The sequence below is a fragment of the Williamsia sp. z71 genome (assembly GCF_059553375.1).
Genome location: NZ_JCANWX010000007.1, coordinates 344,925 through 402,595, shown reverse-complemented (window position 1 = coordinate 402,595; position 57,671 = coordinate 344,925). Strand labels below are relative to the sequence as shown.

53 protein-coding genes, 1 tRNA gene and 1 pseudogene (2 of these 55 cut by a window edge) are annotated in these 57,671 nt (G+C 61.8%); 27 read left to right on the top strand and 28 right to left on the bottom strand.

The features are described from left to right. Positions 1-589: the final stretch of a helix-turn-helix domain-containing protein gene (locus AC51GR_RS19145; protein WP_496326222.1), read on the top strand. It extends 677 nt beyond the left edge of the window; the window shows 589 of its 1,266 coding nt (coding positions 678-1,266); its start codon lies beyond the left edge, outside the window; it ends in the stop codon at positions 587-589. Here AC51GR_RS19145 and AC51GR_RS19140 read toward each other — a convergent pair. The 3 genes from AC51GR_RS19140 to AC51GR_RS19130 form a co-directional block, all read right to left on the bottom strand. Beyond that, a complete protein-coding gene (locus tag AC51GR_RS19140; RefSeq protein ID WP_496326221.1) occupies positions 586-1,245 on the bottom strand; it encodes an HAD family hydrolase in 660 nt (219 codons plus the stop codon). The two genes, AC51GR_RS19145 and AC51GR_RS19140, sit on opposite strands and share 4 nt — an antisense overlap. 157 nt (positions 1,246-1,402) lie before the next feature. After that, positions 1,403-2,083 (bottom strand): DUF2290 domain-containing protein, encoded by a 681-nt coding sequence (locus tag AC51GR_RS19135; RefSeq protein ID WP_496326220.1) that lies wholly within the window; start codon positions 2,081-2,083, stop codon positions 1,403-1,405. After that, positions 2,058-4,208: a DEAD/DEAH box helicase gene (locus AC51GR_RS19130; protein WP_496326219.1), complete on the bottom strand. Its 2,151-nt coding sequence runs from the start codon at positions 4,206-4,208 to the stop codon at positions 2,058-2,060. The genes AC51GR_RS19135 and AC51GR_RS19130 overlap by 26 nt, the downstream gene beginning before the upstream one ends. A 592-nt stretch (positions 4,209-4,800) precedes the next feature. Here AC51GR_RS19130 and AC51GR_RS19125 point away from each other — a divergent pair. Both AC51GR_RS19125 and AC51GR_RS19120 read left to right on the top strand, forming a co-directional pair. Then, the gene (locus AC51GR_RS19125; RefSeq protein ID WP_496326218.1) at positions 4,801-5,469 is read left to right on the top strand and encodes a hypothetical protein; all 669 of its coding nucleotides are present in this window, start codon (positions 4,801-4,803) and stop codon (positions 5,467-5,469) included. A gap of 129 nt (positions 5,470-5,598) precedes the next feature. Further along, a complete protein-coding gene (locus AC51GR_RS19120; RefSeq protein WP_496326217.1) occupies positions 5,599-5,913 on the top strand; it encodes a hypothetical protein in 315 nt (104 codons plus the stop codon). Positions 5,914-5,997: 84 nt separating this feature from the next. Here the strand turns inward: AC51GR_RS19120 and AC51GR_RS19115 are convergent, their stop codons facing one another. Beyond that, on the bottom strand, positions 5,998-6,384 hold the full coding sequence (locus AC51GR_RS19115) for a hypothetical protein (RefSeq protein WP_496326216.1): 387 nt from the start codon (positions 6,382-6,384) through the stop codon (positions 5,998-6,000). Between the two features lie 405 nt (positions 6,385-6,789). Here AC51GR_RS19115 and mobC point away from each other — a divergent pair, with 405 nt between their 5' ends. The 3 genes from mobC to AC51GR_RS19100 all read left to right on the top strand — a co-directional run bounded on the left by mobC (position 6,790) and on the right by AC51GR_RS19100 (position 9,772). Further along, the gene (mobC, locus tag AC51GR_RS19110) at positions 6,790-7,194 is read left to right on the top strand and encodes a plasmid mobilization relaxosome protein MobC (RefSeq protein ID WP_496326215.1); all 405 of its coding nucleotides are present in this window, start codon (positions 6,790-6,792) and stop codon (positions 7,192-7,194) included. Continuing rightward, a complete protein-coding gene (locus tag AC51GR_RS19105) occupies positions 7,191-8,852 on the top strand; it encodes a relaxase/mobilization nuclease domain-containing protein (RefSeq protein ID WP_496326214.1) in 1,662 nt (553 codons plus the stop codon). The genes mobC and AC51GR_RS19105 overlap by 4 nt, the downstream gene beginning before the upstream one ends. Positions 8,853-9,088: 236 nt before the next feature. Then, positions 9,089-9,772: a hypothetical protein gene (locus AC51GR_RS19100; protein WP_496326213.1), complete on the top strand. Its 684-nt coding sequence runs from the start codon at positions 9,089-9,091 to the stop codon at positions 9,770-9,772. 826 nt (positions 9,773-10,598) lie between these two features. On the opposite strand, the gene AC51GR_RS19095 is transcribed toward AC51GR_RS19100, so the two are convergent. Then, positions 10,599-11,711, bottom strand: a complete 1,113-nt coding sequence (locus AC51GR_RS19095; protein WP_496326212.1) for a three-Cys-motif partner protein TcmP — start codon at positions 11,709-11,711, stop codon at positions 10,599-10,601. Positions 11,712-11,892: 181 nt separating this feature from the next. Here AC51GR_RS19095 and AC51GR_RS19090 point away from each other — a divergent pair, with 181 nt between their 5' ends. Then, entirely contained in the window at positions 11,893-12,642 is a 750-nt protein-coding gene (locus AC51GR_RS19090; protein ID WP_496326211.1) for a DUF5131 family protein, read from the top strand. A gap of 212 nt (positions 12,643-12,854) precedes the next feature. On the opposite strand, the gene AC51GR_RS19085 is transcribed toward AC51GR_RS19090, so the two are convergent. From AC51GR_RS19085 to AC51GR_RS19010, 16 genes and pseudogenes are all read right to left on the bottom strand, one after another. Then, positions 12,855-13,682: a hypothetical protein gene (locus tag AC51GR_RS19085; RefSeq protein ID WP_496326210.1), complete on the bottom strand. Its 828-nt coding sequence runs from the start codon at positions 13,680-13,682 to the stop codon at positions 12,855-12,857. 17 nt (positions 13,683-13,699) lie between these two features. Continuing rightward, complete coding sequence (locus tag AC51GR_RS19080) at positions 13,700-14,524, bottom strand: hypothetical protein (RefSeq protein ID WP_496326209.1); 825 nt, start codon at positions 14,522-14,524, stop codon at positions 13,700-13,702. Beyond that, positions 14,521-15,123, bottom strand: coding sequence for a DUF2742 domain-containing protein (locus tag AC51GR_RS19075; RefSeq protein ID WP_496326250.1), 603 nt, complete (start codon positions 15,121-15,123; stop codon positions 14,521-14,523). The genes AC51GR_RS19080 and AC51GR_RS19075 overlap by 4 nt, the downstream gene beginning before the upstream one ends. Next, positions 15,100-15,327, bottom strand: a pseudogene (gene nrdH / locus AC51GR_RS19070) (glutaredoxin-like protein NrdH); the annotation flags it as partial. The pseudogene nrdH and the gene AC51GR_RS19075, both read right to left, overlap by 24 nt. 16 nt (positions 15,328-15,343) lie before the next feature. After that, on the bottom strand, positions 15,344-15,892 hold the full coding sequence (locus AC51GR_RS19065) for a DUF4913 domain-containing protein (protein WP_496326208.1): 549 nt from the start codon (positions 15,890-15,892) through the stop codon (positions 15,344-15,346). A gap of 115 nt (positions 15,893-16,007) precedes the next feature. Further along, positions 16,008-17,561 (bottom strand): type IV secretory system conjugative DNA transfer family protein, encoded by a 1,554-nt coding sequence (locus AC51GR_RS19060; protein ID WP_496326207.1) that lies wholly within the window; start codon positions 17,559-17,561, stop codon positions 16,008-16,010. 285 nt (positions 17,562-17,846) lie between these two features. Next, positions 17,847-18,359 carry a hypothetical protein gene (locus tag AC51GR_RS19055; RefSeq protein ID WP_496326206.1) on the bottom strand — a complete coding sequence of 171 codons (513 nt, stop codon included), beginning with the start codon at positions 18,357-18,359 and terminating at the stop codon, positions 17,847-17,849. Further along, the gene (locus tag AC51GR_RS19050; protein WP_496326205.1) at positions 18,356-20,320 is read right to left on the bottom strand and encodes a transglycosylase family protein; all 1,965 of its coding nucleotides are present in this window, start codon (positions 20,318-20,320) and stop codon (positions 18,356-18,358) included. The genes AC51GR_RS19055 and AC51GR_RS19050 overlap by 4 nt, the downstream gene beginning before the upstream one ends. Positions 20,321-20,334: 14 nt before the next feature. Then, entirely contained in the window at positions 20,335-21,753 is a 1,419-nt protein-coding gene (locus AC51GR_RS19045) for a putative type IV secretion/conjugal transfer ATPase (protein ID WP_496326204.1), read from the bottom strand. 224 nt (positions 21,754-21,977) lie between these two features. Further along, on the bottom strand, positions 21,978-23,483 hold the full coding sequence (locus tag AC51GR_RS19040; protein WP_496326203.1) for an SCO6880 family protein: 1,506 nt from the start codon (positions 23,481-23,483) through the stop codon (positions 21,978-21,980). Continuing rightward, positions 23,480-24,943 (bottom strand): hypothetical protein, encoded by a 1,464-nt coding sequence (locus AC51GR_RS19035; RefSeq protein ID WP_496326202.1) that lies wholly within the window; start codon positions 24,941-24,943, stop codon positions 23,480-23,482. The genes AC51GR_RS19040 and AC51GR_RS19035 overlap by 4 nt, the downstream gene beginning before the upstream one ends. Beyond that, positions 24,940-25,809, bottom strand: a complete 870-nt coding sequence (locus AC51GR_RS19030; RefSeq protein ID WP_496326201.1) for a DUF8175 domain-containg protein — start codon at positions 25,807-25,809, stop codon at positions 24,940-24,942. Before AC51GR_RS19030 ends, AC51GR_RS19035 begins: the two co-directional genes overlap by 4 nt. After that, positions 25,806-26,477 (bottom strand): DUF8175 domain-containg protein, encoded by a 672-nt coding sequence (locus tag AC51GR_RS19025; RefSeq protein ID WP_496326200.1) that lies wholly within the window; start codon positions 26,475-26,477, stop codon positions 25,806-25,808. Before AC51GR_RS19025 ends, AC51GR_RS19030 begins: the two co-directional genes overlap by 4 nt. A gap of 247 nt (positions 26,478-26,724) precedes the next feature. Further along, positions 26,725-27,078, bottom strand: a complete 354-nt coding sequence (locus AC51GR_RS19020) for a hypothetical protein (protein ID WP_496326199.1) — start codon at positions 27,076-27,078, stop codon at positions 26,725-26,727. A gap of 685 nt (positions 27,079-27,763) precedes the next feature. Next, positions 27,764-28,978 (bottom strand): MinD/ParA family ATP-binding protein, encoded by a 1,215-nt coding sequence (locus AC51GR_RS19015; RefSeq protein WP_496326198.1) that lies wholly within the window; start codon positions 28,976-28,978, stop codon positions 27,764-27,766. Continuing rightward, positions 28,975-30,471 (bottom strand): cutinase family protein, encoded by a 1,497-nt coding sequence (locus AC51GR_RS19010; RefSeq protein ID WP_496326197.1) that lies wholly within the window; start codon positions 30,469-30,471, stop codon positions 28,975-28,977. The genes AC51GR_RS19015 and AC51GR_RS19010 overlap by 4 nt, the downstream gene beginning before the upstream one ends. A 371-nt stretch (positions 30,472-30,842) precedes the next feature. Between AC51GR_RS19010 and AC51GR_RS19005 the strand changes: the two genes are divergently transcribed. Genes AC51GR_RS19005 through AC51GR_RS18990 form a run of 4 tightly spaced genes read left to right on the top strand, consistent with a single transcriptional unit; the run spans position 30,843 to position 33,418 of the window. Beyond that, the gene (locus tag AC51GR_RS19005; protein WP_496326196.1) at positions 30,843-31,508 is read left to right on the top strand and encodes a hypothetical protein; all 666 of its coding nucleotides are present in this window, start codon (positions 30,843-30,845) and stop codon (positions 31,506-31,508) included. An 11-nt stretch (positions 31,509-31,519) separates the two neighbouring features. After that, positions 31,520-31,933: a hypothetical protein gene (locus AC51GR_RS19000; protein WP_496326195.1), complete on the top strand. Its 414-nt coding sequence runs from the start codon at positions 31,520-31,522 to the stop codon at positions 31,931-31,933. Further along, complete coding sequence (locus AC51GR_RS18995) at positions 31,917-32,459, top strand: ImmA/IrrE family metallo-endopeptidase (protein WP_496326194.1); 543 nt, start codon at positions 31,917-31,919, stop codon at positions 32,457-32,459. The genes AC51GR_RS19000 and AC51GR_RS18995 overlap by 17 nt, the downstream gene beginning before the upstream one ends. Further along, entirely contained in the window at positions 32,456-33,418 is a 963-nt protein-coding gene (locus AC51GR_RS18990; protein WP_496326193.1) for a hypothetical protein, read from the top strand. The genes AC51GR_RS18995 and AC51GR_RS18990 overlap by 4 nt, the downstream gene beginning before the upstream one ends. Here the strand turns inward: AC51GR_RS18990 and AC51GR_RS18985 are convergent. The 5 genes from AC51GR_RS18985 to AC51GR_RS18965 form a co-directional block, all read right to left on the bottom strand. Next, positions 33,408-34,244 (bottom strand): class I SAM-dependent methyltransferase, encoded by an 837-nt coding sequence (locus AC51GR_RS18985; protein WP_496326192.1) that lies wholly within the window; start codon positions 34,242-34,244, stop codon positions 33,408-33,410. The two genes, AC51GR_RS18990 and AC51GR_RS18985, sit on opposite strands and share 11 nt — an antisense overlap. A gap of 532 nt (positions 34,245-34,776) precedes the next feature. Continuing rightward, on the bottom strand, positions 34,777-35,520 hold the full coding sequence (locus tag AC51GR_RS18980) for a TIGR02391 family protein (RefSeq protein ID WP_496326191.1): 744 nt from the start codon (positions 35,518-35,520) through the stop codon (positions 34,777-34,779). Between the two features lie 122 nt (positions 35,521-35,642). Continuing rightward, positions 35,643-35,816 carry a helix-turn-helix domain-containing protein gene (locus tag AC51GR_RS18975; protein ID WP_496326190.1) on the bottom strand — a complete coding sequence of 58 codons (174 nt, stop codon included), beginning with the start codon at positions 35,814-35,816 and terminating at the stop codon, positions 35,643-35,645. A gap of 140 nt (positions 35,817-35,956) precedes the next feature. Next, positions 35,957-36,907 (bottom strand): AbiTii domain-containing protein, encoded by a 951-nt coding sequence (locus tag AC51GR_RS18970; protein WP_496326189.1) that lies wholly within the window; start codon positions 36,905-36,907, stop codon positions 35,957-35,959. A gap of 158 nt (positions 36,908-37,065) precedes the next feature. After that, positions 37,066-37,293 (bottom strand): helix-turn-helix transcriptional regulator, encoded by a 228-nt coding sequence (locus AC51GR_RS18965; RefSeq protein WP_496326188.1) that lies wholly within the window; start codon positions 37,291-37,293, stop codon positions 37,066-37,068. Between the two features lie 115 nt (positions 37,294-37,408). Here AC51GR_RS18965 and AC51GR_RS18960 point away from each other — a divergent pair, with 115 nt between their 5' ends. Both AC51GR_RS18960 and AC51GR_RS18955 read left to right on the top strand, forming a co-directional pair. Next, positions 37,409-37,975 (top strand): helix-turn-helix domain-containing protein, encoded by a 567-nt coding sequence (locus AC51GR_RS18960; RefSeq protein ID WP_496326187.1) that lies wholly within the window; start codon positions 37,409-37,411, stop codon positions 37,973-37,975. Positions 37,976-38,072: 97 nt separating this feature from the next. Beyond that, positions 38,073-39,284, top strand: a complete 1,212-nt coding sequence (locus AC51GR_RS18955; protein WP_496326186.1) for a tyrosine-type recombinase/integrase — start codon at positions 38,073-38,075, stop codon at positions 39,282-39,284. 1 nt (position 39,285) lies between these two features. Here AC51GR_RS18955 and AC51GR_RS18950 read toward each other — a convergent pair. Continuing rightward, a tRNA-Leu gene (locus AC51GR_RS18950) sits at positions 39,286-39,359 on the bottom strand. A 151-nt stretch (positions 39,360-39,510) separates the two neighbouring features. On the opposite strand from AC51GR_RS18950, the gene AC51GR_RS18945 reads away from it, so the two are divergent. From AC51GR_RS18945 to AC51GR_RS18910, 8 genes are all read left to right on the top strand, one after another. Then, positions 39,511-40,167, top strand: coding sequence for a TetR/AcrR family transcriptional regulator (locus AC51GR_RS18945; RefSeq protein ID WP_496326185.1), 657 nt, complete (start codon positions 39,511-39,513; stop codon positions 40,165-40,167). A 24-nt stretch (positions 40,168-40,191) separates the two neighbouring features. After that, positions 40,192-41,379 carry an oxygenase MpaB family protein gene (locus AC51GR_RS18940; protein WP_496326184.1) on the top strand — a complete coding sequence of 396 codons (1,188 nt, stop codon included), beginning with the start codon at positions 40,192-40,194 and terminating at the stop codon, positions 41,377-41,379. A 161-nt stretch (positions 41,380-41,540) separates the two neighbouring features. After that, positions 41,541-43,865, top strand: coding sequence for an MMPL family transporter (locus AC51GR_RS18935; protein WP_496326183.1), 2,325 nt, complete (start codon positions 41,541-41,543; stop codon positions 43,863-43,865). Continuing rightward, the gene (locus tag AC51GR_RS18930; protein WP_496326182.1) at positions 43,834-44,475 is read left to right on the top strand and encodes a TetR/AcrR family transcriptional regulator; all 642 of its coding nucleotides are present in this window, start codon (positions 43,834-43,836) and stop codon (positions 44,473-44,475) included. The genes AC51GR_RS18935 and AC51GR_RS18930 overlap by 32 nt, the downstream gene beginning before the upstream one ends. A gap of 269 nt (positions 44,476-44,744) precedes the next feature. Beyond that, on the top strand, positions 44,745-46,340 hold the full coding sequence (gene gadC / locus AC51GR_RS18925) for a glutamate/gamma-aminobutyrate antiporter (protein ID WP_496326181.1): 1,596 nt from the start codon (positions 44,745-44,747) through the stop codon (positions 46,338-46,340). 60 nt (positions 46,341-46,400) lie between these two features. Continuing rightward, complete coding sequence (gene gad, locus AC51GR_RS18920; RefSeq protein WP_496326180.1) at positions 46,401-47,816, top strand: glutamate decarboxylase; 1,416 nt, start codon at positions 46,401-46,403, stop codon at positions 47,814-47,816. 81 nt (positions 47,817-47,897) lie between these two features. Further along, the gene (locus AC51GR_RS18915) at positions 47,898-48,659 is read left to right on the top strand and encodes an SDR family NAD(P)-dependent oxidoreductase (protein WP_496326179.1); all 762 of its coding nucleotides are present in this window, start codon (positions 47,898-47,900) and stop codon (positions 48,657-48,659) included. A gap of 147 nt (positions 48,660-48,806) precedes the next feature. Beyond that, positions 48,807-49,679, top strand: coding sequence for a Bax inhibitor-1/YccA family protein (locus AC51GR_RS18910; protein WP_496326178.1), 873 nt, complete (start codon positions 48,807-48,809; stop codon positions 49,677-49,679). A 66-nt stretch (positions 49,680-49,745) separates the two neighbouring features. On the opposite strand, the gene AC51GR_RS18905 is transcribed toward AC51GR_RS18910, so the two are convergent. Further along, the gene (locus tag AC51GR_RS18905) at positions 49,746-50,966 is read right to left on the bottom strand and encodes an acetyl-CoA C-acetyltransferase (RefSeq protein ID WP_496326177.1); all 1,221 of its coding nucleotides are present in this window, start codon (positions 50,964-50,966) and stop codon (positions 49,746-49,748) included. Between the two features lie 187 nt (positions 50,967-51,153). Here AC51GR_RS18905 and AC51GR_RS18900 point away from each other — a divergent pair, with 187 nt between their 5' ends. From AC51GR_RS18900 to AC51GR_RS18875, 6 genes are all read left to right on the top strand, one after another. Further along, positions 51,154-52,557, top strand: a complete 1,404-nt coding sequence (locus AC51GR_RS18900; protein WP_496326176.1) for a cystathionine beta-synthase — start codon at positions 51,154-51,156, stop codon at positions 52,555-52,557. Positions 52,558-52,633: 76 nt separating this feature from the next. Then, positions 52,634-53,806 carry a cystathionine gamma-synthase gene (locus tag AC51GR_RS18895; RefSeq protein WP_496326175.1) on the top strand — a complete coding sequence of 391 codons (1,173 nt, stop codon included), beginning with the start codon at positions 52,634-52,636 and terminating at the stop codon, positions 53,804-53,806. Positions 53,807-53,972: 166 nt separating this feature from the next. Further along, positions 53,973-55,121 carry a threonine ammonia-lyase gene (gene ilvA, locus AC51GR_RS18890; protein ID WP_496326249.1) on the top strand — a complete coding sequence of 383 codons (1,149 nt, stop codon included), beginning with the start codon at positions 53,973-53,975 and terminating at the stop codon, positions 55,119-55,121. Between the two features lie 73 nt (positions 55,122-55,194). Further along, positions 55,195-55,896, top strand: a complete 702-nt coding sequence (locus AC51GR_RS18885) for a TerD family protein (protein ID WP_496326174.1) — start codon at positions 55,195-55,197, stop codon at positions 55,894-55,896. A 137-nt stretch (positions 55,897-56,033) separates the two neighbouring features. Continuing rightward, positions 56,034-57,035: an AurF N-oxygenase family protein gene (locus AC51GR_RS18880; protein WP_496326173.1), complete on the top strand. Its 1,002-nt coding sequence runs from the start codon at positions 56,034-56,036 to the stop codon at positions 57,033-57,035. A gap of 3 nt (positions 57,036-57,038) precedes the next feature. Beyond that, positions 57,039-57,671, top strand: the 5' portion of a protein-coding gene (locus tag AC51GR_RS18875) for a 4Fe-4S binding protein (protein WP_496326172.1). Its footprint extends 903 nt past the window's final position; the window shows 633 of its 1,536 coding nt (coding positions 1-633); it begins with the start codon at positions 57,039-57,041; its stop codon lies off the right edge, out of view.

Genomic DNA, 57,671 nt, shown 5'->3' with positions numbered 1-57,671 from the left:
GGGCGACAGTGCACGTGCCGAAGAGGCGCGGGACCGTATTCGTGCTGCGCGCGCGTTCGCGCGCCGGGGTGCCGCGAACTCGATGATGATCGCTTGGCTCGACGCGGTCGAAGCTGAGATTGAGACCAGGTTCGGGGACACCCGTCGTGCCCTCGGACTCATTCATCATGCTGAGCAGCAGTTTGTTGAGGTCGACGATCGACCGTCACCGGTGTGGTTCGACTGGTTCTCGGAAGCTCGGCTCGCTGGCTTCAAGGGGAACACTCTGATGGTTGCAGGCCAGGGCCGTGACGCCCGCGAAACCCTCGAGGGCGTGCTCCGGGACCTGCCTGATGAAGCAGTCAAACAGCGCTCGATCATCTTGGCCGATCTCGCCGCTGCCGCGGTCATCGAAAAGTCACCCGAGAAGGCATGTGAGTATCTGTCGTCGGCGCTGGATCAGCTTGGGCAGAACTGGTACGCGACAGCGATGGAACGAGTCAAAGCGGTCCGGCAGTCGCTCCGTGAGTGGGAGTCGTTGCCGGCAGTCCGCACACTCGACGAGCGTCTCTACGACTGGCACACCACCGTCAACTCGCTTGTGGGCTAGTTCGATTCACCGTTCTCGGCCGCGACGATACCGGGAAGTTCATTGAGGCTGTCGATCCGCCAGTCTGAGAGTTCGGCGACTTCTGGCTTGTCGCGAAGGATCCACCCCCAGGGGCCACGCCGGATGTAGGCAGTCTTGAGGCCGGCCTTTTTGGCGGGTGTGATGTCGTTATCGATGCGGTCGCCGACGTAGAGGATCTGGTCGGCAGGAACCGGCGACTCTTCGATGAGGCGCTCGAAGAACGCCACGTCTGGCTTCTGGACACCCCAATCATCTGATGTGGCAATGAAATCGGTGGGTAGGTCGAGGTGTCGAAGGATCCCGCCGGCGCGGACGGTTTGGTTGCCGGCGATGCCGACCCACACGCCGATTTCGCGGAGTTTGCTGAGCGCGGGTCGAACATCGCTGTACAGATCGTCCTCACCAAACCACTCCGGCTTGCCTGCGTCCGCGCGCTCTTGGCGGGCGGTGGCCAGGTCGAAGCCTGGCTGGAATACCTGGAAGGTCTCGCGGTAGTCCTTGCCTGATGCGATAGTTGCCCCGAACACAGACACGAAGGTGTGGCGGGGCACTCCCAGCCAGTCCGCCCAGGTCCCGTACTCGCGGGTCTCGTCGACGAGGCACTCACCGACATCAAACACAACTGCTTCGATCACGGTGTCAGGATACTGGCTTGATCAATGAAATCGCCTCGATGTGGCCGAATCCGACTGTATCGCTCGTTGCGAATCGCCGGTATGAACTGTAGCTCGGGCCCTAGCCATCAAGGGGATAGATCTCACGAATACTACATGATCAAGCGTGCTCAGATGACTACCATGAGATATGGATTCTATCCGCATGTGCTGGATCGAGGCTTATGCCACTGGTCGGCCCTCTCGAAGTCTTGAGTTCGCGGAGCTTTGTGTGGACAGCCCACTGCGTGGGGTAGAAGTTCTGGAATACGAACCGGACGAACTCGCCGAGAGGTAGCCAGGTGCGACATGGGATCCTGCAATGAACTCCACTTACGGTCAGGTGGCTCTTTGGATGTTCTACGCTGGCAGCTGCCGGATCGAAATCAAACCGGATTGGAGAGCTCAGAGATACTTCCTGGGCACTGAACGGCATCTCGGTTAGATACTCAAGCATGCCGAATTCTTGGAGTATCTCGTCGTCCACAGGGACAGGGGCGGGAACGAAAGCTAGCCGATGGCCTGCGACGTCCCCGTCCTCAATCCAATAGGTAATTTGCAGAAGCGATCCATCCATCATTAGTGCGGAGTACGAACCCTGTTCGATCCACGAAATGTAGTCATCGAACTTGGTGTGCCGGTCGTGGTGAAACAGCGGAGCGGACTTCTTCGTTGGTTCTTGCCAACTTACCCTGACGCGGGCCGATCCCGTGATCGAGATGGGATTTACGATGTAAGCGAGGTTAGAGTCAACGAGATATGTAAGCAACTCGTCAATATCACGACGGACTGTTTCATTCGAAAGGGTCGTTTTTGACACCGGCTTGTCTCTCCATAAGTTTGCCAAGTAGCGTTTTCTGTTGAGGAGTTAAGTCGTCAAAGGTTAGGGAGCCGCGATTGATTCTTTGCAAAACATCTTCAAATTCTGCAAGCACCTTGTCTGCTTCTACTTCGCTTCGGCTTCGCTCTTTATTTACAGTTCGGAGATGCTCGAGAGCGTCGCGAGTCGGAAGTGAGAACTTAAGTTGGTAGTCGTTCTCGTAAACGGCATTTATTTCGTTCTGTAGCGCCAAGAAGTTATCACCAACTCCAGTTATTCTGAGCCAGGCGCGGCTTCTTGTGAGCGCGGTAAAAATTGTGTTCCTACGTGTAACTCGGTTCGTGCCGCCGTTTGCATACTCGCAGTCCACTACGTACACCATCGCGGCTTCATTGCCTTTTGCGCGATAAATGTGAGTAACTGCAACTGAATTAGGTTCGAATATCGAGTCTATGTCGGATGTGTGACCCGGCATATGACATGAAAGACCGTGGGTTGCCAGAGCCGCTCGTAATGAACTGAAGCGGGACTTCGCGGTATACGTGTTGGGCAGGACGATCAGAATGTCGTCGATTTCTAGTTCGTCCTCCGTGAGGTTTTTCTTGATTTCGGAGGATATCCACAGGTCTTGTTCAGAAGTGGTGGCGAACCTATGGCTGATCGCGGCGTCGCGGGGCTCTAGAAGGTTGCCAAAAAACGCGGGGCTATTCTTTTTTCCTCGACGGAGCGTGACTGCTTCTCCGAGCCTGAGGTCGCCACTGGTGACCTCGTAACCGATTTCTTCCCATAGTTGTGGGTTGTCAAAGTGTTGGACTAGGCCGCCGTCGCGGTAGATTCCGAAGCCGAGTGCATGCGCAATTGTTAGCGCCCATGGCGTATTTCGGTAGCAAACAGGCAACACAATGTCCTGCCTCGCCTTGCCTGCATCATTTCTGAGTTCAATGACAGGCTTTCCTTCGTTGTTGCTGCCGAACATGTCGATCATAGAAGGCATGCTGGACTCGGAAAGTATTTGCAACTCGTCGTACGCCCATACTATTCTTTTTGGGTTACGAGTAAACATCCAGATGAGTCGAAAGAACTCGGCAGGTAGATCCTGTGCTTCGTCAATTACGACCGCGTCAAATATTGGCGCCGGCTCGTTCTGCTCGCACCATGTCAGCAACTCCCGGCATATGCCGGAAAATGCTCGATCCATTCCGTACGTACGTCTCGCATACCCAAAGTCGCGCAGCGGTGCACCTACACTCGAGGCCATTTGCTGATACATTCCCTGGCGGCGAGAGGAGCCCCAGGCATGCATTATTCGTAGATATTCCGTGTCGACGACATCTTCTCCGTGCGCGAATGTGAAGCGTGTCGCTAGGTCTGTTAACTGCTGGTAAAGCGCGCGGCTTTGGAAGGTGACAGCAATCTTCCATTCAGGATGTTGAACATGCCAATATGCGGCTTTCAAAGCGAGGACGATTGTTTTTCCAGATCCCGCAAGACCGCGTATTCTCTGTGGTCCGTCCGGACTTTCGATGGCCGCCTGCTTTTGCCATTGGTCTAGATTTGCAATTTCCTTTTCGATTGTCTTCAGGATACCGCCACGAGACGTTGCGATAGTTACGTTTTCACGCTTTCGAGAAGGTTTGATCGTAGTCACGCGTTGGAGAGCGCTTTCGAGAGCTATGTAAAGGGCGTGGTCGATCGGGGTGGAAGGGATCCGGGATCCGAGGTCATCCACCTCTACGAATATTACGTCAGCGATTTCTGAAGGTGCCGATGTTCCAGGAGGGACCACCGTGAATGTTGAAATTGGTATGGCAAAGTTGCGGCCCCGTCGAAGCTGCGTGTAACGACTGAGGTGGCTTTCGAGGGCTGCGTACATCTGGTCTTGATCGTCTGCCAAACGTTGCCACCCGTCAGCGTTTTGCGGAGGGTTCTGGGCGATCGTAACGGCCAAGAGACCAACAGTCGGACTGACAAGCAACACGTCGACAGGGATACGTCCGTCTATGCCAGCTAGGACCGGGTAGCCGACGTAAGCGGTTCCGATATCGATCGTACGTTCGAACTCGCTGACAATTTGCTCGGCGAGCTGGGCGTTCGGTACGTCGCCTCGGACTACTGAGATAGTCATACGCTGATCATCGCACGGTCCGGAGTTGGTCTTGTTTGGACCTGACGGATCCCTAGGGCCGCTGAGTACTGCGTTGTGAGTCGTGACCGATTATCGGCGGATTGGCCATTTCTGATGATGGAGGCAGGACCGCAATTCACCTAGCTCGCGGCGGACTTGTGGGTTCTAGACACGACGTTAGTCTTGTCGCTTTCTAAGTGTCGTGTAGAAGCACTGACCTTCTGGTGCGCAGCTGTTGTGGCAGCGTGGTAACAAGGCTCGGTGGCGAAGATGTTGGAGATACTGCTGCTGTCAGCACTCGTCGCGGAGCGCCTCCGGCGCACTGTGACCGGCCTTCGGCCGGATGTTGCATTCTTGCCCTTCTGGCCTTCCGATTCTGGCCGGCTTCGTCCGCCGCACAAGACTCGACTCCGCTGCGCTCCGGCCCGATGGGCTCGGAAACTTTTTCAACCCGCACTCGGCTTCGCCTCCCAGAAAAACTTTCCGCTCGAATCTTGTGCTCTGTCCTCCTATCCGGCCCAAATCTCCCTCGCCAGAAGGGCAAAAAATTGGCGGACAGCGGGTCTGCCGCACCGAGGCCGGGAGGGTCACCATGAGCACAGGCAAAGCGCGAGAGTTTTCGAAGGAGCAACGTCGGATTGCGGGGAGCCGTCCCGATCACAACGCGACTCCGCTCCCATTGCGGACAAACGGCGTCGTCACGAACGTCAACCTCACCGCGTGCGGTGAGCAGAGCAGTCGAATCAAAGTGGTGGCACCCGAAACCCGCGTGGCCATGCTGCAAGTGGAGTTCCCCGGTGTGACGATGCAATTCACCAGCTGCGAACAGGTACAGCTCGTGCTCGGGCTGTTCGCGATCGCCCGACAGGCTCGAATGGGCATGAGCAAGCTGCACAGGTTGCCCGGAGTCATGGCAGAGTCCAACGTCGAAGTCCAGACGACCATGATGTGGACGCGGGTACCGATGGGCGCGGCAGCACGCGACCAGTTCACACATCCAGTCACGCAAAGGGTATCGCCGTACGTGCGCCTGACCATCGCACCGCTCACGTTCGCCCTGATGGATACGACAGCCATCGAGACCATGGTTGCGGCGATGAAGAAGGCGCATAGGTTGGCCGTTGCCACCTTCGACGACGGCGAAGAGTTCTCACGCAACTCGGCCGCACCGAGCTGGCGGCCGCGAGCGCAGCACAGCTACCGGATCACCGGCACCGGCTGGCTCACGCGCGGCCCGACCTCCGAGAAGAAACCCGACTGATTCCGCTATCCCCAGACCCGGAAGTTATCCACAGAAACGGGTCTGCGGATGGGCGATTGCCGCGCGGCCTGGGGGCCGCGCGGCATCCTTGTCAGTGCGAAAACACTCGCCACCCGACAGGAGTACGTCATGATCTGCTGGAGCATCACCGCCCACGTCGCCACCCACCCCGATCAAGGGATCCTCGATGCCGGAGCCAACCCCACGTACAGCGACGCCCATCGTTCCGCCGGAGACGCAGCGCTCGTCGCGCTCGGGGTCCTCGCCCGCGAGTTCCCGAGGTCCTGCCCGTTTGTGACGATCAGCGTCGACGACATCCCGCTATTGCTCGCTGCTGCTGGGGCAGACGCCAGCGGTCAGGTGGAAGTAGGGACGCTCATTGCCGCCGTAGCTGAGGTCCGCGAGACGGGTGTCGCGTGGCGCCCGGCTCCGATGGGCTTCTGAGTAGACCAGGCTTGCGGGTTGGTTGGTCCCAGACTGCGGGCGGTGTTCGCTGAGGACCCCAACCTTGGATTCGCACAGACGAATTTATGCGGTCACACTTGCTGGCCTGTTCGGGGCTGATCCTTCGGGTTCCGTTGCTGGCGTCGTGTCGGGCTTTTCCGCTGACCTGCCGTTGACGGGACCCTTGCCCCGCATCTTGGTTTGTGTGCGGCGCGCCCTCGGCTTCCTGGTGGAACCGACCGGGTCCACTCGCCAGTCGCTGAGTTCAGCGTCAGAGAAGCCAGCCTTCTTGGCCTGGGCGAGTGCGCCGCCCAGCTGTCGGCGACGTTCAGAGTCACGAGTCAGAAACGCTTCGCGTTCTTCGATGATCTCTTTGTGGATCTTCTTCAAGGTATGAACCGCGGCGATCTTGCGCTCTGCCTCGTCGCGGATGCGTGCTTCAATTTCAGATGCGGGAACGGATAGATTCATGGACTCACGGTATCGAGTTGAGTAGATTCGTGAACGTTCACTCGCGGCGTGTTGTTTTGTTTTACTGCAACTGTTTTCGGTTCTCGGATGAGATCGTCGGGTAACGTCCCTGTCCGTCCAGTTGGTCCAATTGGAAATGATTTGGTCTGCGGTGCAGCGGGTTTCGAATCGTGGTTGCGGACCGGTGCCGGTTCCTGGGTGAACTCCGATTCGATGAGCCTGTTCGCGGACGGCGAGTTCGCCTTGCTTGCAGCGTGCTTCGTCGAATTCCTGCCCCGGGCGGAGCAAGCTATAGAGTTAGGTTCCCTAAGTCGAGATCCCGAGCGCTTCGCTCCGGGATCTGTCGCACCACGGTGCTAGTCTCCAGTTACTGGAGTCGCCGCGCTGGGCCGAAGGGAGGTAGCGATGACAGAGGAAGTCCAAGCCCCGTCGAAGCTGCCATCACGCCGAAGGTTTCGGCGTAAGAACGTGATCGGTGGTCGTTCGATCCCACACAAGGTGATGGTTTCGCCGGGGGAGGAGTCCATGCTGGCGGCGCGGGCGTCTGCGGCACGGGTGACGATTCCCCGGTTGCTGGTCGAGGCGGCACTGGCTCCTCGAGGTGAGACATCCACGCAGCGCTCCGATCTCGCAGCCGCGATGTTCGCGTCGTATCGGATGCTGGCGTCGTTGGCGAACAACATTAATCAGATCGCGAAGGCGACGAACTCAACTCGCGAGGTTCAACCGGACACCGACGCTGCGCTGGCTGCGGTGCGTCGGGCTGCTTACCGTTTGGAACGGACACTGGACGGTTTCGAAGCGCGATGATGCCGAACGTGACGCGTGGCGCGAAGATGACTGGACTGATGAAGTACCTTGTCGGTCCGGGGAAGGCCAACGAGCACACCGATCCTCACCTTGTGGGCGGCGATCCGGCAATCATGGCGTGGCATGACGACGCCACACTGTCGATGGACGCTGCGCGGGACGTGGCACGGCAGCTTGATCAACCACGTCGGGTCTATGGCACGAACGTGATGGTTCCGAAGCGGACGATGGGCGACGACGGCAAGTGGCGCGCGGACGGCCTGCGGGACGGTAACGTCTGGCACTGTTCGCTGGCGCTGAAAGCCGATGAAGGCCAGATCACGGACGATAAGTGGTCTGACATTGCCGACGACTTCATGCGCGAGATGGGCTTTTCGGAAGATGGTCTGTCGCCGGCCCGCTGGGTGGCAGTGCGGCATGGTCTGAGTGCCAACGGAAATGACCACATCCACATCGCCGCAACATGTGTACGCGAAGACGGCACCAAGGTTGCACTGTGGGATGATTGGAAGAAGAGTCAACGCGCAGCCCAGGCGTTGGAGCGCAAGTACGGCCTGGTCGTGACTGAAGGCCGAGCCTCCGGCATCACCAGTAGGGGATACTCGCGTGCCGAACGCCACAAGGCTGCAGGCAAAGGTGGCGAGCCGGCCCGTATGACCCTCGCGCGCGATGTGCGTGCGTGCGCGTCGGCCGCGGTCGACGAGGCGGACTTCGTTAGACGAGTACGCGCCGAAGGAATGCTGATCCGGCCCCGGTTCGCCGCGGGTACGGAGGACGTAGTGACTGGGTACTCAGTTGCGTTGGCGCCGAAAACAGTAGACGGGCAGCGCGATTTCGCTGTACGCCCGATCTGGTTCGGTGGCGGCCAGCTGTCGAAGGACTTGACCTTGCCGCGACTGCGATCAGAGTTGCCCGACAGCCCGGTCACGGCTCTCGCTGCGGTTGCTGAGTGGCGTCGTGCGAAGCGCGAGCGGCCGCCGATGCGCGGACCAGTGAGCCGTACTGCTTCGCCAGAATTGTTGGCTGAGGCGGAACGAGGCCTTTGCCGGTGGACGACCTACCTCAAGTCGCTTCCGCTCGACGACCGCGCAGAGTGGGCCCGTGCCGCTGGCCAGGGTGCTGGCGTCTTCGCCGTGTGGTCGGCCAGGGTCGAGCCGGTGCCTGGTCCACTTGCGTACGTTGCCGATTCACTCGCTCGTGGGGCCGGCATCCAGTCACACCAAATGGTGCCGAACCGCGCGGGGAGAGTGAGGCTCGGCGGGGTGGCGCTTCTGCTGATGACTACCGGTAATCACGTGAAACCGGTTGTCGCGTACACGGTGCTTATGCGCCAACTACTAGCAGCAGTCACGGCCGTTGCCGAGGCATCGGCAGCTGAGGGTGATGCGCAGCGGGCTTTGTCACAACTTAAAGTTTGTCGGGAGCAGGCCGAACTTGTACAGTCCACTCCCGAGATTACGGCTCGCGCGGCGGACGATCGTGCACCAGATTTTCCGAGGGCGCCGGACGGCTCACAGCCATGCTATGGACGGCTACCAGGTTCCGTTCTCCCTCACTCGCTGGAATCCGAAGAGCGAGCGTACGAAGCACAAGGTGCTTCAGTAGGACGAGTCACGCGTAACCAGCTGCGCGACGTAATTCTGGAGAGCGGCAGTTAAGACTTCGTCTGGCACCGGACGGGCGGGTGCGGCTGCGCCACGAATGGCGGCGCGCCCGTACATCGTCCTGCACACCGCACCGCTGTTTCAGCTCGACAACGGACACACAATCGTCTCGACCGATCCGGTTCTGACTGCTGAAGCAGGAGACGGCCGACGACACAATCGGCCATACTTCGGCGATAACATCGATCGAGCAGATGCTCCACCGTCGTAGCGATCTGAGTACATTTCTCGTGCACTTCACTCGTGATATTCCAGGGCAGCAATCTGCTATGGATGCGCTTTGGTCCATTCTCAGCACTGGCCTAATACAGGCGCGGACTCCCTACGGTCTTGCAGCTGGCAGCCTCGACTCAACGGTGCTGGAATCGCAAAAAGTCGTATGCTTCACGGAGACACCACTTGAGCACTCGTGGACGATGACGAGAGAACTCGCGGAGGACCGCAAGATGCGGTTCGCCCCGTTCGGTATCGCTTTTACGAAAGCTTTCGCGAGGCGAAATCACTGCAATCCCGTCTGGTACGTCAATCACACTCCCGGTTACGACTGGCGGACACGCGCCCTGAACTCTGCGATGGTGGTAGAGAAGCGGCCACCGATAGACCCAGAATCCATCTTCCGCGTAACGCCATACATCGAGCAGATGGGAACGTGGTCGCCGGCGAGCCGCAAAGAATTCTGGTGGGAACGCGAGTGGCGCAAGACGGGAGGTCTCGTATTCGGCGGGTCCCACGTGGTCGCTGTGCTCGCGCCATCGGAGCACCACGCCCAAATCCGCTTCTGGATCGACGGCCACTTACCCGCGCTCCGGATCAGATCCTCTCCCCTCCAAGTTTTGGATCCGGAGTGGGGTCTCGAGCGGATGATCGCCGGTTTGTCAGGGGTGGACCCAGCCGACATCGGGCCGTTCCCCTGAGCCCATAGCGCCCGGGCCACCATGTCGACGAGCCCGCACATAGCGCTGACCTAGTCGCGCTCACTCATCATCATCGAAACGACGACCAAAGAGCAGCTGATCGGCTAGGCCGGCGATCTGGCCCGTTCCAGTTCCAGCGATCGTCATGTACTTGGACACTTCTGCGAATACATCCGACGCTGCGATCGAAAGGTAAACTAGAAGAGCGCTTGTGACACAGAAAATCGTTGCCTGAACCAGCCGCCGGGCTACATCGCGGGATACACCAGTCGTTTTCTCCAGGTCGGTTGACGTCTGTTCGACAAACCGCTTAGCTTCGGCGGATTGCGCCTCGAGGTCCGCGCCGAACTGTTCGATGGCATCTTCGCCAACGGTATCGATAGCCTCGCTCGCGTGCCTCAGTGTCGCCCAAGACGCTAGTACTCCGCGTTGATCGCTACTACCCGAGCGGCTCAGTTCTCGAACGCCGACCGGAGGCCTGAGTTTGCAGCGGTCCGGTTTAGGTCATCGACAATACTTCGACTGCAGAAGAGTCTCCGACAGCATTTACGTGGTCCACGAAGACTTTGAAAGCGCCCGATTCAGCGGACGTATTCACTTCGCGAAGACACTCAACCAGGTCCCCGAAGACTCGCCGCCAGCGGCTTTGGCTACGCGCATTATCCGCTCGACCTCGCGAGGGGGGTACCGTCGCGTTGCTTCGTCAGCCTGTCGCTGCATCCGCGCGATCTCGTGTGGCGAGGGAAGGTCTGTCATTCGTCGAACTTATCCGTCGATCGCGGCTACCGCCCATAAGAATAAATATGCCCCAGTTCGATCAGAGTTCTCACTTTGGCAGTTCGACGACGTCGGTAAAAGATAGTCGCGAGCTGTTCGAGTGTGGGATGGTTCGTGACAATTGGCCATCGGCGACCATTTCTCGAACTACTGACGCGGCCTGGCTCTCCTTGTACACGGTGTTGTGCAGCGCGAACTTTCGGAGCTTGGCGATTGTTGATTGATTGTCACGGACCGTGCCGAGATGGTCGAGGATCAACCGCTTGAGTGGCGCAGTATTCGGTTCGATCTCAATCGGAAGGGCTTCCTGGTTGGGGTCGCGTGGGTCGCGGTAGCCAACGCCAGCGACATCGTCGACTTCCCACATCGCCTCCTTCATTTTGGTCAGGCCCTTTTCGTGAGTCGTTCCGAACACAAGGAACAGGGACTGGCCCCGCTTGTCGATGAGCTCAAAGTCCAAAACGAACTGGAATCCCGCCTGTTGTATCGTTCTGCGGTATCTCTGGAGCAGCCAGCGGTCCTTGTTCGTAGCCCGCTCCTTGGTGACGGCACGCCAACTGTTGTCGCCGAACACTCGGTCTCCGTGGTCGATGGAGTCGACCGAAGCGAACCGTGCGAAGTACTGCGGCTGCATGGTGATGATCACCTCGCTGCCAGGATTCTGGGCGATGCGCCGGACGAGTTCGAACGAGATCGATCCGCCCCACGTGTCGAGCACAGCGAGGATAGGTCGGCCCCATGCTTGTTCACGGGTCAGGACGCGTTGCAGATCTGGCTCGCATTCGCCCTTCTCCACGGATACGTGAACGCCGTAATCACTCAAGTCGGCAAAACGAACCGGGGTCGTCGCTTTCTCAAGCTCTTTTGGAAGCAGGTCGATGCAGCGTTGATCGTGATCGATGAATACGAAGCGGATCCCGCTGTCCCTCACCCTGTTTCGAATGTCTGGTTTGTCGACGAGCGCCTTCAATGCAATGACCGGCGACCCCGGCGACCCATCCAAGTAGACCCCTGGACCCGAAAACCCCTCCGCATAGGTGATGTTCGCTCCCCAGCCGGTAACCATGATCGGCATCCATTTGTCGAGATACTGGGCGTACAGAGCGTGCTTCGCCTTGGTGTGTTGATCGGCTTCCCAAGGTACGGAATTGCTGCCTGCCATCGTGGTTCACTCCTGTCTGAGCACGGCAATCCAGGTCTGCTCGGCGTCATTTTCGGCATAGGGCATGGCAAGTGCGCTGACGCACACCGCACTCCGGAGTGATTGTAGAGATGCCGACCCCGAGACTGCAGCCGTGAGGGTGCACAATAGTAATCAAACACAAGGCATGGATGGGAGATACATGGCAGCCGGCACCGCCATCGAGTGGACAGAGGTTACTTGGAATCCCGTCACCGGCTGCGACCGAATCGCCGCTGGGTGCGACAACTGCTATGCCCTCGCGCTCGCGAAACGTCTCAAGGCGATGGGAGCCGAAAAGTACCAGAACGACGGGGATGCTCGGACCTCCGGTCCTGGCTTCGGCGTCACTCTCCATCCGGGTTCATTGCAGCAGCCACTGCGATGGCGCGCACCGAAAGTCGTGTTTGTGAACTCGATGAGCGACTTGTTCCACGCCAAGGTACCGATCGAGTTCATCGGAGACATCTTCGACGTGATCCGTGAGACACCTCAGCACACGTACCAGGTGCTGACCAAGCGTGCTCGCCGAATGGCGAGGGTTGCAGACAAGCTCGACTGGCCCGACAACCTGTGGATGGGCGTCTCCGTGGAATCGCACGACGTCGTCGATCGGATCGACAGTCTCCGTAAAGTCCCGGTGTCCACACGATTCCTGTCTTGCGAGCCGCTCATCACTGCTCTGCCCGCGTTGGACCTCGGCGGTATCGACTGGGTGATCGCCGGCGGCGAGTCCGGCCCGCGTGCACGCCCTATGGACCCGTCGTGGGTCGAGGACATTCGTGATCAATGCCTTGCGGCCGAAGTCGCGTTCTTCTTCAAGCAGTGGGGTGGGCGGACACCTAAGGCGAACGGCCGCGAGCTCGATGGGCGCACATGGGACGACATGCCGGAGCTCGCTGCGGCACTCTGACCCGCTACGGCCCCTAGTCTGCCGCACAGTCGCCACCCGTGCGGATGCCGGACTGGCCGATCACAATGACACCAGTTGGCGTCACCATCCCGGGGGGCGGTGCTCTGTGGATCGGGACAAACTGGCGGCTTGGGGCCGTGACCGTCAGGAAGTGTGTCGTTGAGGCCGTCCTTCCTCGCGCAATCTCGGGTTATGTATGTGACATTGGGCGGTCACCCACGCTCTGCTGCCTTGCCGGCCTGGATCCCATTTCGACGTGTGGAATTGATCACGGGGGAATCGTGGTCCACCAGCCCAGCGGCAGCGGGATCCGGAAAGTCTGAGGTGACTGCGTTGACGATGCGGTACTCCCGGCGCCGTTCACGGGCGCTCCAGAGCACCTCGTGACCCATTTCGTGGTCAGTGTCGAGAGTGTTGTCGTATCGGGGTTCGGGTGGCACTCCGGTCGCCTCGACCGAAATGATCTGCCGTTGAATATTTCTGGCGGCGTTGGTAAATGCGTCGCCAAGCCCATGTAAGTATTCGGAACCCCTGGTCGAGGTAGGTACGCCCACCTCCGCCTCTTCCTGGAGGTATTCCATTTCCGAGAGGGCTTGCTGACCTTGGCGCGCGAGGTCCATTGCGAGCAGCTCCAGTGAAGCGACGGTAGGGTGCGATGACCGTAGTGCTGACACCTCGGCACGCAGCTCCATGATCTCTTGACGGGCTTGACGTTCCTCTAGGTTGGCGGTGTGACGGGCTTTTGTCGCTGACCCTGCAAGGAGCTGGTTCAACTCAGCGCGGGGGCCGCCTTCGAGCCGGGTCGGGCCATTCGCGATGGATTCTGGATCGACGGCCCAACCGTCCCTGGCTAAATCCTTCACCGGCGTGCTGGTGCGGACGCTCCAGGTGCGTTCGTCGGTACGCTCGGCAACGTCCAGACGGACGAAGGTTGCCGTGATCGCATAGCCGTCTTTGGTAATGCGGGCGGTAACATCCACAACCGCGGATCGGTCGGGCAGTTCGTAGTAGTCACCGAGAGCGAACGGGGACTGTGACATTGAGTTCCACCTTTCAGCTACCGACCGCGGCTGTGTTGGCGACCACGGATGCGAGTGAACTTGTTCTTCCGGCCTGTTGGTGCACGTCTCGGTCCACTGCTCGAAACGGCAGCTTCCGGTGGAGTCGCTTGGTCGAGGTCGGCGGCGAGTCGCGCGGCGGTGGCCTCGCCGTCGACACCTTGCCTCTCTAGATGGCCGCGGAGTTGATCGCGTCGTTCGGCTGAGTCGTAATCGCCCTGAGTGACAGCAGGATCCGTGTGGCCCTCCTGGCCGGCACCAGTCGAGGTTGCGCGCTGGTTGTCCGCGTCGAGGTCAGCCGCCTGTGTCGCTTTATCTTCGGCTTCCGATTGGCGGAGGAGCGCGACAGCTACCGCCTCGTCGGCGCTGGAGCGGACTGCCTCCGTAGCGGACTCGTTGTGTTTGGTGTCAGCCCTGCGAAGCAGGCCCTGGATATCGCTGCGGGCAGCGTGTACTTCGGCGGGCGTGATTCCATACCGTTGCTGGATTTGTTCGTCCATATGTTGCCGGGCCATGGCAGCAGCCGGCGACTGCTGCTGCCACTCGATCACCGCCCGGTAGGCGGCCGCGACTTTCATGGGATCGGCGTCCTGCCACCATTCACGTCGGTAGATACGCGTGAACGACGCTTCCGCGCTCTTCTGTTGAGCCACGATGCGGGCGTTGAGTTCTCGGCGTGTCTGCTCGCTTTCGGCCGCGGCGTTTCGACTCCGTTGTTCGCGCAGCCGAGCCTGGCGCTCGGCGATCTGGCTGGCTGCGGCAAGCCCGATACGCATGGACGTTGTGAAGTGCTGCAGTGCTTCGTCTACTTCGGAGGATGTCATGCGGGTGACCTGCCTTCGATTGTTCTCGGTTGGGGGATACGGGCGAGGACCGGGCTTTGTGACGGGTCGTTCGGGACGCCGTCCTGTGGCTCTGGTGATGGGCTGGAGTCGAGCGGAAAGTCGCTGCGCTCGAGATACTGTCGCGCCGCTACGGCGTCGGCGGAGGATCCGTAGCGAATACGTTGCAGCTGTTCGTGGTTGGCGCGATTACTCAGTGGGTGTTCACGCATGTACTCGTGCACGGACTCGTTCGCCTGGGCGACAGCACGCTGATATTCATCCCGCTCGATCTCGATCTCGCGCTGCATCTCAGCTGGGATCCGTGCTTCGGTCAGGGCTTCACTCAAACCGGCTTGGAGAGCAGCGGCGAGTTTTCGCGGGTCTGCGTCCTCGAGTTCGGTCCATTCCGTACTGCCGAACGGGGGAGTGCGACCACCGGTTTCGGCTGCAGCGGCGATGACCGGTCTCATCCACGTCCGCACTGCTTCGAGATCAGGCGGATGGTACTCGGGTATGGGAACGCCGGCGACTACTCGGTGCCCGTCGTGAGCGGGCTCCTGAGGCGCGACTGCGGACTCCGTGGATGCGAGGTCCTTGATTCTCTCCGGCCGGAATCCGGACCAGTGCGCGGTAGTGGTGACAACGACTGGGGCCTGCAGGTATCCCAGGCTCATGACGTAGTCGCGTGCTTCTGCATCGGTGGTGATATCGACAGTCTCGTAGCCGATCTGGGACTTCTCGAGCGCTCGGAATGTGGCCTTGCACTGCACGCAGCCGGGTTTGGTGTAGACGGTGACCTTCATGACTCGACACCCCCGTTTACCCGACGCCCACAGTGTGAGGCAGGGCCACAAACATCCCGTTGGGCTCAGCCGTCACCGGCAGGGGCTCGATGTGCCCGGGTTGACCGGGCGTCTTGTGGCCATCACGCACTGAGCAGGCTTTGAACGGGCCGTCCGGATCGAAGAGCTTTTCCATGTGGTGATCGGCGTGATCGCGCCACCACACGCTCATCCCTGTGGATGGGCTCAGTCGCAGGTGTTCCCAGGAGCGCCACAATGATTCGAGCCTCGATGTCGCTTCGGCATGCCGCCACCACTCCGGGCACCACCGTCTACTCAAGCCTTCGGTGACTTCCCGTCGGTAGGTCGGAGCGAGCTTGTCGGTGACGAACTCAGATAGCGAGTCGAAGATCAATTGCGGTGGTGCAGATTGTGAGGCGGCGTCCGGGGTCGTTTGCTCTGGTTCAGGCGGCGCGAGCGTCAGAGCGAGCTGCTCGATCACCAAGTCATCGGACAGGGTGCTGATCTGGTCCTGGATGTTCTTGGTGATCTCCGATTGAAAGGCTCGTTCGACCGCCGCGTCCACGTGCGCGCGGATCCTTTTGCGCACTGCCTCTCGAACGAGCTCGCCGGCTTCGGCGCCGACGTCGATTTCGATTCCATCCATGGTGTTCTCCTTTGAGTAGTCAGATGGTTGGGGGCTATCGCGGACCGGGTAGGTAGCTCCGTGGCCGCTGTTTTGGCTTGGTCTTTGTCAGGTCGGCAGAGCCGTACACGAATGCCCGTGATGAAGCAGGCTGGGACACAGAAGTTTTTGTGGGGACGGCAGCTGAGGCGCTGATGTCGATAGAACCCTTGACATCCGCCGCGTAGGGCTTGGACATCCAGGGTTCGGTGCGCACGATGGTGGCACGGTTTCCGGAGGATGACACCAGGGCGCGGCCGCGCGGCCACTCGGTGAGGTTCGCGGTGGTGAGGATGCGTTTGGAACTGATCTGGCGACTCACCGAGCCGCCTCCGCGGCCGGACGAGATCGATGACGTCGCGTATTCGTGATCGCCGACAAGTTCGGACAACTCCCGCAGGAATTCGGTCTCGGAGACACCGCCGCCGTAGGTCTTGATGTTGGCCGCGGACCACAGCTTCTTCATCCCGCCGAGTCCCCAGCACTCCACACCCTGAGACCAGGACTGCAGGATCGTCTCGAGGACGATCCCTCTCGATCCGTAGTGGGAGTACAGGTTTGGTAGCTGAGGCCACCGGACGATGTTGGCGGCTTCATCGAGGGCGGCAACCAGCGGTATCGAGAGCCGTCCTCCGGGGGATCGTATGGCTTGGCGTTCGGCTTCTTCGATCACCGCGACGGTCAGAGCCGCGACCAGTGGACCACCAGTGCCGGCACCTTCCTTAGACAGCAGATGGAGGGTGTGGTGATCGCCAACGAGTTCAGCGACGTCGAGGTGGTGACGTCGGCGGCGTCCGTCGTCGGTCACCCACTCGTGGAAGGCGCGCAGACGCAGGCATCCGGCCATCTTCTTGGCCGTGCCGAATACGCCGGCACGTTGGCGGTCAGGGGCGGCGATCTGGGAGGCGAGGCCATCGGCCATCAGCTCGTAGCCAGCTCGACGCAACGTAACCACGGCATCCTGGGAGGGACGCGTGATCCAGTCGTACACAGCGGTGACCGGACGCTGCTCTAGGGCCGCAGCCAGGAGGAGCTGCGCCAGAACATCTTTGCCCTCTGGATCGAAGAAGGCGTCCGTCTTGGCATCGGGTGCAGCTGAGCCGGCCGCGAACAGCTCTGCGAGGTTGATCGCGGTCACGTCATCTGTGACGTAGGACAGTGGGTTCCACCACCAGCTCGCAGGTTCGCCGACGAGCTCCTGGGGGTCGAAGACCCAGACCGGTGCGGTCCTGGCCTTGACGTGGCGGGTTGCGTCCACGAGATCGCGTTTATTGCTGGTCGCGATCACGGTCCCGGGGGCCTCAAGGATCGCCGGGATGACCATGCAGGTTGATTTGCCTGTCCGTGGACCCCAGATGTGAATCTGTGTGTCCTCCCAGGACGAGTACAAACGTTGGTTGCCGTGCAATGCGATGCCGAGAGGCAGGCCGGGGCCGGCAGCGGCGTCGACGCCCATTCGTCGCGCGGATCGGTTTGCTTCACGGGCGGTCAGGGAGGCGATGTGTTTGCCGCGTCCCAGGAGTTGGGCAGCGCCGTCGATGCGCGTGCGTCTTGCTCTGTGTCGCAGCATAAATGCTGTACATGCGGCGCCTGCAACCACGACTGACACCGACAAAAGGACGAAGACGAGGGTGGCCCCGCCATTCCAATAGAGCTGCCGCTGGGCCAACTCGACTACGGTGGTCGGCGGAAACAGTGAGACTTCTTGGTCGGTCCCCAGCATCAGCGCCGCAGTCATCAAGCTCGCGATGACAAAGGAGAGAACGAGAACACCCAAGATCAGAGCGTGGCCAGCGGTTCTATTGGGTTGTCTGGACCGTCCCGGATGAGTCATGACTGTTCCCTTCGGATGGACCTAGATGCGGATGGTTGTGACACGCCACTCGCCAGGCGTGTGGCTGGTCGCGGTGACCCATGCGGTCAATACTTTTGGTGGTTGAGAGTGTCCGTCGACCATGGTCGGCCGCTGGGTGATCTTCACGACCCTCGACACCGAGGTGGGGGTATCGGGTGGATGTTCGTCGCTGACTATCTGTGCCGTCGCGACGATGGCTACACTCCGCCTGGCCCATTGGCCCCATTCGACGGTCCGGGTGAACGGTGCCCCGGTACCTTGCGCGTCGGTCAGTGGTGGTCCCAGTAGCGGGCGTGCTCGGTGGAAAGCTGGTGTGGTGTCAGCCTCCCGCGCTGGGCACCACGTGAACAACCGGGTGAGTGCGGTGGTGATGACGAGTTCGGCATTGCTCGTCGGGTGCGGTGCGGGTGAGAGCGACGGGGATGGTTGATCGGCGGTGTCGGAGCCGCAGCTGACCAACAGCACTGCCAACGCGAAAGCGGCGGCAAGTTGTACGGAGCGGGATGAGTTCATGCGACCCTCTTCACGCGTGATCCGCTCTGGAAGCTGCTGTATTTGACGTTCTCGCCGGCCTGCGGCGCGTGAATCATCTGCCCAGGCGCGACAACGACGCCCACGTGTTCAGGTCCAGTGCTCCCGAACTCGGAGAAGATGAGGTCGCCGGCTTGGGCTTTGTCGAGGGGGATCTCGGTGCCCAGGTTCCACTGGTCGTAGGTTGTGCGTGGCAGTGACGTTTTGTTGCCCGTTCCTTGGAAGACCGCGGCACTGGTCAGTCCGCTGCAGTCCAGGCCGCCGTTGGTGGGGCCGTGGATGTCGCCGCCGCCCCACACGTACGGCGTGCCGACGTATTGCTTGGCAGCCACGGCGATCTGTTTGCCGTGTGGCGATGTGGCGCTGTAGGTGAACCGGCTAGATGCGTTCCGGTCGGCGTACTTCGGCATGTCGTTGATGATCGACCGCACGTACGGGATGGTTTCGGTGACCGCGCGTGGGTAGCTAGGCAGCGAGTCCCGGCCCGGGGTCGGATTGCGGACAAGTGAGCCCTCGCCTGCGTTATATCCGGCCAGGGTCAATTCGTTCGGATCGCCGCGGTAGCTGCCATCTTCCAGTCCTCTGTCAACCTGCTCTCGGATGTAGCAGAGGTAGTGGCCCTCGGCCATGACGGCGTCGCCGATCGAGTTGACGTCGACGATGCCGTTGCTGTCGTAGTCTTTGCCCCATCGAGCCCAGGTGCCGGGGATGAATTGTGCGGGGCCGGCGGCCGCATCCGGTGAGACCGGTGCGTTGGGGCCGTAGCGAAACTTGTTTTCGTGGTAAAGCTGGCTTGCAATCATCGGGGCGCTGACGCCGGGGCACAGAGAACCGGCTTTGCGGATCCACGGTTCGAACTCAGGTGGCACGGAGCCGGCTTTGAGGGATCCGCCGGCGGTGCCGAAGGTGTCGGCCGGGCACGGGGCCGGCGGGTCGCCACCTTGGGTTGCCGTTCCGGCGGCGGCGGCGGCACCCTGCAGCCAGGGCATCGGATCGATGGGGTGCCCGTTGCCTTCAGGTAGCCGTCCGCTAGGCCAGACTTCGAAATGCAGGTGAGCGCCGCTGGATTGGCCGTTGCTTCCGACGTCACCGATACGTTGTCCTGCTTGGACCTTGTCTCCGGTCCGCACTCGCACCCCGTCGTCGTACATGTGGCCGTAAACCGTCGATACTTTCTGCCCGTTGTCGAGTGAATCGATGACGATCCAGTTGCCGAACCCTTGGGCGGGCCCGGCGTCGGCGACCTGTCCATCGAGTGCGGCGACAATCGGATGGCCCAGAGGCGCAGCGAAGTCGGTGCCGCGATGAGCCTCGCCATCGCGGTTGCCGAAGGGGCTGGACACGGTGTAGCCCGGTGCCACAGGGATTGTGCGCTTGCTGGGCGTGACTGCCGCGACGGGTGCGGGGGAGCCTGCAGGCTGAGGTTGGGCGAGGGGTGCTGCGGGCGCACTCGCCGGTCCGGTTCCGGCGCGATCGAAGGTACCCGCGGGTGCAGGCTTCTTGCCCGTCAAGGCCTTGGCTTCTGAGCACGACGGCCACGCGCCCCATCCCTGGCTCGCGAGGACGGCATTTGCAACTTCCATCTGTTGGGCAGGGCTCGCAAGGTCGGCGCGCGCCGCGTAACGCGAACCTCCATGACCTTCCCAGGTCTGTTGGGTGAACTGCAGACCACCGAAGAACCCGTTCCCCGTGTTCGTGCTCCAGTTACCACCAGCCTCGCACTGGGCCATCGCATTCCAGTCGTCCGCGGAGACCACGGCGGGGTCAGCCGATCGCCCCAACGGTGCCGGTGCGACCCCGGCGGCATTGACAACGGTCTGATCGGAGACCGAGGTGTCACAGTTCGCCCCAGGATCCGAGGCTGTGATGACCGCGAGCATGAGCGTCACAACTGTGACCAGCGCCAGGAGCACGATAGCGAGTTTGCTGGTGGTACTGCCCATCTCATCTGCCGCCCCTACCTGGTTACGCGATCGAGTCCGTCGAAGCGCTTGTTGGTGTTGTGAATCCCCGATGCGATTTCGGTGGAGGTGAGTTTGGTGATGAAGGCGGCGCCGGGTCGGCGCCCGATCTTGAGTAGGAACATCCCTCGGCCTGGTGGCGGCTTCTCAAGGTTTCGTTGCACGTCCATGGTGGGAGGCGAACTCCAACCCGAGACCCGAGCCCGTTCCTTCGCGGTGAACGCGATCACCGTTTCCAACGCGTCGATGTCGGCCGGCGTCAGACCGCCGCAGATCACAGCACCGGCGCGCTCGATGAATCCCATCGCACGTTGGCGTTCCTGTTCACTCTTCAACGTGCGCAAATCTTTTGGGGTGTGCGTGATCATCATCAGTGACAGGCCCAGCGTGCGGTTGATGCGGGTGAGAGCGTCGACACGTTCGACCATGCCCGGGCCGGCGCCGAGGACCTGCCACAACTCGTCGAGGACTGCTTGGAACTGACGTTGGGGTCGCAGACCGAGGTCGGAGAGGGTGTGGGCGGCCTCGATGGCGCCGAAGCCGTCATTCCAACACGCGAGGAGCACCGCCGCACGCAGGCGGGAGTCTCCTCGGGCCAGCGCGGAGACGTCAACACAAACCGCGGGAGCGTCGAGGTCGAGCGGGGTGGAGGTCTGTGCCGAGAAGACTCGCCCGACCGGGGTGTCGATCAACGCGCGCAGTGACATTCGCAGCGGGCGCGTGACTTCGAGGTACTGCTGGTGGGTTTCGGCCTCACAGGTGGCGAACAGATCGGGATGCCCATCAGCCAGGAAGCCGCGCAGATCCGTCAACAGCGGCGGGCTATCGGGCCCGAATCGAACATCACTGGTGATCAGCTCGAGTGCGCGGCTCAGGACGGCTTCCTCGGTATCGGACACCGGCCTGTCCTTGCGGACCATAGCAATCAGCGCCCCGGTCATCTCGACCTGGCGAGAGAGTACCTCGGCCTGCACCCGCTTGTACTCGTCGTCGAATCCGTACTCTTTGAGAACAGGGAGGATCGTTCCCAGGGCTCCGACAGCGAGCGGGTTGATCGTTCCTTCACCAGGACCGACTTTGACGACTTGACCGTCCATCTTGTGGATTTGGTCGACGTACTCGCCTTTGAGGTCGCCCAGGATCATCGGTGTCACGCCGCTGGCGATGGCCCCGGTGACCATCTTTCGGCACAGGGTGGACTTTCCGAGCCCTGGTAGTCCCAGGATGAAGACGCTTGGATTCGATATCAGGCTCGCGCGGTGGAACCAGTTGAGCGGGTCGAAGCACAGGGCCTGGCCGGTATCGAGGTTCTCACCGAGATAGGTGCCGATAGTTGGCGTACCGGCACTGACCAGCCACGGCCAGATGCCGCAGACCTGATTGCTCGTCCCTCGGTACTCGGCGGGCTTGTCCACTAGCGTCCAACGCCCACCTCCACGTCCGGGAAGCCCACGAAAACCAAAGGTACGAACCGCCTTCCGTGCAGAGCTGGGATCGCGCTTCGGGCGGCCTTGGCCAGCTTGCACTCTGGTCCCGCCGATCCGGGCAAACCGACGTCGACCTGCGACGGCGGTTGCGTCGCCGACCGGAGCAAGATCGGCGTCGTCTTTAGTGCTCGGTGGCACTGGATGCAACTTCATCACTTGTCCCCGCTCATCGTGAAGGACTGCGGGATGGAGTAGTGATCGGGCAGCACCACACCGATGCCGAGGCCGGCTGCAAAAGCCGGCGCTTGATAGCCGTAGGTGGGACGAGTCTTGATGCGCGCGTTGGCGGTGAGCGACTTCAGGACTGATCGCTGTCGCGGGAGTTCGTCGCGCGACCGGGCGGTGATGGTGATGATGCTGCCGAAACGCACCAGTCCGTGGCCCTCGGCCTCGTCGTCCCGGGCTTTGGCGGCGGCTCGCGACCTTAGGACGGTGGCGGCGGAGGGAACGGCCTTGGTGCCGTTGTTCACGGCGGTCACGGCGTTGTTGTAGTCGCGTTCGGTGATGGTTGCCGCATCGCCAGGGGAGTGCGGTCGGTAGAGCATCGCGAGTCGCTTGCGCGGGAGTTCATGATGTCCCGAGAGCAACCGCCGAAGAATCGTCTCGGTTGTGGCGTTGCCACGTGGTGGTTCTTCCATCGCGAGGACAGCAGATATGCCGCTGTCGTGGGCGTAGCTATCCCAGGACTCTTGCGCTGTGCTCGGTCCGCAGTCATCCCAGGTGAGTGCTTCTACCGAGTCGTCCGTAGACAGAATCTCTTCTACGGTGTCCGCGCAATCCGGATCGTAGGATCGGCGCACAAATCCGGCGATCTCGACCGGTGACATCGGTGATGCGCCGACCCCGCACATCGATAGACCTTCATACATCTCCGGCAGTCGCCCGCCGAGTTCGACCGCCATCTCCGATGGATCGCGCTTGCGTTCAGGTGTGGTGGCCCGAAGCGTCACTGCCAGCCGCGCATGCAGTTGCCATAGGCCAGTTGACTGTTCAGCTCCTTCTCGCATGATCTGTTTGGCCAGTGTTGGAGCGCCGCTGTTCGTCAGTCGGGCTTGCTCGCTGCGTAATCGCTGTCCCGTTTCCGGGATGGTCTCGACCACTGCTGCAACCAGATCAACGTCAGCGTCTTCGCCGAGTATCGAGATGTATTGACCCCAGTTCGCGACGAAGGTGTCGATGTCGTTGGGATCGATGGCGTCGTCGCCTTGTGGTGAACACGCGAAGACAACGGTGTACTGCGCAGTGCGCGGCATGTGGATGATGCCGTAACGGTTACCGAGAGCATCGAGCGCCTCGTACAAGTCGGTGTGGGCAAGAATTCCGGGTAGGCGGTGTCGTCCACCCGGCACCTTGGAGAACGGTCCGGACCGATACTGATGTGCGCCAGTCACTTTGCGCTGAGTCCACTTCATGCGGATGTACACCCTTTCGTATCCGGTGCGACCGCCGAAAGACGTCACCAGAGGCAGAAGCAGAATCGCCCCGATCACGGCACAGATCAGGCCGGCGAGGATGTTGATGAATAGCAAGAACATCGACGCCATCAAAACGCCGATCATGACCATGCTCGCGCCCCAGGTCATTCCAAAGAACCCAGCGGATCGTGGCCGGATCCAGTTCCCGTACCGAGGGCGGGAGATCGCTGTAACCGTCGTCATTTACGCGAACCTCCCACTGAGCCGGACGGGCCGTCTCCGCCCGACGAGGAATTGTTGGTGGAGGAACCCTGTTCGGCGGCGCGGTCGATTGCCTTAGCTCCTGCGGCAACTGCACTGGCCGCGACGGTCGCTGCCGCTGCAGCGGGATGGGCGCCCGAAGCTCCCTTGCCGGCTGCTGCCGGCACCGAGCCTGCTGGTCCACCATTGGTCGCAGCCGGCGCGGAGCTTTTGGTTGGTTTGCTGCCCGTGGAGACGTCGCTGCGTGTGTTTGTTGCTCCTGACGGTGGTCCTGATGTCACGTTGGTGGCGCCGGAAGATCCTCCAGCACCGCCTTTTCCGGTGCTGGTCATGGAACCTTTGAGTGATCCGATCGCCGCCCCACCTGCGATGGCGCCGCCGATGGCTCCAACGGTCGATGGGCCGTTCCCCACTGATGACACTGCCGGTGCGATGAGGCGCATGAGGGCGGGCAAGGTCAGAAAGCTCATGATGAGCAGGAACATCCCCGCGAGTTGGCTCATCGGGTCGGACTCGTCAGCGCCTGCCCAGATTGCTATCGCCATGCACATGCCTGCGACTGGTTTGAACAGCAGGAATGCGATGGTCCAGGAGATGAGCTTGTCGTAGGTTTGTTTCCCGGTGCTGCTACCTGATGCTGAGGCCGCCACTGGAAGTGCTGCACAGACCAGGATCAGAAACGCGGTTCGGACGACGAACATGGCTGCTTGCAGTAGTCCGGTCAGGCAGATCGCGGCTGCGATGAAGAACATGATCCCGGGCCCGAACGCCGCTGCCATTAGCAGTTTGGTGAGGGCCTTTTCAATACCGCCGTCGCCGGCGGCCTTGTTGACTATCCAGAGGGCCCACGCATCACCACCTTTGGACGCCAGCACGATCACTGTCGGAAGTGTCGCGACGGTGAAGATGACCCGGATGAGTGACTTGTTTGCCTCCCGGACTTCCTCGCCGGCGGCGTGAGCGCGTGCCATGCCTACTTTGGTAATCACCACGAGGAATGACAATGCGGCGAGGAACACCTGAGTTTGCACGGTGTACTCGTTGATTTTCGTGATTAGCCCCTGGCTGGGACCGCCGCCCTCCCCGTAGAGATCGGGGAGCGGGATCTTCATCCACCAGGTCAGGACAACCTTGACGATCTCAGCGGCTCCCGCGAGCATGTCCTCGACGACCTTGCCGAACGCGGAGTCGTAGAGCTTCTCCATGGCAGCGTCAGTACCTTCAGTGCCGGCGGTGCAGGCCAGATCTTTGATGCCGCCCGTCAGGTCACCTACACCCGGAATCATGTCGATCGGTGCGCTGGTGACGGCCTGGCAGGCCTTGTTGAGGTTGCTGTCATCGTCGTCAGCGTGGGCGGCGGTCGTCGGTAAAAGCAGCGCGATTACTGCTAACAGCAGGGAGATGCTTGCAGTCCGCATGCGAAGGGACGTGCCGGCGGTCACCACTGGGTCCACCCTTCGATGGATGCGGTACGTTCGTCCAGCATCTGAGGGCTGTAACCCTTGAGCTTCCAGCTGTCGATTACGTTGTCCCACACCAGTTCAGCTCTGGTGATGGCCCACTGGGTGTTGGGAACTACGCTGCGATCACGCACGGCATACTCGACGACTGAGAATTCAGAGTCGTAGGAGGTCAAGCGGAAGGCGTCGGGTGCGCTGACCGTCGGACCGGCTTCAGTCATCGGTCGATCCGGGCGGCGGGCAAGCTGTTGGTCGAACTGTGCTTGTTCAGCTTCGGTGAGATACAGGAACTTGCGTGCAATCTGTTGTTGCACACCCTTCGGTCCGAGTTGCCGGAACATGAGTTGCCATCCAGCCAGTGCGGATCCCTCGGGCCGACGACTGAATCCGGTCGCTACGTCGCCGTCCCACCTGGTCGGTCCATCACTGGTGGAGAACGGTAGAGCGAAGCCGTAGACCGACTGCCACATCATGCCCTGCGGAGTTACCGGTGGCAGCATGTCTGTTCGGGCGGGTGCCGAGATCTGTTCTAGAAGTTGGCCGTTGGCGTCTTTGGGGACAAGTACCTTGCGTCCCCACATGTCGGCGAGAGGCGCATCGAACCCGCGATTTGCACCGGTCGGTGGCAGGGATATTGGGACGGAGTTGCTGGGACCCAGCGGGCTCAGCGTGTTGGTGGTGTCGTCTTCGCTCGAGCTCAAGACGATTAAGATGGTCGCGCCAACCACCACGACCAGCAAGATCACCGACAATGCCAAGGTCATCGGGGAGGCGTAAAACCACTGAACGATGCCGCGGTGTGCAGCGTCATCGGAGCGGCCGCGGCTATTGTCCTGCCCGGCGCTCATGGCCCACTTCCAAACTTGGTGAACCCGTCGAGGGACGACATTGGGATTGGGGAGTCACCAACACCATCGACAGGGAGAAGGAACATCCAATCGTCGGGTTTGTCGTCGAAACCCCGAACCCACCGCAAGATCAACTGCTTGCTGGTGAGCTGTCCGTTCTGTTGGACTGCGACGCGGACCTTTGCTTCAGCGTCGGTGTAGCTGTCCCAGCGATATCCGACGTAGGCCGGGACCTGTGCTGGATCGGGAGCCGTGGTGATGCCGACAGCCGCTCTGGCCGCTGCGAATCGATCTCGGCCAGCTCCTGGCGCGATGAGGGCGTTCACTACAGCTGGCCAAGTGTGATCAGGTGCCAGGGACAGCCGCGCTTCGGCCTGCAGGCCGGCGATGAGTGCTCCCTGCGGGGTGTGGGCGTATCCGTGCGGTGCTGTGTCGTAGGCAATTGCGGGACCGTCGTCCTGGGAGAACGGCAGCATCACCGATTGGTATGTCCGCCAGGAGACGGTAGGCACTCGTTCAAGGTTTGGCGCAGCTGGTGTGGACGATTCAGGTGCGGGACTATCGATGTTGCCGCACGCCACCAGAGTGGCGAGCAGCAGGACGAACGCCGCGAGGACGATGCCCGGCTGGCTTCGGAAGGAGGGGTTGATTTCGGTGCTGTGAACCATCTTTCGATCACCTGTTGTAGAAGATCAGATAGAGAAAGGTCGGAAGACCAGACAGTAGGCAGCAACATAGGCAGATTCGAAACAGCCATCGCGTGTTGTCGCTGAGTGGTTCGCTGCGCCGATGCTCCCATGCCACGAGTCCTACTGCGGCCATCGCGGAGGACGCGAAAACTGCGAGGACGCACCAGATTCCCCAGCGAAGGAACTTGGCGAACATCTCTATGGTCTCGGGAGGCACCGCGGCGGCCTAACTCAACGCCAAGGTGTTGACGATCGTCACCACGACGCCGATCAGGACCGAAGACACCAACACCTTGACGAGGTGGGGCTGAGCGTCGCCCCCTCCGCCCTGACGCTTTTCCCATCCGAGAGTGACAGCCGCGTACAGACCGGCACATCCGGCCATGGCAACAACACCCCAGAAGAACCAGTTCATCAGGGTCTGAAACTTGCTTGACCCGGGCGGCGCTTCCGGGTTGGCCGGCCCGATGTTGCCGCCCCCTCCCGGATCGGCGGCAAGGACAGCGGCGCTAGCGTGATGAGCGATCTGCGAGTTCGTCGACAGTAGGTCATGGGCGGTGAGAAAGTTTTGAACGATCATGATGAGCGTTCCCTTCGGGCTAATTCACGAGCAACTGCGGCGATTTCGTCACCACAGCGCATGTATTCACTCGGTGGTTGTGCCTGAACACCAACCGTCTTCCGCCGGGCTCGACCCACTCGGGCGATGTCCCCCGGTCGCCAGTTCGGCAGTTCGTTGCGGGGTGTCTCACGCCAGTCCGGGACCCAGGGCAACGCCCAATGATGATTCACTGCTCGCACCACCACATCTCGGTACTTACGGAGATCCGCAGGCAACTTGCCGGGTGAATCCGGGATCGTGACCAACCCGGCGACGACCAGCTTTGCTGGAACTCCGCCGGCAGCCGCCTGGACGACCGCGTTGTGCGCCGCACGCAGCCCCGACAAGTGCGTCCGCGAGACAAGCACAACGACCGGGCTCTGTCCCGATATGGCGCTGGGCCACATTCTCCGAGCATCGCCCGAAGGAGTCAGGACCGTGGTCAGCGTCGACACACCCGCGCCGCCGTGGACACCGAGCCACCACCACAATGGCGACGCGGGACCGGATCCCGGAATTGGCGGGATGAGACTTGGCCACACCGCGATCCGATCCTCGGGCGAAGGTAGCTGCGCCCCAGCGCGTGGAACGGCCAGTCGTTCGTGGTCCTGAAGGTTTGACAGCTCCGCTTGATGCAGATCGATTGGCTCCTGGCGGGCGGCTGTCATCGTTCGGCCCTGCCGTACCGCCGCTGCGCTGCTGCCGGGAAATCGTCGGCGATGGTTGCTGCCAAGGCCCGCAGGGCTTTGATGGTGGAGGGTGCGAGGCGGTCGAGGAGGACCTCTTGGCCTTCGGCCAGATGCGGATCGAAGGGGACTGTCAGCACTGCACGGCATCGGCGGGAGAAGTGTTCCTCGAGTTCACGAACGTCCACGCTCGACTTGCCTGGTCGGTTGATGCAGATCACGGTCACCGCCCTCGCGACCAGGTCCGCGTGCCCGTTCTGCTCAAGCCACTCGAGCGTGGCCTCTGCTGATTGGGCTCCATCGAGTGCGGGCGGCGTCACCAGGGCCAGTGCGTCGGCTTCGTCGAGTACTCCGGTCATCGAGCTGTGCCGGATTCCTGTGCCGCAATCGGTCAGGATGAGTTGGTAGTACTCCTCGAGGATGCGAACGGTGCGTCGATAGTGGTCTTCTGAAAATGCTTCGGCAATTCGGGGATCGCGGGGTGACGCCAAGATCTCAAACCGTGAGGGTGCCTGGTTGGTGTAGATGCGGACATCTGCAGCGCGGGTGATGTTCTCGTCCGCAAGCAAATCGCGGACGGTATACGAGTGCTCGGATCGGATCCGGCTACAGAGCGTGCCGAGGTCAGGGTTGGCATCAATTCCGATGACCCGATCCGGGCGTACTGCGGCGAACACCGAGCCGAGCCCGGCCGTGGTGGTGGTCTTGCCCGACCCGCCCTTGAGGGACAGCACGGCCAGTTTGTAGTCGCCCCTGATGGTTTGGCGGATACGGTCGTTCGTGATGCGCCATTCAATGTCGGCGGGCGATTCGCCGGGATTGATGGCCCCCAATGTTGCGCGATGAACCGCTCGCCGCCAGCCCGATGCCGGGGTGGGACGTACGCGCACTCTCAATAGGTCGGTGCTCAACGTCCCGGTCAAGGGTTGCGACTGCGATGCCTGGAGTGGCTCATGCACGAACTTCTGTGTCGCAGACGGGGGTACGTCGGCATGTGTGACCGGCTGCTGGTGCTGTTGCCCGGGGACGGTTGCGAACGGACGCAACGGATTAGGTGCTTCGGGTACCTCCCGTTCCTTCGCTTGAGCGTGGTCGACGACCGCTGATGTGGAGATTGTTGCCCCGGCCTCGTGGTCGGCGGGGCTGTCGGGGATGTGCGCGGAACCCCACCAGTCGTGATGCTGCTGCGTCATCGCACCGTCTCCGTTTCTGTCGTTGTTCGGGTTGGGGCGGACGTCGAAGCCGAAGGAACCGAGGTTGAGGTCCGACGTGTTGTAGAGGCCGGGGGCGATGGTGGCGCCGAAGAGGTAGGCAGTAGGGACGATTCCGGTGTCGACACGGTTGCTGGGGCATAAGTCGGTTCGAACAGTCCCGGTAGCTTCGACGTCGTTGACTCACGGCTTGCGGCGCGGGCCGACGTCTCGTCAGCCCCGGCCCTTTTGGCGAGTAGATCCTGAAGGACAGCGTTGAACCACTGCGCTACGAATGCCGTTGATGGGGCCCCGGCCGGAGTAGCGACGTTCGAGGAGTAGATGCCGTGCATGCGCACGGTGTCCCAATACCGGAGATCGGTGGCCATCTTGACCAGACCCGCGTTGTCGGTGACGCCGGCCTTGAGTTCATTGAAAATCGATTGCTGCACGCCGTTCAGGATTCGATTCGGTGGGTACGTATCGGCGATCGCGCCGATGAGCTGTCCACCGAAAAGTGCAAGTGCTGCAGCGGGGTTTGCCAAACCGACAGTCGCGAGGGAGACGACGTTCTGGGGTGTGATCACTTTTCTTGCCACAGTTACCGCAGCACCAAAGCCAATCGTCCCCAAGCGCACGAGTGCGGAGTATGGATCGGCGGGGGCAGTGGGATCAGAACCCTCGGCGGCGTAGCTCAGCAGAGACTTGTCGCTGTTGACCGGTTCGCCGGCCAAGAACTTCTCCACACCGCCGTCGTTGATGAAGTTCGACGACGAGCGAATCACCGTCCCACCGATCGCCACCGCGGCGTCTGCCAGAATCGTCTGGGGATCTTCGGCGTCGAGATGCATCTGACCGGCAATGTTGGTCACTAGTCGCGCGATCGGCGCATCTGCCGGTGTGGAGCACGCCATATCGCCTGTGGCGCAGGGGGAGTAGACCCGCCCGTCGAGCTCACCGAATGTTCTGCCGTCCGACGGCGCAATTCCTCCGCCCTCGGCGGGTGGGGTCGGATTGACCTGCAGTTCAGAAACATTCGTACCATTGGTGCCGGGAGCGGGATCGGGAGTTGTCTGATTCGGCGAGCGGCCCGGGAAGTTTGCTGATCCGGGTGCTCGGCCGGGATCAGAGAACAGTGCTACTCCGACCACCCGGTCGGCCGGAACGGGCCCGGATCCGGAACCGATCGCCTGGGCGACCAGCCGCGCAATCTGAGCGCCTTGGCTGTACCCGGTGAGCCCGAAGTCGGTATCAGGGCATCGGTCCGCGAACGACTTCAACATCTCGGTCGCGTTCGACTCGCCAGTCCGAACGGACTCTTCGTAGGTAGCGTCTTCTCCAGGCGTCGCGCCACCGAAGGATGCCGGGTACGGCACGTACTGGCGGGAGTAGGTGCCCGGATCAGCGGCAGTGCCTGCGCCGATGGTCACCCGTGAGAGAAGTCCGGTGTCGAGGTTCGGATCGATGTCGGAGGATGACTCACTTGTTCCGGACACCGCCAGGACATGCAGGACTGGACACACGGGGAACTGATTTGGCAGGGCGCTGACCGGAGCAACCGCGATAGGTGCAACAGCCACCACCGCTGTTGCCGCGATCGCTGGGCTAGCCCAGCGCGGCCAATGTCTCTGACTTGAGAACATCTCGGACCCCCGAGGTTCGGATGGCAAGCCCCTGTTTCTGTGAGTCCGACCATCAAATAAACGACGTAGAGCCAACATAAGACAGTCATAAGACATTTACAAGCATTAAAACCGTCCGAGGTTTTGTTTGTTGTGTGTCTTGTGGTGTTCTTGTGAGGTCTCGATCCGGCAAAACATCAACTACGGTGCAGCATTGACTACGGAGTTTGGGATACGGTTTTGCTATGTCCGCTGTGCCCGGCAACCTTCACAGACTCGCGAACGCAGTCCATGAGCGGCGACGCGAACTCGCGTTGACGAGGACCGAGGTGCACGAAAAGGGTGGCCCCGCCGATACGACGATGGCGCGCATTGAGAACCCCAGCCCGGAGACATCCGCACCGCGCCCAACGACATTGAGACGGTTAGACCTGGGTTTGTCGTGGCCCGAGGGCCATGCCGCGAAGATTTTGTACGGTTCGGCGCAAGCGGTTGAGGCCCCCGAGGCCCAGGACCTCACCGATGCACTTTCGTTCACAACGATGGAAATACCCGTATCGATCATCCAAGACATCGTTCAGGCCGCGTCCAAGGTGGTCACTGCGCTCCCAGATGGTGGCGCCGAGGACCTGAAAGCCTGTGTTCAGCGTCTGACCGCCATCTATGCCACCGAGGTGCTCGAACGCGTCGGAGGCCCTGGTACAGCGCGAATTCCTCTCATCGACCTCACGTTCCGCGAGCTGCTGGACACGCCATTGGCTCCACCAGGAGACCCCGTGCGCACCGAGCAGCTCTACCGGCGCTGGCTCGCCGGAATGCTCCCCGAGGATGAAAAAGATCTTTCTGATGCTTTTATGACTCGCTGGAAGGCTCGGCGGAGATCTATTATCCTTCGAGAGGAGACCAACTGAGGGGGGTTCAGTTGACCGATTCGTTGCCTTTGGAAGTACGTATCGAAAGACTGCTGCAACTCGCGAAGTGTGTGAAGCAACCAGCCACTTCTCACGACGTATCCGAACACGTCACAAAGACACTTGGCCGACCCGTATCGCCAGAGACCGTCGACCAATGGTTCGCAGGCGAGCAAGTCCCGACCGAAGCAGAGCGCAAAGCGATCGCCGAGGTCTGCGGGTTCGCCGGCGACTCGACGGCATACATCGCAAGCGACGACCCGAATAAGTACGTGCCGATACACCAGCAGATCGGCAATCTGTTAGAACTCGCGCACAACACGACCGGATTGATCGCCCTGCGTGCCTCTGAGAAGCCGTTGTCCGATCGCGCGCGGCAAGATCTCGCTGACCTCGCGAACCGCGCACATGACGAGCAACAGTGACCCGCAAAAGATAGCGTCCGCGGCGCTGGCCGAAGTTTCGTTCCGGCGCCCGTGGACAATCGAGGCTGCGATCGCCGCCCTATCGCTCGATCGCCAACGTCCGATCACAGTGCACCAGCTTCCTGTCAGTCTCGCTGAAGCCTGCTCGGGTCTATGGATTCCACGATTGAACACCGACCAGATCTATATCAGGCAAGATCTGACTGACGTGCAACGCGAAGTAGCCATCGCTCACGAACTCGGGCACATACTCTTGCAGCACACACTGTCTGACCGTGAGCGCGTCGACTACCTGGCTTTCCTTTTTCCCTCGGTACCCCAAGTGGTGGTCGGCAATGTTTTCGCCCTGCCCTGCGCGATGGCCAGGTCGAACTACGAGCATCCATTCGAGATGCAGGCTGAGTGGTTCGCCCGACTGATGGTGGCCAAGGCAGACCAGTATCGGGACGTGATAATTCCGGACCGAGCAACCGAGTCGGAACGTCGTTTGCTCCAGAAGGCGGCTTCAACCTTTGGTTGGCCATGACGTCCGCGCTGACCGCGGGCGTGTGCATCCTCCTGATAGTTGTTGCTGTACGGCGTCTCTCGCGGCCGCCCCGCGACCCAACACCGACATTCTGGGCCTACACGCAGGTCTGTCTGCTGTTGGGTGCCGGAAAACTGGCCCGAACGCCGCATTTCACCGACGACGTCATCAACCCGGCTATCGAGAGAGCTACGGGATTGTCGAACGTGATGACCCTGGTGGGCATGACGCTCGCGGGCTGTGCCGCGGTGCCGGCCGTGATGTTGATGTGGGCGTTCACCGGACATGAAGTTCGATACCGTCTGTGGATTCCTTCGCAGATTGCGATCGTGACGGCTATGTCATTGACCTATGTCAGCTCGCCGATCGCCGATATCCCCAGCTCGTACATCACTGCTGATATTCCCTTTACGCCAATGGTTTACGCGTACTGGTCTGTGTTCTTGGGTTCCATTGGCGTCGCCGGTGCCGTCAACGCGGTGATCGCCGTTCGTGCGTGTTGCGTAGTTAGGCGAGGGCCCTTTGCCATGACGCTACTCGGCTGGGCGGGCACCGCGGCTTTGGTCTGCGTGTACGCGGTGAACAAGGTCGTCGATCTCGCGCTCACCGACGTGAACGCCGATGGCGGCTGGTATTCCGCGCATGTGCGATCCGTTTCGCTGGTGCTCGCGCTTTTGATCGTGGTGGCTGCGACCGCGACTGTGTTGATCTATCCGGTTGTTCGACTGCCTCATCGATGGCGTCGCTTCGAGGTCCTTCAGCGGTCTGCTGACGCGTGGGGCGAGGCGCGGACGCAGTTCCCGGCATTCGTCTTACCTGGCACGGGTGCTGTGCCGACGAATCAGTGGCAATGCTGGAAGGCCGCGAAAGACCCGGTTTCCGCATACAACTTGCAGGTCGAGATCGCGGACGCCGCAAACGCGGCGGCGAATCACCCACCAGACCGGATCATCTTTTGACGGCCCTGATCAGCCACGCGATTTCGCGTCCTGGACCTTCTTCAATGTCGTAGGGGATCGTTCGTCCCAAACGTTGCGCGGCGGCGGTGAAGGTTTCCGCTTCGGTGTCCCATCCATACCCATCGAGCCACGCAACGGGTTCGGTGACTGCCGACTTGAATCCGTACCCCGAGTTCTCTGCGGCGGCGGCCATCTCGCGGGTCTGCGCTTCGATGAGCGCGCCGGCGCCGAAGTGCACGGCCAGTAACTCACTGTTCGGCGCGCTCTGGTCCGTCACGGTTTGAATCAGCTGGGCGACAGTCTCATCTGAGAAATAGAACAGGACGCCTTCGATGAGCCAGGCGGTCGGGGTGCCGGGGTCGAAGCCGGCGGTGGTCAGCTCGTTAAGCCAGTCACCCTCGAGGTCCCCACCTCGCGGACGCCAGTCGACTCCGATGGAGACTCCATGCTCGGCGAGTGCCTGCTTCTTGTAGGTGATCACTGGGAGCTGGTCGATCTCGAATACGACGCAGTCTGCCGGCAGTGCGAGTCGTGCGGCGCGCGTGTCCAGGCCGGATCCGAGGATGACAACCTGGCGGACTCCGTTGGTGGTCGCCTGGAGAAGTGCTTGGTCGAGGAACTGCGTTCGAACAACGTTGGACTCGAATAGTCTTTGCCCAGTAACTTGTTCGAGTTTGAGCGATCGAAGGTCCAGCCCGGAACTATCGACCAGCAATGCTGCGAACGGGTCGTAGATCAGACTTCCGTCGCGTTCGGACTCGAGCGCTCGCATCTTCGCCGTCAAGACTGCGGTCGCGGAAATGTTGCCGACCTCGAAATTACCCATTTGCCCCTCCCAGCTGGAGTTCTCTGGGCGACTGTACATATTACCGCGTGATAGCGCCTAAAGACTTGCGGCTCGGTGCGGGTTGGCGAGCTGAGCTGCGGTGGCAATTTACTTGATCACGACGTGACCATACAACCCTTGGTCAGCAATCAAGGAGGACCCCTCGGACAACGAATCGGCAAGTTACACAGGGAGAACGACAGTGGCACCACCGAATGTGTGCCGCATCAGCGGCAGTCCCAACCCTGATGACCGCAGCTACACCGGCCTCGTGGCCACTCCGGTCGAGCCACCGACGGCACCGGCGTACTCGAATGTTCTTCCATCCAATGGCGGCGCGCCGGGCGCAAATTCGCGCGAAGTCGGTTAGCGCAGCAGACAATTGATGGACCTGGTCACTCCGTGGCTGAGCGATTCGCCGGAGCGTTTTGCTCTCATGCACGGCGACTTGGCCACGTCGATCGAGAGGGTGCCGGTGATCACGGAGACGTTTTGGAGTCTCTCGAGCAACGGCATATCGCCTGATGGGCGGCTAAGCCACTTCGATGTCGGCCTGGTCCACCCACCGGGCGAACAGGCTTAGCGCTGCGAGCTGTTCGAGCGCAGTCTGTTCGTCGAGTTCGATCTCGTCGTTCGGCAGGTGACCGAGGGGGTTTCGGATTGCGCTGAAACAGCCGGCACCGAAAGATCGTACGCCTCGTAGCATCGACTCACGGGTCTCGTCCTGGACTATTTCGGAGAAGCGTAGGCGCGGTTTGGCGGGCTCTGGCGACTTGTCGCTGAAGACTTCGTTGACGAGTTTGAGATCAGAGAGGTCGCGCCGCTGGACCTTGGCTTGAATCTGGGAATTGACTGCTTTGGCGGCCGCGGACACGGCTTCGTGGCGTTGGCCGAGTGACCATTGCGGCTCTGCGGCCCTCCAGATGAGGTGGTGTAGGGACGCCGCGGTGAGTCGGGGCGACATGTCCCCACCTCCTAGGCGTGCTGCCACCTCGTCATGTGAGTTGAGGCGCGCAAGTAGCTTGCTCGCGGCATCCCGCTCCGCCCCGAATTCAAAGTTTCTGTTTGGCTGATTCTCGGATCGCCACTCGGGGTAGAGGCGGGTGAAGATTGGAACCAGGGTCTCCGTGAGTTCGATTGCGCGGGCTCTTCCGCAGGCTGGTGTTCGGCGAGCGGTCATAACGTTCGAAGCTGACCGGTCTACGGGTGGAGTCTCTTTGATGAACTCGTTGAGCCGTTCTTCTACCCATGGGACGTCAACGCCTTCGAGATTCACGAGGCTGATGCTAGTTGGACCGCCAGTCTCTCGATAGAGGCCGGACGTATGACGCTAGATCACCGTTGTCGCCGGGTGGTACCGCGCCGATCGGGGGGGTGAGCCTCGTCATCGCCAGCAGCCTAGACCTCGAACCGCTTGAGAATGGCCGCGAGGTGCTCGTCCGTGTAGCGGAGGTGCCGGCCGAACTTCTGGTGCGGGATACGCTCAACGCGGCGTTCCTTGACGATCCAGGTCAGTGGAAGGTTGAGGCGCTCGGCCGCTTCGGCTTCGGTGAAGGTGAGTGGGTTGTCCACATTCAGTCCTTCGGGAGGTTGCGAGCGTCCTGCGTGGATGGCGCTTACGCCTACCCCACAACCATGGGCGGAGAAAGGACAGTCCCAGTTCCTCTGCTGAGCGTCTACGTAGCCGAGGTATACGGGTCGGAGTAGCTAGGCTACGGGGCGCCAATCGCGCCGATGGCCAACTCTGTCCCGTGTTCGGCCGCTGCCACTAGTAGGGCCGAGCCGATCCGCCTCGCGGTACGCACAAGCACACCAGAGCGCCGTTGGACAACTTCTGGATCCGGATTTTCAGCTGAAACCGCTTCCTCGAACGCTTCGACTGCCTGTTCCGCGTCGTCCCGGTCGCCTGGATCCGCGATACTCCCGAGGCTTTCGCGCATGTCGCGGATCGTAGACGCTAGGTCGGCCGAGAGAATTCCGTTGTTAATCGTCTGTGTTTGAGTGGTATTGACACCCTGGCCGATGACACCCGAGTTGTTCTGCACTTCGAGCGAGTACTGATCTTGTGATCCGTAAACATGAATCTGGACTGCCGCATCCACCTGTCCCTTTGAAGGTAGCGCGGCGGGAGGCGCGTCCCGGGTCATGTCGGCCACTAGTTCAACGAGCGTGGTGCGAACAGTCCCCACGATTCCTGCGATCGTCGCTGTGGTCGGTCGATAGTAGATTGCCAGTACATCCTGAAATAGCGGAAGCTCTTTACTCCATAGGCTTGCAACTGCAGGGAAGTTTGGTAGCCCGATCCTGAGCGAGTCTTCGCCCTCCGCCATCTTCGAAAGTTCGTCAATTGTCTGCCTGAACTCAATTTCGTTCGGGACGTACTCTCTGAGTTTTTCAGGCATCTGCAGCCGACTAATCTGCTGACCTTGCGCGTGATAGTTACCGCTTTGGGAGTCGACGAAGAGCGGAAGTGGGAGTCTTCGGTAGGAGGGGACCTCATCGCCATCCGCGTAGCCCCTCAGTTCCCGCCCTGCCCACTCACGTAACTGAACTGACTCTGTGGAGGCGCCCAGGATGAGGCAGGTCCGCAACAACCCACTGAGCGACTCTGTTTCGTCGAGGATTCGGTTTCGAAGACTGTCGAGCACACTAGGTTCGGCCATGCTCTGGACCGTATGGCAATGGTCATCCCCTGGTCATACGACACGCATCGATGGAATCAAGAGCAATTGTTCGGACCACACTGGAACGCCGCCTGAGCTGCAAGAACCACTTGCTACGACTCCTCCTGATCGACAGGGATCGAGGAAGTTTCTGACTCTCAATCCGCAGTTTGTTCAGCCGCGACGCTCGGGTAGTCGCCCCGCCGGGTTGCTCGCTCTTGTGCTTCCAGCCAGCGCTCGATCTCCGTGCGGCGGTACAGCACTCGAGAGCCGGCGCGAAAGGACGGCGGACCCTGGTTGGCGTGCCGCCAGTACCTCAGGGTGGCCGCGGGCAAGAACGGCCACTGTTCGGTGACTTGCGTGGTGGTAAGGAACTCCTCGGACATCTGCTCGCTCCTCGGGTGGATGCTTGTTTGATTCAGCTGCGTATGGCGAATCGTTCTTGAATCAATTCGAGCGTGGCAGTTGTCGGTGATGCTGTCAAGCATTAAGATCGCAATTATGAATCAAGGCAACGTAGGTTCAGCGGGCCGGACCTTCGCGGTGGCGTTGCGTGAAGGTCGTCAAGCGCTCAGCCTGACCCAACGCGCGCTGGCGCAGAAACTGTCCGAGTTGGGTGTGTCGATTGATCAGGCGTCCATCGCTCGTATGGAGAGCGGTCAGCGTGAACCGCGGCTTTCTGAAGCTGTGGCGATTTCAGAACTTCTGCAGTTCGACGTTTTGCAGCTCGAGTATGAGCATCCGAACGTGAGCTATTACGGAGCGATGCAACAGGCCACCCAAAAATTCTTCGAGGCGCGGTCTGCGCTTGCCGAATATCTCAACTCGGCGAAACATGTTGCAACGCAATACAAGCTGTGGGAGTTGCAAGATCCTTCGAGTGATGACGATGGGGAGTTCCTCGAGCACTCGCAGACGCTCGCCGGCCACGAGAAGGCTCACGGCGCTAGCCCGGTGGATTGGCGTGAGTTGGATTGGGAATGGTGCCTGCCGTACCTCTCTGGAATCTTCGACGGCTTGGCCCCGTCATCGGTCCGGTTCGACTTGCGCGGCCGGGATGAACGGTAGTCCCGGCCAGAAGACCTGCTGACTTTCAGGATGGCTGACGATGACGGCTAAAGGTTCCCGTGCCTCCTCGAGGCGACGTCGCAACCGTCGAGCCGGAGTGCAGGACCTTTGGTTCACTTCTGACAAGAAAACGCGCACAAGTCGTTACGGCCGCGGTTTGCGTTGGCGCGCGGTCTACGTGGACGGAAGCGGCGGCGAACACACGAAGGCGTTTCGCACCAAGGCTGACGCCCAGGGCTGGCTCGACGATACGACCGCGGCCGTCGTCTCTGGGACCTGGGTCGATCCGCGGAAAGGCAAAGAGCGCTTCGCTGTTGTAGCGGAGCAGTGGCTGCTCAGTAAGGGCGGGCTCAAACCGAAGACGACAGCGGGTTATCGGGGTTTGCTGGACACTCTCGTGCTGCCGAGGTGGGAGGACGAGCTCCTGGACTCGATTGATTTCATGTCTGTGCAAACTTGGGTCAACGGACTCAGCGCTACCGGTGGAGGAAATAGATTCGTTGACCGTGGCCTGTCTCCATCGCGGGTGAGGCAGGCTCACCAGCTGTTCTCAGCGATTCTCAAGTTCGCCGTGAAAGGTGGTCTGCTGGTGCGCAACCCAGCAGAAGGCGTCGAGCTGCCGCGAGTGGTCGACGCTGAGCAGGTGTACCTCAACCACGGCCAGCTTCAATCGCTGGCGGAGGAATGTGGCCGCTTCCAATCGTTGATCTTGGTGCTCGGATACTGTGGTTTGCGCTTCGGTGAAGCAATTGCACTGCGCGTCGGGGACGTGGATCTTCAGAAGGCGCGTATCCGCGTGCGACGCTCGGTTACCCACGTGGCGGGTCGCGGAATGCTTGAGGGGCCTACGAAGAATCACGCGGCACGAACGGTGCCGGTTCCGTTGGTCGCGCTGGACCCGCTGCGCAGCCGGATCGGGAAGCGATCGAACGCAGAGTTGGTCTGGGCGCCGCTCGGCGAAACACAGTGGACGACGCTCGGCGCCGTCCGGTGGGTGTTTGATCCCGCGGTACGCAGGTGCGCGAGCAGAAGTAGCGACTTTCCGATGCTCACGCCGCACCAACTACGGCATACATGCGCGTCGCTTGCGATCAGTGCTGGAGCGAACGTGAAGGTCCTCCAAACGCTGCTCGGCCATAAGACTGCGACGATGACCTTGGATCGGTACGGACATCTCATGCCCGACGATCTGGACGCAGTTTCAGTCGCAATGGACGCCGCTGCTCGGCAAGCTGCGTACCGTCTGCGTACCGGCGATGTCCCGGCGGATCGAGATGAAGGAAAAAATAGCCTTTACCTGCGACAATAGGTGCCCCCAGTGGGATTCGAACCCACACTTGACGGATTTTAAGTCCGTTGCCTCTGCCAGTTGGGCTATAGGGGCGTGCTGTGAAGCCTGATCAGAATCTCATGGACGGCCACGGCACATGCGACACGGGTTCCCCGTCGGGGCGAGTTGGGCAGGTCGGTGCCACATTGTGGGAAGGTCGGTGCCGAGACCTAGGACTTTGTACCCTGATGGCAAGATGCCACGCATGTCGGAACCATCCGCCCGCCGCAGCAGGGGGCGACCACCGGGACCTGGTGTTGACCTCGACTCCCGTCGTGAAGAACTGCTCGACGCTGCAGAGGTGGAGATCGCCGGGCATGGTTCAGACTTCGGACTGGCCGGTGTGGCCAAGCGTGCGGGGTTGACCCGATCCGCGGTGTACGCGGCGTTCGCCGATCGTGATGACCTGTTGACGGCACTCACGCGTCGTCACGCCAATCGGATCACCGCGGATATGGCCGCGGTGCTCAATGAGGTCAAGGATCCGCGAGTTCAGACCCGGGCGACGGTCGATGTTCTCGCGCGCTGGATGGAGGACAATCCGCAGCTCTCAGCCGTTCTGGCGCCAAGAATGCAGGCCGGCGTCGGGGATTCCCAGGTCACCGGGTTCCTGGAATACATCTTCGATATTGCATTCACCCAGATCGACGGGAACCGCCGAGCGGCCGCGCCGTGGGCACGCGCCGTCATCGGTGCGATCTGGACTGCGGTGCAGTGGTGGAGTGAGACGCGCACGATGGAACGCGGTGAGCTCGTCGACCATGTGACCGACCTGATCTGGGAGGGTTTCTCGGGCGTGGGCGGCGCGGCGGTCTCGTTGCCCGATGTGCACGCCCCGAAACGTGACCGACCGGGTTCTTGACGACCTGCACATTTAAAGACCACGATGTTCTTTGTGAGGGCATCAGAGATCACCGGTGCGGCCAACTGGGATTTGGTCCGGTCTCGCCACCCCGAACTGGTTGACCAACTCGACCGCGGCCTGCGTGAAGGAGATCCGCTTGCTCAGGCGGTCATCGCCGAGATGCGCGAGCGGACCGAATACGGTTGGGCCGACATCCAGAAGACTCTCGACGATCCCGTTGCCCGACTGACAGATGCCCCACCGTGTCTGCGTGCTCTGCTCGACGCGGCTTCGGAGGTGCCGCCGTGGTTCGACCCGGCCCTGGCGCATGCCGGTGCGCGCGCCTGGTGGAAGTTCGGGACGTTGCAATCGAGCACGCTCTACCAGTCGCTGATCTACGGCTATCAGGCTCCGGGCTTCGTTCGTCCACTGGTCGTCACCGGCCAGCTGGCCGAGAACACGTACGACCGGGTGCTCAGCACCGGACGGTGGGTCGCCCTCGCGACCGCACCCGGGCAGATGGTCCCGGGAAACGAAGGCTGGTCGAACACGTTGCGCACCCGGCTGATTCACGCCATGGTGCGAGACCACATCGCATCATCGGGGGAGTGGGACGAGGATGCCTGGGGAGTGCCGATCAATCAGACGTATACCGCACTGACGATCGGTGCAGGCTTTTGCGCATTGCCGATGACGATCGCCGGGGACTTCGGGATCCAGTACTCGGCCGCCGAACGTGAGGCGATCACGCACATGTGGCGGTGGATCGGCCACGTCATCGGAGTGGGCGAGGCGCTGTTGCCCGTCAATTTTGCTGCGGCGCAAGACCTGTTCGCGGTCGGTGCCGAGTTCGACCTCGAACCCGACGAATGGTCGAAGACCTTGACCCAGGCGCTGTTACGCGAGGGGTATCGGCTGGACCTCCCGTTCGTCCCCACCGTCGTGACCACGATGATGTCGATGATGCTGCGGCCCATGTTGTCGATGTCGTTCTCGTCCATGTCGACCCGGTGGGTGGAGAAGCCCGTGGCCGGCAAGATGGGCTTGCGCCGAACGCCGCTGCATCACGTTGTCGAATTGATGCGTCCTGCCGTCCGCCTTCGTGAGGTCATCCGGGTGATCGGATTCCTGGGCGACGAAGAACGGGTGGTGAATCGCGAGATGCGGGCGGTCATGCGAGGTTTGGGTATGAGTGCCGACGAGATCCGGATGATCGGATCCGCGGCCTGAGGCTCCGTCGGCGGCGTAGGACCGGCGCTCGCTGGCAGCGGGCATGCCATTTGGCAGAGAATTCGCCCACCTGTTTTGCAAGGCTAGAGACCATTGACCATCATAAGATAGGGCTGTTAACTTAACGACAATCACTTGAGAATCCCCGGAAGGATGTCCCGGTGTTGTCGTCACTCGCTCGCGGCGTTATCGCGGCGCCCAAACGTGTCCTGGGTGGCGCGCTGCTCATCTTGATCATCTGCGGGGTTCTCGGATCGTCCGTTGCCGGAGAACTCGCGGCCGGTGGCTTTCAAGATCCGAATTCGGAGTCCGCCAAGGCAATTTCGATATTGGAGGACGAGTTCGGCCGCGGCGGGCTCCAGGTGGTGGTGCGCCTGTATGAAGCCGACACCACCAACATCGCCGACAGCGACGAGGCCAGGGCAGCAGCCGATGCGATCATCGCCGAGCTGGAGGACATGGAATTCGTTCAGCGCCCGATCATTTCGGCCTGGACCAACCCAGAGGCGGCATCGGCCCTGGTTTCTGCCAACCGCACCTCGGGACTCATCGTCAGCACGGTATCGGGCGGGGATCGCGATGCCGCGGGCAACGGGCAGAAGATCGAGGACCGGTTCACCGCTCCCGCGTTCGCCGATCAGTTCCCGGATATCGATGTCCTGGTCGGCGGGCAGGCGCTGGTGTACTCCCAGGTCAACGAACAGACCAGCCGAGATCTGTTCATCGCCGAAGCGGTGGCGATACCGATCAGCTTCGTCCTGCTGATCTGGGTGTTCGGCGGGCTCGTCGCAGCGGTATTGCCCTTGGCGATCGGCATTTTCGCGATCATCGGAACGACGGCAGTGCTCCGCGGATTCACGCTCTTCGCCGATGTGTCGGTGTTTGCGCTCAACCTCACGACAGCACTGGGGTTGGCGCTGGCCATCGATTACACCTTGCTGATCATCAACCGGTACCGCGAAGAGGTCCACGCCGGCCAGGAACGCAACGAGGCCTTGGCGATCACCGTGCGGACGGCGGGGCGCACCGTGCTGTTCTCCGCGGTGACTGTTGCCTTGTCGCTTGCCGCGATGGGGATCTTCCCGATGTACTTCCTGCGATCGTTCGCCTATGCGGGTCTGGCTGTGGTCGCCCTTGCGGCCGCCGCCGCGCTCGTCGTGGCACCGGCGCTGATCGTGTTGCTGGGCGACCGGATCGATTCCCTCGACGTGCGCAAACCCATCCGCCGAATGCTGCGCAGACCTGAACCCCGGATTCTCGAGCCCGAGGAATCGATGTGGTACCGCAGCACGCGGTTCGTGCTGCGCCATGCGGTTCCGGTGGGGCTGGCAGTGGTGGCGCTGTTGTTGGTCCTGGGTGCGCCGTTCCTCGGCATCAAGTTCGGATACCCCGACGATCGGGTGCTGCCGTCCTCGGCGACGTCCCGGATACTGGGTGATGAACTACGCAATGACTACTCGCAAAACGCCTCTGCTGCAGTCAATATCGTCATTCCGGACGCGGCGCGGATGGGTGATGACGAAGTGGCCGGCTACGGTCGAGAACTCTCCCGGGTTCCGGATGTCACCGCGGTGCTCACGCCGGTCGGGACATTCGTCGACGGCCAACGTGCGGGTCCCGGAGGCGCGGATATGGCGACCGGAGACGATGCGTTCGTCACCGTTTCCTCCACGGTCGATCCGTTCTCCACGCAGGGCTCCGATCAGCTCGACGCCCTGCATGCCGTGCCGACGCCCGAGGGGATCGACCCACTGTTCAGCGGACTGGCCCAGTCCAACCGCGACAACGTCGACAGCATCATCGATCACCTGCCCGAGGTGTTCGCGGTCATCGTCGTCACCACGTTCGTGCTGCTGTTCATGCTGACCGGGTCGGTGCTCCTGCCGCTGAAAGCGCTGGTACTCAACGTGTTCTCGCTCAGCGCCACGTTCGGTGCCATGGTCTGGATCTTCCAGGAGGGCCATCTGGGTGGCCTGGGCAGCAGTACCACCGGAACCCTGATCGCCAACATGCCAGTGTTGATGTTCTGCATCGCCTTCGGGTTGTCGATGGACTACGAGGTATTCCTGTTGTCGCGGATCAGAGAGGAATGGCTCAAGTCCGGCAGAACCCGGGCCGACAGTGATCGTGCCGTTGCCCTCGGAATCGCCCGCACCGGCCGGGTGGTGACGGCCGCGGCATTGCTGATGGCAGTGGTCTTTGCCGGTATCGCGTTCTCGCAGGTCTCCTTCATGCGGATGTTCGGCGTGGGGCTGGCCTTGGCGGTCCTGATGGACGCCACCCTGATTCGGATGTTCCTGGTTCCTGCCTTCATGAAGGTCGCGGGTCGGGCAAACTGGTGGGCGCCTGCGCCACTGCGTAAGTTCCACGACCGCTTCGGTCTGAGTGAGGAAGGTGGACATGACAACCGAGCGACTTCGGAGGCGGAGATCTCCACGCGGCTCGGGGGAACAGTTGCGAGCGGAGATCCTCGCAGCGGCAACTGATCTGCTGCTGGAGACCGGCGACGAGTCGGCGGTGTCCATCAGGGCGGTCTCCGATCGGGTGGGGGTCTCACCGCCGTCGATCTATATCCACTTCGCTGACAAGGACACGTTGATCAGCGAGGTCGTGGCGAACTACTTCACGCGGCTAGATGAAGTCATGCGCCGCGCCGGCGCCCAATACGAGGACAGCTGGCAGGCCGCGCATGCGCAAGGGCTGGCGTACGTGCGTTTCGCGGTGGAAAACGCCGAACTGTATCGGGTCGCGACGATGAAGCAGTGTCCCGAAGGAACCGATGCGGACGCAGTGCTCGGCGAATCGGCATTCGTACATTTCGCCCAGACCATCGAGCGGCTGATGGACGAAGGGATCATCGACAAAGGTGATCCGACACCGGTGGTACTCGAATTCTGGACAGCCGCACACGGCGTCGCCGCACTGATGATCGCCAAACCGTATCTGTTCACCGATGACAACTACGACTTGGCCGAGCGGGTGCTGACGGCTGTCTCCCTCGGTCGGGTTACCAAGGATCTGATCGGCGGTCACGTAGGACCGCTCAAGGTTCGGAAGTTCATTGATGAGCAACGCCGGATGAACAAGGACGATTGATCACTCGGAGTCAGGCGGTGCAGGAGGGCTTCGGTGATGCGAGAAAGTGACTTAGGTAAACATTGCAATCAACCAAGGTAAAGGCCGCCCGCAAATAACTCGCTCTGCGAGAACACTTCAGTGCCGAATTGCCGGTTTTGTACGTATTTCCATTACCTGTCGGTGTTTCATTTTTGAGATTGTTGGTTTTGGGCTGGGATACGATTGCGTTGCCATCAGGAGATGCGCACTCGGTGCATTTTCCGATTCTTGATGAGTGAGGAACAGATATGACTGCTCCCAAAGCTCCTCCAAAGACGCTGACACTATTCGGATTCTTTGCGATCACCGCGTCGATGGTCATGACCGTCTACGAATACCCGACATTCGCGACGTCTGGTGTGAGCCTGGTCTTTTTCCTTCTGCTCGGTGGTTTCTGCTGGTTCATCCCGGTGGCGTTGTGTGCCGCGGAGATGGCTACGGTCAAGGGTTGGGAAGAGGGCGGCATCTTCAAATGGGTCGGGGCGACACTGGGTGAGCGATTCGGATTCGCGGCCATCTTCTTTCAGTGGCTGCAGATAACCGTGGGATTTGTCACGATGATTTACTTCATCCTCGGTGCTCTTGGCTATGTCTTCGACTGGGATCAACTCGACGAGGTTCCGTGGATCAAGTTCGTCGGGGTGTTGGTGATTTTCTGGTTGCTCACGTTGAGCCAGCTCGGTGGCACCAAGTACACCGCCCGGATCGCGAAGACCGGCTTTGTCGGCGGCGTACTCATCCCGGGAGCTGTCCTGATCATCTTGGCCATTGCATACCTCGCCACCGGTGGTAAGTCGGATGTCGAGATCAGTGCCGACAAGCTGGTGCCGGACTTCAGTGAGATCTCCACTCTGGTGGTGTTCGTGTCATTCATCCTGGCGTACATGGGGGTTGAGGCCAGCGCCAGTCACGTCAACGAAATGGTGAACCCGAAGCGGGACTACCCGTTGGCGATGTTGATGCTTGTCATCGCCGCGGTGGTCCTCAACACTGTCGGAGGCCTGTCGGTTGCGGCAGTTGTGCCCGAGAGTGAACTCTCGCTCAGCGCCGGCGTGGTCCAGACATTCTCCGGGCTCCTCGAACATTTCAGCCACAGTCTTGTCTGGCTTGCGAAAGTGCTGGCTGTGATGCTCGCCGTCGGTGTCATGGCCGAGGTGAGCGCCTGGGTTGTCGGCCCGGCCAAGGGCATGTACGTGACTGCCCAGAAAGGCATTCTGCCCAAGTCGATGCGCAAGGTGAACAGGGCCGACGTCCCGGTCAACTTCGTCGTCGTGCAGGGAGTGATCGTCTCGGGTTGGGCAGCGCTGCTCACCTTTGGTGGGGGCGCGGGCAATGTCAGTTTCTTCACCGCGATCGCCTTGACCACGGTCATTTACCTGGTCGGCTATCTCCTGTTCTTCGTCGCATACATGGTCCTCGTGGTGAAGAAGAAAAATCTGGATCGCGCCTACCAGATTCCCGGGGGCACAGTGGTCAAGCTGATCGTCGCAGTGGTCGGCTTCGTCGTGTCCGGATTTGCCCTGGCCATCAGCTTCGTCACCCCCTCGACACTGGCGAAGAGATACGACACGGAATACACCGGCATATTGGTCTGCGCGTTCGTCGTCGCCGTATTGCTCCCATTCGTTATCTATGCGGTCCATGACAAGAAGGCTCATCCGCACTTTGTCGAGCCGATTCGGCAACGTCATCCCGAAGTCAACAAGTTCGTCCCGCCGATTGCCCGTGGTGAACACCTGATCATGACCGCTGGTGAGGATGTGCTGGATCAAACCGATACCGCCAGGGACAACCCGGATGGCCACACTCCATCCGCGGCAGCGGCCGACACGAGCCGCACATGACTGAGGGGCAGGCGAGCTCACCAACCATGAACTATCTGAACCGCTTTCTGAGGGAGAGTCATGTCTGAACCGATCAGTCCCAACGAGTTCCGCGGACGTGGTGTCGGCAACAGCGATTCGCTGTCGTTGAACCCCATATTCGCGCGCCCCGGAGAGGCCACCGACCTCCCGAAATCACGGGTACCGACCTCGGAGTCGCTTCCCGAGACGGCTTACCAGATCGTTCATGACGAGGCGATGCTGGACGGCAACTCACGGCTCAATCTCGCCACCTTCGTCGGCACCTGGATGGACGACCATGCCGCCCGCCTGTACACCGAGGCCGCCGACAAGAACATGATCGACAAGGACGAGTATCCGCAGACGGCTGCGATCGAAACCCGTTGTTGGACAATGCTTGCCGACCTGTGGAATGTGAGTGATCCCGAAAGTGCCATCGGGACGTCCACCATTGGTTCCTCCGAGGCCTGCATGCTCGGCGGTCTGGCACTCAAGCGCAGGTGGCAGAAACGCCGGCGCGCCGAAGGCAAGTCGACCGAGACGCCGAATCTGGTGCTCTCGAGTGCAGTGCAGGTGTGCTGGGAAAAGTTCTGCAACTACTTCGAGGTCGAGGCCCGGCTGGTGCCCATCACGCTGGAGCACAGAACGCTCGACGGGCACGAGCTCGACAAGTACGTGGACGAGAACACCATTGGCGTCGTTGCCATCATGGGCGTGACATATACCGGGGCGTACGAGCCGGTGGCCGAGATCAGTGCGGCGCTGGACAAGATCGCGGCCGACACCGGTGTCGATGTCCCCATTCACGTCGACGGTGCCTCCGGAGCGATGATCGCGCCGTTCTGTCAGCCGGATCTGCTGTGGGACTTCCGTCTAGACCGGGTCGCGTCGATCAGTACGTCGGGCCACAAATACGGTCTCGTCTATCCCGGCGTGGGCTGGGTGGTCTGGCGTGACAAAGCTGCGCTGCCGGACGAACTGGTCTTCTACGTGAGCTACCTCGGCGGAAACATGCCCACGTTTGCGCTGAATTTCTCCCGGCCCGGCGCGCAGGTGCTGTTGCAGTACTACATGTTTTTGCGGTTGGGATTCGAGGGCTACAAGCGTGTTCAACAGCAGTCACTGGCCGTCGCCCAGTACCTGGCGCACGAACTGGAGAAGATGCCGGCGTTCGAGCTGTGGAACGACGGCTCCGATATCCCGGTGTTCGCTTGGATGCTGAAAAAGGGGCACACCGACAAGTGGGATCTCTACGACCTGTCGGACCGGTTGCGGATGAAGGGCTGGCTGGTGCCCGCCTATCCCATGCCCGACGACTTGTCCGACGTCACGGTCCAGCGGATCGTCGTCCGCAACGGCTTGAGCCACGACCTGGCCACCGCGTTGCTCGCGGAGATCAAGGCGGAGGTCGAATTCCTCGACCGACTCGAGGCGCCAATACCTCGGGAAGGCCAACCGGTGGCGTTCCACCACTAGGTTGCCGATGCCGCGACCCATGCCAGGGCGAGGGTGACCAAATTGGGGTGAACGTGTTCTAGTTTCGATACTGTCTGCGATATGGGAGTCCTAGAGGGAAAGATCGCGCTGGTCACCGGCGGCGGCAAGGGTGTGGGTTTCGGTATCGCATCGGCGCTGAGCAAAGAAGGTGCCGACATCTTCATCTGCGGGCGGCACCGCCGGCCACTGGCGGAGGCGGCCGAGCAGCTGGTCGGCAACGGGGTCCGGGCGGAGTATCTGGTCGGGAACGTCAGTGCGGCGGACGACTGCGCCGCGATCGTGCAGGCCTGCGCCGACCGGCTCGGTGGCGTCGACATCCTGGTCAACAATGCCAACGACGCGATGCCGATCCCGCTGCTCGACGTGACCGACGACGACTTCACCCGTTTTTTCCAGACCGGCCCGCTGGCCGTGTTACGTCTGATGAAGGCCTGCCATCCACTGATGGTGCAGCGGGGCGGGGGATCGGTGATCAATCTCGTCACGTCGGCGGCGGTGCGCTGGGACATGGCGACGTACGGTCCCTACGCCGCCGTGAAAGAGGCGACCCGGTCCCTGACCCGAGCAGCCGGATGCGAGTGGGGCAAAGACAACATCCGAGTCAATGCCATTGCACCCCATGCGATGACGCCGTCGCTGCAGTGGTGGACGGAAACCTACCCCGAAGAAGCCGATGCGTTTGTGAAGAGCATTCCGCTCGGCCGGATCGGTGATGCAGAAGCGGATATCGGTCGGATCGCAGTGTTCCTCGCCGGCCAAGATGCCAGCTACCTCAGTGGTGTCACGATCCCGGCCGACGGGGGACACAGTCGCTGGGGCTGACGGCCGCTACTTCCAGATTTGCCGGACACGGGCCCGTGGGGAAGAAAGCTGCCTGCGCCGAGGTTCAAGAGAAGGTAAAGTCGGAACTCGAACGTCACTCGGCTCGTTGAGTGGACATCAGCTCTGCAATCAGAAGGGACCAATACGGTGCGTGAAAGCAGCAATCCGGTGATGCGCGGGGTCGTGCGCAGCAACCAAGGCCCGGGTGGGTACGCCGGCTTTGGCGCTGGTGCCGCCGGCGCCGGGCAGGCCGCCACCTGGAACCAGCATGGGGGAGCGCCCTCGGCCGACCCGTATGCACGGCCGGCGCAGCCGGTCGGTTCCCGAACTCTGACCATCGACGACGTGGTGACCAAAACGGCCGCCACCCTGGGCGTGCTGATCCTGTCGGCCGCCATCTCGTACTTCTTCACCACACAGAACGAATCCCTCGCCACACCGCTGATGCTCGTCGGTGCGTTGGGTGGCTTGGCTCTGGTGCTCGTCGCGAGCTTCGGACGCAAGCAGGACAACCCGGCCATCGTGCTCGGCTACGCGGTCCTCGAAGGCATGTTCGTCGGCACCATCTCGTACGTCTTCGCGAACTGGGTTGTCGCTGATGATGTCAGCGCGGGAGCGTTGATCGGGCAGGCCGTACTCGGAACGTTCGGTGTGTTCGCCGGCATGCTCATCGTCTACAAGACGGGTGCCATCCGCGTCACCCCGCGTTTCACCCGCATGATCTTCGCCGGCCTGGTCGGTGTGCTGGTGCTGATCCTCGGCAACCTGGTCATCGGCTTGTTCAACGGTGGCTCGGGCCTTGGCCTGCGTGACGGTGGACCGATCGCGATCATCTTCTCGCTCGTCTGCATCGCGCTCGCGGCGTTCAGCTTCCTGATCGACTTCGACGCCGCAGATCAGCTGATCCGTTCGGGCGCTCCGTCGAAGGCCGCATGGGGCATCGCACTGGGCCTGACCGTCACCCTGGTCTGGCTGTACGTCGAGATCCTGCGACTGCTGAGTTACTTCAACTCGGACTAGTTGATCCAACAAAGAAGCCCGCGACCGAATCCGGTCGCGGGCTTCTTTGTGTTTGTTGCCGGGGCCTCAGCTGAGGCGTTCGAGCACCATTGCCATGCCCTGTCCGCCGCCGACGCACATGGTTTCGACGCCGAAGGTCTTGTCGTAGGTCTTGAGGTTGTTGATCAGGGTGGTGGTGATGCGTGCACCGGTCATGCCGAACGGGTGGCCCAGTGCGATGGCTCCGCCGGAGACGTTGAGCTTGTCGTGATCGATCCCCAATTCGTTGGCCGATCCGAGGACCTGCACCGCGAACGCCTCGTTGATCTCGAACAGGTCGATGTCGTCGATGCCCATGCCGGCGTGGCGCAGTGCCTTGCGGACTGCTTCGATCGGTCCCAGTCCCATGATCTCGGGCGACAGGCCGGTGGCTGCGGTGGCGACGATGCGGGCCAGCGGGGTCAGCCCGAGTGCCTTGGCCTTGGTGTCGCTCATGATGACCAGCGCGGCAGCGCCGTCGTTGAGTGGACACGCATTGCCGGCGGTGACGGTGCCGTCCGGGCGGAAGACGGGCTTGAGCTGGCTGATCTTCTCGTAGGTGGTGCCGGCGCGGGGGCCGTCGTCGGTGCTGACGACGGTGCCGTCGGCCAGGGTGATCGGGTCGATCTCGCGGGCGAAGAACCCGGAGTTGATGGCTTCTTCGGCGCGGTTCTGGCTGCGCACGCCCCAGTGATCCTGATCCTCGCGGGAAATCCCGGTGAACGAGGCGACATTCTCGGCGGTCTCGCCCATGGGGATGTAGATGTCGGGCAGTGCACCCGCAGTGCGCGGATCACTCCACGCCGGGCCACCGCCCTGCGCGGCCTTGGCGGTGCGTTCCATCGCGTCGGTGAACGCGGGGTTCTTGGTGTCGGGCCAGCCGTCAGCGCTGCCGGTTCCGAAGCTGGACACGCTTTCGACGCCGCCGGAGATGAACACATCGCCTTCGCCGGCGCGGATCGCGTGCAGCGCCATGCGGGTGGTCTGCAGCGAGGACGAGCAGTAGCGGTTCACGGTGACGCCGGGAACGTGATCCATTCCGGCCAGGACCGCGACGACGCGGGCCATGTTGAAGCCGGCTTTGCCCGCGGGTTGGCCGGAGCCCAGGTGCAGGTCGTCGATGTCGGCGCGGTCGAGTTCGGGGACCTTGTTCAACACGGTCTCGACCATCTGGCGGGCCAGTTCGTCGGGGCGGACGTCTTTGAGTGAGCCTTTGACGGCCCGGCCGATCGGTGAACGGGCGGTGGCGACGATAACTGCTTCTGGCATTGAGAACTCCCTACGATGCACGTGGTTCTGCAGATCAGTGTGATGCTGGTCAAGCCCCGACGTTACCCCTGGTCAACCCGACCGCCGCCGCGTGGTGCGGTGCAGCACGGCGCGGGCGCGGGACCATTCGGCGCCCGGATGCGGATACAGCTCCAACTTAATCGAGGCGGTCTGGGACGATAGAGACATGCGCATCGCAAGTCACATCACCGACCTCATCGGCAACACCCCGCTCGTCCAGCTCAACTCGGTTGTCCCGGCAAGGTCGGGCCTGGTGGCGGCGAAGGTGGAATACCTCAATCCTGGCGGCAGCTCCAAGGACCGCATCGCCATCAAGATGATCGATGCGGCGGAGGCATCCGGCGAACTCAAGCCCGGCGGCACCATCGTCGAACCGACATCGGGTAACACCGGCATCGGTCTGGCACTGGTCGCCCAGCAGCGCGGCTACAAGTGTGTGTTCGTGGTCCCCGACAAGGTCGGCGAAGACAAGCGGAACGTCCTGAAGGCCTACGGCGCCGAAGTTGTGGTGTGCCCCACCGCAGTGGCACCGGAGCATCCCGACAGCTATTACAACGTCTCTGATCGCCTGACCCGCGAGATCGAGGGCGCCTGGAAACCCAACCAGTACGCGAACCCGGCCGGCCCCGAGTCGCACTACGAGACCACCGGACCCGAGATCTGGAACGACACCGACGGCAAGATCACCCACTTCGTCGCAGGTGTCGGCACCGGCGGCACCATCACCGGCACCGGTCGCTACCTCAAAGAGGTCTCCGGCGGCAAGGTGAAGGTCGTGGGCGCCGATCCCGAGGGTTCGGTGTACTCCGGTGGCACCGGTCGTCCGTACCTGGTCGAAGGTGTCGGCGAAGACTTCTGGCCCAGCGCCTACGACCCGTCCATCCCGGACGAGATCATCGCGGTCTCGGATGCCGATTCGTTCGAGATGACCCGCCGTCTGGCCCGCGAAGAGGGACTGCTGGTCGGTGGCTCCTGCGGTATGGCCGTCGTGGCGGCGCTGCGGGTGGCCGAGCGTGAGGGTCCGGATGCGCTCGTTGTCGTGTTGCTGCCCGACGGCGGACGCGGCTACATGGGCAAGATCTTCAACGACAAATGGATGAGCAGTTACGGCTTCCTGCGCAGCCCGCTCGACGGCAAAGGCCAGTCCGAGCCGCTGGTCGGTGACGTCCTGCGCGGCAAGTCCGGTGCGTTGCCGGATCTGGTCCATACCCATCCGCAGGAAACCCTGCGCGATGCGATCGAGATCCTGCGCGAGTATGAGGTGTCGCAGATGCCGGTCGTCGGAGCCGAGCCGCCCATCATGGCCGGGGAGGTCGCCGGTGCCGTCAGCGAACGCGAACTGCTCAGTGCGGTGTTCGAGGGCCGGGCCAGCCTGGCCGACCCGGTCAGCGCCCACATGGGCGAGCCGTTCCCGTTGATCGGGTCCGGCGAGCCGGTGTCGACGGCGACCAAGGCGCTCGGCGACACCGATGCGCTGATGGTGGTCGAGGACGGTAAACCGATCGGCGTCATCACCCGCCACGATCTACTCGCGTTTGTCAGCGCCGTTGGTGCGCCGACCGTCGGCTGAACAACGATCGTTCGGGTCGTCGGCCGACCGTCAGGGCGGATCGGCCGACGATTTTCGGGGCACTAGGCTGGTTGCCATGAGTGAGCAGCGCAGTAAGTCCGACTCGCACAACTGGCAGGGTTTTGCCACCAAGGCGATTCATGCCGGATACGAACCGGATCCGCTGACCGGTGCGGTCAACGTGCCGATCTACGCCAGTTCCACCTTCGCCCAGGACGGTGTCGGTGGAATGCGCGGTGGATTCGAGTACGCCCGTACCGGAAACCCGACGCGGCAGGCGCTCGAGGCCAACCTCGCCGCGCTCGAAGACGGAAGTTTCGGACGGGCCTTCGCATCCGGCATGGCTGCCACCGATGCGCTGCTGCGGGCCACCCTGCGGCCGGGTGACCACCTGGTGATCCCCAACGACGCCTACGGCGGCACCTTCCGGTTGATCGACAAGGTCTTCTCCCAGTGGGGGATCGAATACTCGGTGGCACCGGTCACCGACGTCGACGCGGTGCGGGCGGCCATCCGCCCCAACACGAAGCTGGTCTGGATCGAGACCCCGACCAACCCGTTGCTCAACATCGGTGACATCGAGGCCCTGGCCGGTGTGGCGCACGAGGCCGGCACAAAGCTCGTGGTGGACAACACCTTTGCCTCGCCGTACCTGCAGCGTCCGCTGACCCTCGGTGCCGATGTGGTGCTGCACTCGACCACCAAGTACCTCGGTGGTCACTCGGATGTGGTCGGCGGCGCGCTGATCACCGACGACGAGCAGCTCGACACCGATCTGGCGTTCCTGCAGAACGGTGCCGGCGCGGTACCCGGACCGTTCGACGCGTACCTGACCATGCGCGGCATCAAGACCCTGGCCGTCCGCATGGACCGGCACAGCGACAACGCGGAGCGGATCGTCGACTTCCTGCTCTCGCATCCGAAGATCGATTCGGTGCTGTACCCCGGTCTGGCAAACCACCCGGGCCACGAGGCGGCAGCCAAGCAGATGAAGCGTTTCGGCGGCATGATCTCCGTGCGGGTGGCCGGTGGTCTCGAAGCTGCGCAGCAGTTCTGTGACCGTACCGAGGTGTTCACCTTGGCCGAGTCACTCGGCGGCATCGAGTCGCTGATCGAGCATCCCGCCGCGATGACCCATGCGTCGACCGCCGGGTCGCTGCTGGAGGTCCCTGATGACCTCGTCCGGTTGTCGGTCGGTATCGAAGACATCGGTGACCTGCTCGGGGACATCGAGAACGCCCTGAGCTGACACTCCCGTCCTTCCGAATTCGCGCCGCTTACCTGCGTTCGCGCCGGTTGCAACCGGCGCACACGCAGGTAAGCGGCGCGAATTCTGCGTTGAGGGGTGGCAGGCTGACCCTGTGAGCATTGATCAGGCATCCATCGACCGAGCGGTGCAGTTGCTGGCACCGACGATGCGCCGGACGCCGGTGGTGGCGTCGCGGGCGCTGTCGGAACGATGTGGCCACGACGTGTGGCTCAAGTGTGAAAACCTCCAGCGCACAGGCTCTTTCAAGCCGCGGGGCGCGTACGTCCGGATTTTCGGACTCAGTGCCACCGAGCGGGCGAACGGTGTGGTCGCGGCCAGTGCGGGCAACCACGCGCAGGGTGTGGCGTGGTCGGCCGCCACCCTGGGTATCGCCTCACGCGTCTACATGCCCACCGGTGCATCGCTGCCCAAGATCGCTGCAACCCGGGCCTACGGCGCCGCCGTGGTCCTCGAAGGCGAGACCGTCGACGAGAGCCTGGAGGCCGCGGCCCGCTACGCCGAAGAGTCCGGCGCCATCCTGATCCACCCGTTCGACCACCCCGACATCGTGGCCGGGCAGGCCACGGTGGGGATCGAGATTCTGGAGCAGTTGCCCGACGTCGGGACCGTGCTGGTACCCCTCGGCGGCGGCGGTCTGCTCGCCGGGGTGGCCGCCGCGGTCAAACTGCACCGCCCAGAGGTGCGGGTGATCGGGGTACAGGCGACGTCCGCGGCGGCCTGGCCCGATTCGCTCGCGGCCGGAAAGCCGGTCAAGGCCCGGTCGATGAACACGATGGCCGACGGCATCTCGGTGGCACTGCCCGGCGCGGTGCCGTTCGCGCACGTGCAGGACCTGGTGGACGAGGTCGTCACGGTCAGCGAGGAATCGATCTCGCAGGCGCTTCTGCTGGTGCTGGAGCGCGCAAAGCTGGTTGTCGAACCGGCCGGCGCGACGGCGGTCGCGGCGTTGACGAGCCTGCCCGATCTCGAACTCGACGGACAGGTCTGCGTGGTGCTGTCCGGCGGCAACATCGACCCGCTGCTGCTGACGCAGGTGATCACGCACGGTCTGCGGGCCTCCGGGCGGTATCTGACGATCACCGTGACGGTGCCCGACCGACCTGGTGGGCTGGTCGCGTTGCTCGAGTTGCTGCGCGACCTGAACGTCAGCGTGGTCGACGTGATCCACTCGCGGGTCAGTGGCGAACTGAGCCTCGGAGAGGTCGCGGTGACGGTCAGTCTGGAGACCAAGGGACCCGATCATCAGGCCAGGGTCCGGTCCGCGCTGGCCCGCGCCGGCTATTCGGTGGCCTGACGCCGTCTTTGCCTGCTGACGGTCCCTGTCGGCATCAGTACGAGACCGCCGCTCCCGCACTAGGCTCACGGGTATGGGAATCGACTACACAAAGCGCGGCAATCCGACACAGCAGCCGGCGCAGACACCGCCGCCACCGTCGACGCCACCCGCCGCCGCACCGGCCACCCCGCCGGTCCAGCTGAGCAAGATCACCTTGACCAAGGCGCAGCCGACGGTGAACCTCGCGAAGTCGGGCTCGTCCGGCGGGACCATTCGCGTCAACCTGAACTGGGCACAGGCGCCGGCCACGGGCGGATTCTTCAAACGCAAGAGTTCCGTCGACCTCGATCTGCGCTGCCTGTACGAGCTGGCCGACGGGTCCCGCGGCGGAATCGGTGCGCTGGATCGCAACTTCGGCTCCCTGGAGAAGCCGCCGTACATCAAACTCGATCAGGACGACCGTTCCGGAAGCGTGGCCGGCGGCGAGAACATGTTCATCAACCTGGCCGACCCCTCGGTGTTCCGGCGCATCCTCATCTTCGCCGACATCTACGAGGGCAGCCCGAACTGGGCCGCGGTCGACGGGGTCGTCACGGTGGAGTCGCAGTTCGGACCGCCGATCGAGGTACGGATGGACTCGGCCAAGAACAGCCTGCGCACGGCCTCCATCGTTCTCATCGAGGTCGGCGGCAACGGGGTGAGCGTGACCCGTGCGGTCGAATATTTCTCCGGCGGCGACAAGATGGACAAACATTTCCGGTGGGGCCTCAACTGGGGGCGTGGCAGCAAATAATCCCAGGTCAGGGCTCGGCCTCCTCGTCGCATCGCCCGAACTGGGCGTAACAACGCTCGTTGATTTAACAACGGGCGTTGACAAGTTCGCGTCGGCCTTCTAGCGTCATGTGAACATGTTGCATCGAGGAGGCGAAGATGACTGAAGCGTTGAAGTATGTCCCGGAGCACACCAAGGCGGCTACCGGTGACAACTACGACCAGGTCCTCGATGACCTGTCGAGCGCGTCGGTGCACCGCAATTTCGACCCGTACATCGATATCGACTGGGATGCACCGCACATGGCGGTCGTCGACAACGACCCCCGCTGGGTGCTGTCCAAGGACGTCGACCCGATCGGTCGGCACCCCTGGTACCAGAATCTCCCTGTCGACAAGCAGATCAAGATCGGGATGTGGCGCCAGGCCAATGTCGCCAAGGTCGGTCTGCAATTCGAGTCGATCCTCATCCGTGGACTGATGCAGTACAGCTTCAAGCTGCCCAACGGAGCGCGCGAGTTCCGTTACACCACGCACGAGTCGAAAGAAGAGTGCAATCACACCCTGATGTTTCAGGAGTTCGTGAACCGCACCGGTGTCGATGTACCCGGCGCAAAGCTCGGGTACCGGATGATCTCGCCGCTGGTGCCGCTCGCGTCCACGATCTTCCCGAGCCTGTTCTTCTTCGGTGTGCTCGGCGGCGAAGAGCCGATCGATCACATCCAGAAGGACTTCCTGCGCAACCGCGATGAGATGCACCCGACCATGATGGCCGTGATGCAGCTACACGTCGCCGAAGAGGCGCGTCACATCTCCTTCGCCCATCATCTGCTGCGTGAGACCGTCCCGAAGAAGGGCCTCGTCCAGCGGTTCCTGTTGTCGCTGATGTTCCCGATCATCATGCGTGTGCTCTGCGGTGCGATCGTGGTGCCGCCGAGGTCTTTCCAGAAGGAGTTCGACGTTCCCGATCAGGTCATGAAGGAGCTGTTCTGGAAGTCGGAGAACTCGAAGCAGTTCCTGCGCAACGTCTTCGGTGATGTCCGCATGCTGGCGCAGCAATGTGGCCTGATGAACCCGGTCTCGCGGTTCCTGTGGCGGATCCTCGGTATCGGCGGACGTCCTTCGCGGTTCCGCAGCGAGCCCGCCTACACGGCAGCGTAGCCCGTGCCGCACGTTGTCACCCAGGCGTGTTGCGCCGACGCCTCATGCGTCTACGCCTGCCCGGTCAATTGCATTCACCCCACGCCGGACGAGCCCGATTTCCTGACCTCGGAGATGCTGTACATCGACCCGTCCACCTGCGTCGATTGTGGAGCCTGCGTCAGTGCCTGCCCGGTGGGTGCGATTGTCCCCGGTCATCGCATCGACCCGCAGGACGAGCGGTATCTCGAGATCAACGCGGCCCACTACGACACGGTGTCGCCGTTGCCGGTCCGTTTCCCGGTCGACGAGAAGCTACGTCTGCCACTGGCGCCCATCAGCAAACCCAAACCGATCGCGGTGCCGGGCGGCGGCGACATCCGCGTTGCGATCGTGGGGACGGGGCCGTCGGCGATGTACGCGGCCGACGAGTTGCTGCGTTATCCGGGCGTGTACGTCACGATGTACGAACGCCTCGGCAAACCCTTCGGTCTTGCGCGCTATGGTGTTGCGCCCGATCACCTTTCGACCCGCAAGGTGATGGCGCTGTTCGATGAGATGGCACGTAATGATCGCCTCGACATCATGCTCAACTGTGAGGTCGGACGCGACGTCGCGCTCGACGATCTGCGCCGCGATTTCCATGGCGTCATCTAT

Coding starts and splice junctions, on each gene's coding strand:
- AC51GR_RS19025 (WP_496326200.1), bottom strand. CDS start 26,477: ATGGTTCACAGCACCGAAATCAACCCCTCCTTCCGAAGCCAGCCGGGC.
- gad (WP_496326180.1), top strand. CDS start 46,401: ATGTCTGAACCGATCAGTCCCAACGAGTTCCGCGGACGTGGTGTCGGC.
- AC51GR_RS19090 (WP_496326211.1), top strand. CDS start 11,893: ATGGCAGCCGGCACCGCCATCGAGTGGACAGAGGTTACTTGGAATCCC.
- AC51GR_RS19115 (WP_496326216.1), bottom strand. CDS start 6,384: ATGAATCTATCCGTTCCCGCATCTGAAATTGAAGCACGCATCCGCGAC.
- AC51GR_RS18990 (WP_496326193.1), top strand. CDS start 32,456: ATGACGTCCGCGCTGACCGCGGGCGTGTGCATCCTCCTGATAGTTGTT.
- AC51GR_RS19055 (WP_496326206.1), bottom strand. CDS start 18,359: ATGAACTCATCCCGCTCCGTACAACTTGCCGCCGCTTTCGCGTTGGCA.
- AC51GR_RS18985 (WP_496326192.1), bottom strand. CDS start 34,244: ATGGGTAATTTCGAGGTCGGCAACATTTCCGCGACCGCAGTCTTGACG.
- AC51GR_RS19050 (WP_496326205.1), bottom strand. CDS start 20,320: ATGGGCAGTACCACCAGCAAACTCGCTATCGTGCTCCTGGCGCTGGTC.
- AC51GR_RS18965 (WP_496326188.1), bottom strand. CDS start 37,293: ATGTCCGAGGAGTTCCTTACCACCACGCAAGTCACCGAACAGTGGCCG.
- AC51GR_RS19120 (WP_496326217.1), top strand. CDS start 5,599: ATGATCTGCTGGAGCATCACCGCCCACGTCGCCACCCACCCCGATCAA.
- AC51GR_RS18995 (WP_496326194.1), top strand. CDS start 31,917: ATGACGAGCAACAGTGACCCGCAAAAGATAGCGTCCGCGGCGCTGGCC.
- AC51GR_RS18895 (WP_496326175.1), top strand. CDS start 52,634: ATGAGTGAGCAGCGCAGTAAGTCCGACTCGCACAACTGGCAGGGTTTT.
- AC51GR_RS18885 (WP_496326174.1), top strand. CDS start 55,195: ATGGGAATCGACTACACAAAGCGCGGCAATCCGACACAGCAGCCGGCG.
- ilvA (WP_496326249.1), top strand. CDS start 53,973: ATGCGCCGGACGCCGGTGGTGGCGTCGCGGGCGCTGTCGGAACGATGT.
- AC51GR_RS18900 (WP_496326176.1), top strand. CDS start 51,154: ATGCGCATCGCAAGTCACATCACCGACCTCATCGGCAACACCCCGCTC.
- AC51GR_RS18945 (WP_496326185.1), top strand. CDS start 39,511: ATGTCGGAACCATCCGCCCGCCGCAGCAGGGGGCGACCACCGGGACCT.
- AC51GR_RS19015 (WP_496326198.1), bottom strand. CDS start 28,978: ATGACGCAGCAGCATCACGACTGGTGGGGTTCCGCGCACATCCCCGAC.
- AC51GR_RS18915 (WP_496326179.1), top strand. CDS start 47,898: ATGGGAGTCCTAGAGGGAAAGATCGCGCTGGTCACCGGCGGCGGCAAG.
- AC51GR_RS18970 (WP_496326189.1), bottom strand. CDS start 36,907: ATGGCCGAACCTAGTGTGCTCGACAGTCTTCGAAACCGAATCCTCGAC.
- AC51GR_RS19125 (WP_496326218.1), top strand. CDS start 4,801: ATGAGCACAGGCAAAGCGCGAGAGTTTTCGAAGGAGCAACGTCGGATT.
- AC51GR_RS19020 (WP_496326199.1), bottom strand. CDS start 27,078: ATGATCGTTCAAAACTTTCTCACCGCCCATGACCTACTGTCGACGAAC.
- AC51GR_RS18960 (WP_496326187.1), top strand. CDS start 37,409: ATGAATCAAGGCAACGTAGGTTCAGCGGGCCGGACCTTCGCGGTGGCG.
- AC51GR_RS19005 (WP_496326196.1), top strand. CDS start 30,843: ATGTCCGCTGTGCCCGGCAACCTTCACAGACTCGCGAACGCAGTCCAT.
- mobC (WP_496326215.1), top strand. CDS start 6,790: ATGACAGAGGAAGTCCAAGCCCCGTCGAAGCTGCCATCACGCCGAAGG.
- gadC (WP_496326181.1), top strand. CDS start 44,745: ATGACTGCTCCCAAAGCTCCTCCAAAGACGCTGACACTATTCGGATTC.
- AC51GR_RS19085 (WP_496326210.1), bottom strand. CDS start 13,682: ATGTCACAGTCCCCGTTCGCTCTCGGTGACTACTACGAACTGCCCGAC.
- AC51GR_RS19130 (WP_496326219.1), bottom strand. CDS start 4,208: ATGACTATCTCAGTAGTCCGAGGCGACGTACCGAACGCCCAGCTCGCC.
- AC51GR_RS19030 (WP_496326201.1), bottom strand. CDS start 25,809: ATGAGCGCCGGGCAGGACAATAGCCGCGGCCGCTCCGATGACGCTGCA.
- AC51GR_RS19095 (WP_496326212.1), bottom strand. CDS start 11,711: ATGGCAGGCAGCAATTCCGTACCTTGGGAAGCCGATCAACACACCAAG.
- AC51GR_RS18905 (WP_496326177.1), bottom strand. CDS start 50,966: ATGCCAGAAGCAGTTATCGTCGCCACCGCCCGTTCACCGATCGGCCGG.
- AC51GR_RS19040 (WP_496326203.1), bottom strand. CDS start 23,483: ATGACGACGGTTACAGCGATCTCCCGCCCTCGGTACGGGAACTGGATC.
- AC51GR_RS19105 (WP_496326214.1), top strand. CDS start 7,191: ATGATGCCGAACGTGACGCGTGGCGCGAAGATGACTGGACTGATGAAG.
- AC51GR_RS19060 (WP_496326207.1), bottom strand. CDS start 17,561: ATGCTGCGACACAGAGCAAGACGCACGCGCATCGACGGCGCTGCCCAA.
- AC51GR_RS18940 (WP_496326184.1), top strand. CDS start 40,192: ATGTTCTTTGTGAGGGCATCAGAGATCACCGGTGCGGCCAACTGGGAT.
- AC51GR_RS19080 (WP_496326209.1), bottom strand. CDS start 14,524: ATGACATCCTCCGAAGTAGACGAAGCACTGCAGCACTTCACAACGTCC.
- AC51GR_RS18880 (WP_496326173.1), top strand. CDS start 56,034: ATGACTGAAGCGTTGAAGTATGTCCCGGAGCACACCAAGGCGGCTACC.